The organism is Streptomyces sp. NPDC037271, from assembly GCF_055603605.1.
The window spans coordinates 99856-157526 of the sequence record NZ_JBVJVN010000001.1 but is presented as its reverse complement, the minus strand read 5'-3'; the positions used below and the strand labels follow the sequence as shown (position 1 = coordinate 157526).

Annotated in this window: 47 protein-coding genes, 1 pseudogene and 1 riboswitch (1 of these 49 running past the window's edge); of the genes and pseudogenes, 20 read left to right on the top strand and 28 right to left on the bottom strand. The window is 70.9% G+C overall.

The window, feature by feature from the left end; all coding sequences use genetic code 11:
* On the top strand, window positions 1-1166 hold the 3' portion of the coding sequence (locus ACZ7G3_RS00750) for an APC family permease (RefSeq protein ID WP_470922696.1). It extends 85 nt beyond the left edge of the window; only the last 1166 of its 1251 coding nucleotides appear in the window; its start codon lies beyond the left edge, outside the window; its stop codon occupies window positions 1164-1166.
* Window positions 1167-1522: 356 nt separating this feature from the next.
* On the opposite strand, the gene ACZ7G3_RS00745 is transcribed toward ACZ7G3_RS00750, so the two are convergent.
* Together ACZ7G3_RS00745 and ACZ7G3_RS00740 are read right to left on the bottom strand one after the other, a co-directional pair.
* Entirely contained in the window at window positions 1523-2113 is a 591-nt protein-coding gene (locus ACZ7G3_RS00745; protein WP_426603035.1) for an SMI1/KNR4 family protein, read from the bottom strand.
* 76 nt (window positions 2114-2189) lie between these two features.
* Complete coding sequence (locus tag ACZ7G3_RS00740) at window positions 2190-2504, bottom strand: YccF domain-containing protein (RefSeq protein WP_470923175.1); 315 nt, start codon at window positions 2502-2504, stop codon at window positions 2190-2192.
* A gap of 115 nt (window positions 2505-2619) precedes the next feature.
* Between ACZ7G3_RS00740 and ACZ7G3_RS00735 the strand changes: the two genes are divergently transcribed.
* On the top strand, window positions 2620-3021 hold the full coding sequence (locus ACZ7G3_RS00735; RefSeq protein ID WP_470922695.1) for a YccF domain-containing protein: 402 nt from the start codon (window positions 2620-2622) through the stop codon (window positions 3019-3021).
* A gap of 129 nt (window positions 3022-3150) precedes the next feature.
* Here ACZ7G3_RS00735 and ACZ7G3_RS00730 read toward each other — a convergent pair whose 3' ends face one another.
* Entirely contained in the window at window positions 3151-3612 is a 462-nt protein-coding gene (locus ACZ7G3_RS00730; protein ID WP_470922694.1) for a hypothetical protein, read from the bottom strand.
* Window positions 3613-3847: 235 nt separating this feature from the next.
* Here ACZ7G3_RS00730 and ACZ7G3_RS00725 point away from each other — a divergent pair, with 235 nt between their 5' ends.
* The gene (locus ACZ7G3_RS00725) at window positions 3848-5815 is read left to right on the top strand and encodes a recombinase family protein (protein ID WP_470922693.1); all 1968 of its coding nucleotides are present in this window, start codon (window positions 3848-3850) and stop codon (window positions 5813-5815) included.
* Here the strand turns inward: ACZ7G3_RS00725 and ACZ7G3_RS00720 are convergent.
* From ACZ7G3_RS00720 to ACZ7G3_RS00665, 12 genes and pseudogenes are all read right to left on the bottom strand, one after another.
* Window positions 5751-5909: pseudogene (locus ACZ7G3_RS00720) on the bottom strand (YccF domain-containing protein); the annotation flags it as partial. The gene ACZ7G3_RS00725 and the pseudogene ACZ7G3_RS00720 overlap by 65 nt on opposite strands.
* Window positions 5906-6769, bottom strand: a complete 864-nt coding sequence (htpX, locus tag ACZ7G3_RS00715; RefSeq protein WP_351389673.1) for a zinc metalloprotease HtpX — start codon at window positions 6767-6769, stop codon at window positions 5906-5908. The pseudogene ACZ7G3_RS00720 and the gene htpX, both read right to left, overlap by 4 nt.
* A 263-nt stretch (window positions 6770-7032) precedes the next feature.
* Window positions 7033-8580, bottom strand: a complete 1548-nt coding sequence (locus tag ACZ7G3_RS00710) for an NADH-quinone oxidoreductase subunit N (RefSeq protein ID WP_470922692.1) — start codon at window positions 8578-8580, stop codon at window positions 7033-7035.
* The gene (locus ACZ7G3_RS00705) at window positions 8577-10151 is read right to left on the bottom strand and encodes a complex I subunit 4 family protein (protein WP_426603041.1); all 1575 of its coding nucleotides are present in this window, start codon (window positions 10149-10151) and stop codon (window positions 8577-8579) included. Before ACZ7G3_RS00705 ends, ACZ7G3_RS00710 begins: the two co-directional genes overlap by 4 nt.
* A 6-nt stretch (window positions 10152-10157) precedes the next feature.
* Complete coding sequence (locus ACZ7G3_RS00700; RefSeq protein WP_470922691.1) at window positions 10158-12152, bottom strand: NADH-quinone oxidoreductase subunit 5 family protein; 1995 nt, start codon at window positions 12150-12152, stop codon at window positions 10158-10160.
* The gene (gene nuoK / locus ACZ7G3_RS00695; protein WP_470922690.1) at window positions 12149-12541 is read right to left on the bottom strand and encodes an NADH-quinone oxidoreductase subunit NuoK; all 393 of its coding nucleotides are present in this window, start codon (window positions 12539-12541) and stop codon (window positions 12149-12151) included. The genes ACZ7G3_RS00700 and nuoK overlap by 4 nt, the downstream gene beginning before the upstream one ends.
* The gene (locus ACZ7G3_RS00690) at window positions 12541-13278 is read right to left on the bottom strand and encodes an NADH-quinone oxidoreductase subunit J family protein (RefSeq protein ID WP_470922689.1); all 738 of its coding nucleotides are present in this window, start codon (window positions 13276-13278) and stop codon (window positions 12541-12543) included. Before ACZ7G3_RS00690 ends, nuoK begins: the two co-directional genes overlap by 1 nt.
* Window positions 13275-14048 carry a NuoI/complex I 23 kDa subunit family protein gene (locus tag ACZ7G3_RS00685; protein ID WP_470922688.1) on the bottom strand — a complete coding sequence of 258 codons (774 nt, stop codon included), beginning with the start codon at window positions 14046-14048 and terminating at the stop codon, window positions 13275-13277. Before ACZ7G3_RS00685 ends, ACZ7G3_RS00690 begins: the two co-directional genes overlap by 4 nt.
* A 2-nt stretch (window positions 14049-14050) precedes the next feature.
* Window positions 14051-15019, bottom strand: coding sequence for a complex I subunit 1/NuoH family protein (locus ACZ7G3_RS00680; RefSeq protein WP_470922687.1), 969 nt, complete (start codon window positions 15017-15019; stop codon window positions 14051-14053).
* On the bottom strand, window positions 15016-16740 hold the full coding sequence (locus ACZ7G3_RS00675; protein WP_470922686.1) for an NADH-quinone oxidoreductase subunit C: 1725 nt from the start codon (window positions 16738-16740) through the stop codon (window positions 15016-15018). The genes ACZ7G3_RS00680 and ACZ7G3_RS00675 overlap by 4 nt, the downstream gene beginning before the upstream one ends.
* On the bottom strand, window positions 16737-17390 hold the full coding sequence (locus ACZ7G3_RS00670; protein WP_470922685.1) for an NADH-quinone oxidoreductase subunit B: 654 nt from the start codon (window positions 17388-17390) through the stop codon (window positions 16737-16739). The genes ACZ7G3_RS00675 and ACZ7G3_RS00670 overlap by 4 nt, the downstream gene beginning before the upstream one ends.
* Window positions 17381-17836 (bottom strand): NADH-quinone oxidoreductase subunit A, encoded by a 456-nt coding sequence (locus tag ACZ7G3_RS00665; RefSeq protein ID WP_426599821.1) that lies wholly within the window; start codon window positions 17834-17836, stop codon window positions 17381-17383. Before ACZ7G3_RS00665 ends, ACZ7G3_RS00670 begins: the two co-directional genes overlap by 10 nt.
* 187 nt (window positions 17837-18023) lie before the next feature.
* Between ACZ7G3_RS00665 and ACZ7G3_RS00660 the strand changes: the two genes are divergently transcribed.
* The 7 genes from ACZ7G3_RS00660 (at window position 18024) to rarD (ending at window position 27860) form a co-directional block, all read left to right on the top strand.
* Complete coding sequence (locus ACZ7G3_RS00660; RefSeq protein WP_470922684.1) at window positions 18024-19253, top strand: sensor histidine kinase; 1230 nt, start codon at window positions 18024-18026, stop codon at window positions 19251-19253.
* A 413-nt stretch (window positions 19254-19666) separates the two neighbouring features.
* A complete protein-coding gene (locus ACZ7G3_RS00655; protein WP_470922683.1) occupies window positions 19667-21034 on the top strand; it encodes a sensor histidine kinase in 1368 nt (455 codons plus the stop codon).
* A gap of 547 nt (window positions 21035-21581) precedes the next feature.
* Complete coding sequence (locus ACZ7G3_RS00650) at window positions 21582-22241, top strand: response regulator transcription factor (protein WP_470923174.1); 660 nt, start codon at window positions 21582-21584, stop codon at window positions 22239-22241.
* A 281-nt stretch (window positions 22242-22522) separates the two neighbouring features.
* On the top strand, window positions 22523-24451 hold the full coding sequence (locus ACZ7G3_RS00645; RefSeq protein WP_470922682.1) for a 2-oxoacid:acceptor oxidoreductase subunit alpha: 1929 nt from the start codon (window positions 22523-22525) through the stop codon (window positions 24449-24451).
* Window positions 24444-25523: a 2-oxoacid:ferredoxin oxidoreductase subunit beta gene (locus ACZ7G3_RS00640; RefSeq protein ID WP_470922681.1), complete on the top strand. Its 1080-nt coding sequence runs from the start codon at window positions 24444-24446 to the stop codon at window positions 25521-25523. Before ACZ7G3_RS00645 ends, ACZ7G3_RS00640 begins: the two co-directional genes overlap by 8 nt.
* 222 nt (window positions 25524-25745) lie before the next feature.
* A complete protein-coding gene (locus ACZ7G3_RS00635; RefSeq protein ID WP_470922680.1) occupies window positions 25746-26600 on the top strand; it encodes an SDR family oxidoreductase in 855 nt (284 codons plus the stop codon).
* A gap of 213 nt (window positions 26601-26813) precedes the next feature.
* Window positions 26814-27860: an EamA family transporter RarD gene (gene rarD, locus ACZ7G3_RS00630; protein WP_470922679.1), complete on the top strand. Its 1047-nt coding sequence runs from the start codon at window positions 26814-26816 to the stop codon at window positions 27858-27860.
* 104 nt (window positions 27861-27964) lie between these two features.
* Here the strand turns inward: rarD and ACZ7G3_RS00625 are convergent, their stop codons facing one another.
* Window positions 27965-28615 (bottom strand): CGNR zinc finger domain-containing protein, encoded by a 651-nt coding sequence (locus ACZ7G3_RS00625; protein ID WP_470922678.1) that lies wholly within the window; start codon window positions 28613-28615, stop codon window positions 27965-27967.
* 21 nt (window positions 28616-28636) lie between these two features.
* On the opposite strand from ACZ7G3_RS00625, the gene ACZ7G3_RS00620 reads away from it, so the two are divergent.
* Complete coding sequence (locus ACZ7G3_RS00620; RefSeq protein WP_470922677.1) at window positions 28637-29113, top strand: VOC family protein; 477 nt, start codon at window positions 28637-28639, stop codon at window positions 29111-29113.
* A gap of 159 nt (window positions 29114-29272) precedes the next feature.
* A complete protein-coding gene (locus tag ACZ7G3_RS00615; RefSeq protein ID WP_470922676.1) occupies window positions 29273-30250 on the top strand; it encodes a M28 family metallopeptidase in 978 nt (325 codons plus the stop codon).
* 162 nt (window positions 30251-30412) lie between these two features.
* Here the strand turns inward: ACZ7G3_RS00615 and ACZ7G3_RS00610 are convergent, their stop codons facing one another.
* Entirely contained in the window at window positions 30413-31927 is a 1515-nt protein-coding gene (locus ACZ7G3_RS00610; RefSeq protein ID WP_470922675.1) for a tetratricopeptide repeat protein, read from the bottom strand.
* Window positions 31928-32251: 324 nt separating this feature from the next.
* Between ACZ7G3_RS00610 and ACZ7G3_RS00605 the strand changes: the two genes are divergently transcribed.
* Window positions 32252-32857 carry a flavodoxin family protein gene (locus tag ACZ7G3_RS00605; RefSeq protein ID WP_470922674.1) on the top strand — a complete coding sequence of 202 codons (606 nt, stop codon included), beginning with the start codon at window positions 32252-32254 and terminating at the stop codon, window positions 32855-32857.
* Here the strand turns inward: ACZ7G3_RS00605 and ACZ7G3_RS00600 are convergent.
* The 4 genes from ACZ7G3_RS00600 to ACZ7G3_RS00585 all read right to left on the bottom strand — a co-directional run bounded on the left by ACZ7G3_RS00600 (window position 32847) and on the right by ACZ7G3_RS00585 (window position 37499).
* Window positions 32847-33770 carry an ABC transporter permease gene (locus ACZ7G3_RS00600; protein ID WP_470922673.1) on the bottom strand — a complete coding sequence of 308 codons (924 nt, stop codon included), beginning with the start codon at window positions 33768-33770 and terminating at the stop codon, window positions 32847-32849. The genes ACZ7G3_RS00605 and ACZ7G3_RS00600 overlap by 11 nt on opposite strands.
* Window positions 33757-34752: an ABC transporter ATP-binding protein gene (locus tag ACZ7G3_RS00595; RefSeq protein WP_426599930.1), complete on the bottom strand. Its 996-nt coding sequence runs from the start codon at window positions 34750-34752 to the stop codon at window positions 33757-33759. Before ACZ7G3_RS00595 ends, ACZ7G3_RS00600 begins: the two co-directional genes overlap by 14 nt.
* A 118-nt stretch (window positions 34753-34870) precedes the next feature.
* A complete protein-coding gene (locus ACZ7G3_RS00590) occupies window positions 34871-36103 on the bottom strand; it encodes a LolA family protein (protein ID WP_470922672.1) in 1233 nt (410 codons plus the stop codon).
* 385 nt (window positions 36104-36488) lie between these two features.
* A complete protein-coding gene (locus ACZ7G3_RS00585; protein WP_426599836.1) occupies window positions 36489-37499 on the bottom strand; it encodes a polyprenyl synthetase family protein in 1011 nt (336 codons plus the stop codon).
* Window positions 37500-38186: 687 nt separating this feature from the next.
* A riboswitch (cyclic di-AMP (ydaO/yuaA leader) is annotated at window positions 38187-38354 on the top strand.
* Window positions 38355-38359: 5 nt separating this feature from the next.
* On the opposite strand from ACZ7G3_RS00585, the gene ACZ7G3_RS00580 reads away from it, so the two are divergent.
* Window positions 38360-38860, top strand: coding sequence for a transglycosylase SLT domain-containing protein (locus tag ACZ7G3_RS00580; RefSeq protein ID WP_426599837.1), 501 nt, complete (start codon window positions 38360-38362; stop codon window positions 38858-38860).
* A gap of 150 nt (window positions 38861-39010) precedes the next feature.
* Here the strand turns inward: ACZ7G3_RS00580 and ACZ7G3_RS00575 are convergent, their stop codons facing one another.
* Complete coding sequence (locus ACZ7G3_RS00575) at window positions 39011-39820, bottom strand: HAD family hydrolase (RefSeq protein ID WP_426599838.1); 810 nt, start codon at window positions 39818-39820, stop codon at window positions 39011-39013.
* Window positions 39821-40100: 280 nt separating this feature from the next.
* Between ACZ7G3_RS00575 and ACZ7G3_RS00570 the strand changes: the two genes are divergently transcribed.
* The 3 genes from ACZ7G3_RS00570 (at window position 40101) to ACZ7G3_RS00560 (ending at window position 43634) form a co-directional block, all read left to right on the top strand.
* On the top strand, window positions 40101-41171 hold the full coding sequence (locus ACZ7G3_RS00570; protein WP_426599839.1) for a GNAT family N-acetyltransferase: 1071 nt from the start codon (window positions 40101-40103) through the stop codon (window positions 41169-41171).
* Window positions 41172-41199: 28 nt separating this feature from the next.
* A complete protein-coding gene (locus ACZ7G3_RS00565) occupies window positions 41200-42699 on the top strand; it encodes a glycosyltransferase family 2 protein (protein WP_470922671.1) in 1500 nt (499 codons plus the stop codon).
* 179 nt (window positions 42700-42878) lie between these two features.
* Window positions 42879-43634 carry a polysaccharide deacetylase family protein gene (locus tag ACZ7G3_RS00560; RefSeq protein WP_470923173.1) on the top strand — a complete coding sequence of 252 codons (756 nt, stop codon included), beginning with the start codon at window positions 42879-42881 and terminating at the stop codon, window positions 43632-43634.
* Between the two features lie 35 nt (window positions 43635-43669).
* On the opposite strand, the gene ACZ7G3_RS00555 is transcribed toward ACZ7G3_RS00560, so the two are convergent.
* From ACZ7G3_RS00555 to ACZ7G3_RS00535, 5 genes are all read right to left on the bottom strand, one after another.
* Entirely contained in the window at window positions 43670-44800 is a 1131-nt protein-coding gene (locus ACZ7G3_RS00555; protein ID WP_470922670.1) for a glycosyl hydrolase, read from the bottom strand.
* On the bottom strand, window positions 44797-45249 hold the full coding sequence (locus ACZ7G3_RS00550; RefSeq protein WP_470922669.1) for a hypothetical protein: 453 nt from the start codon (window positions 45247-45249) through the stop codon (window positions 44797-44799). Before ACZ7G3_RS00550 ends, ACZ7G3_RS00555 begins: the two co-directional genes overlap by 4 nt.
* Before the next feature lie 218 nt (window positions 45250-45467).
* Window positions 45468-47825 carry a glycosyltransferase gene (locus ACZ7G3_RS00545; RefSeq protein WP_470922668.1) on the bottom strand — a complete coding sequence of 786 codons (2358 nt, stop codon included), beginning with the start codon at window positions 47823-47825 and terminating at the stop codon, window positions 45468-45470.
* Window positions 47826-47861: 36 nt separating this feature from the next.
* On the bottom strand, window positions 47862-50444 hold the full coding sequence (locus ACZ7G3_RS00540; protein WP_470922667.1) for a lipopolysaccharide biosynthesis protein: 2583 nt from the start codon (window positions 50442-50444) through the stop codon (window positions 47862-47864).
* A complete protein-coding gene (locus ACZ7G3_RS00535; protein WP_470922666.1) occupies window positions 50437-51693 on the bottom strand; it encodes a DegT/DnrJ/EryC1/StrS family aminotransferase in 1257 nt (418 codons plus the stop codon). The genes ACZ7G3_RS00540 and ACZ7G3_RS00535 overlap by 8 nt, the downstream gene beginning before the upstream one ends.
* Before the next feature lie 404 nt (window positions 51694-52097).
* Between ACZ7G3_RS00535 and fahA the strand changes: the two genes are divergently transcribed.
* The gene (fahA, locus tag ACZ7G3_RS00530) at window positions 52098-53330 is read left to right on the top strand and encodes a fumarylacetoacetase (protein WP_470922665.1); all 1233 of its coding nucleotides are present in this window, start codon (window positions 52098-52100) and stop codon (window positions 53328-53330) included.
* A 356-nt stretch (window positions 53331-53686) separates the two neighbouring features.
* Window positions 53687-54625, top strand: coding sequence for a M56 family metallopeptidase (locus ACZ7G3_RS00525; RefSeq protein ID WP_470922664.1), 939 nt, complete (start codon window positions 53687-53689; stop codon window positions 54623-54625).
* Between the two features lie 61 nt (window positions 54626-54686).
* On the opposite strand, the gene recQ is transcribed toward ACZ7G3_RS00525, so the two are convergent.
* Window positions 54687-56687: a DNA helicase RecQ gene (gene recQ / locus ACZ7G3_RS00520; RefSeq protein WP_470922663.1), complete on the bottom strand. Its 2001-nt coding sequence runs from the start codon at window positions 56685-56687 to the stop codon at window positions 54687-54689.
* A gap of 261 nt (window positions 56688-56948) precedes the next feature.
* Between recQ and ACZ7G3_RS00515 the strand changes: the two genes are divergently transcribed.
* On the top strand, window positions 56949-57548 hold the full coding sequence (locus ACZ7G3_RS00515) for a Uma2 family endonuclease (RefSeq protein WP_426522348.1): 600 nt from the start codon (window positions 56949-56951) through the stop codon (window positions 57546-57548).
* Window positions 57549-57671: the final 123 nt, after the last annotated feature.

Sequence of the window (57671 nt, the reverse complement as noted above, 5' to 3'; positions counted from 1 at the left end):
GGATCTTCGCGGCCCTGGCTCCCGCGGCCCGCGTAGCCGGGCCGGGGCTGCTGCTCGGTCTCGCCGTGGCCGCCGTCGTCGCCTACTGCAACGCCACGTCGTCGGCACGGCTGGCCGCCCGGTACCCGGCCTCGGGCGGCACGTACGTCTACGGGCGGGAGCGGCTCGGGGCATTCTGGGGGTATCTCGCGGGCTGGTCGTTCATCGTCGGGAAGACGGCCTCCTGCGCTGCCATGGCGCTCACCGTGGGCGCGTACGTCTGGCCCGAGCAGGCGCACGTGGTGGCGGTCGCGGCCGTGGTGGCGCTGACCGCGGTGAACTACGGCGGAATCCAGAAGTCCGCCTGGCTGACGCGGGCGATCGTGGTGGTGGTCCTGGCGGTCCTCGCTTCCGTGGTGGCGGTGTGTCTGGGGTCGGGTCGATCCGATGCCGGGCGGTTGGACATCGGGCTGTCGGGTGGCATCGACGGGGTGTTGCAGGCGGCCGGCCTGCTGTTCTTCGCCTTCGCGGGGTACGCGCGCATCGCGACCCTCGGCGAGGAGGTGCGGGACCCGGAACGGACCATTCCCCGCGCGATCCCGCTGGCTCTGGGCATCGCGCTGGTGGTGTACGGATGTGTCGCGGTGGCTGTCCTTTCCGTGCTGGGCGCGGACGGTCTCGGGCAGGCGACGGCACCACTGGCCGACGCGGTACGGGCGGCCGGTCTGCCCGGGCTGGCGCCGGTCGTGCGGGTGGGCGCCGCCGTGGCCGCGCTGGGCTCGCTGCTTGCGCTGATCCTGGGCGTGTCCCGGACGACGCTGGCCATGGCCCGGGACGGTCACCTGCCCGGGGCACTGGCCGCCGTGCATCCACGTTTTCAGGTGCCGCACCGGGCGGAAGTGGCCGTGGGCGTGGTCGTCGCGGTCCTGGCCGCCACGGTGGACGTACGAGGCGCGATCGGCTTCTCCTCCTTCGGTGTGCTGGTGTACTACGCCGTGGCCAACGCGTCGGCCTGGACGCTGGGCCCGTCGAGAACGGCGCGGGTCGTACCGGCGCTGGGTCTGATCGGGTGCGGGGTGCTCGCGGTCTCCCTTCCGCTGCTTTCGGTGGTCGTAGGTGTGGGTGTGCTGGCGGTGGGCGTGCTGGCGTACTGGGTACGGGGGCGGGAGCGGCGGGTCCCGCGGTAAGGCGAAGGGCAACTCGCGGTCGGTGCCCCCGAGCCTCGCGGTAGGCAGTCTTGGAGGGAGCGGGCATACGTTCGCGGGTCGGCGCTTCTGCGCTTCTGCGTGGACGGCGTTCGGCGAGATCTGCACGGCCTGCGCCCGGGTGGCTTCCGTTCTGGTGGTCGTCGCGACACCCCGGCTCAGGGGACGCCATGGACTCCAGGATCCGGAAAGAACCGGGGCAGAGCCTCACCACGCGCGCTGCTGCCACGTCGACCTGCCAGCATGAGCCCGCGACCTGCAAGCGTGAGCCCGCCATGTGCCGGCCTCTCCGTCCTGATGGGCAGATCAGCTGCCGGGAGCCTGTTGGCCGTCTTGGCTCAGAACACCCGAGTGGGCGTTGTACCCGTCGTGGGCCTTCTCGACGTACGGAGGGGGAAGCCGGTCCACGGGGCCAACTCCGTCCCTTCGCTGGCCTCCTCGTACCAACCCGTGCCGTCGACCCAGGCCCGCAGCCAGTCCGTGAGGCTCGGGGCGTCGACGAACCAGGCGTGGTCGGCGTCACCTGAATTGGGCTCGAAGAGGAGGACCGTGGTCTGCGGGGAGCGGCAGTCCACGCACGCGTACATCGCGCAGCCCCAATGGGATATCGGCAGGACGCCCTCGGGCCAGGGCCAGTCGGGATCCTTCAGGGCGTCCTCGCGGTTGGCGAGGTACTGGGGTACTGCGGCGGGCTCGCCGGAGGGTGGGCTGTCGAGCAGGGGCAGGAGGCCGTACTCCGGGCCGAAGCCACCGTCCCCTATCCGAAGGTAGAGCTCGGCGAGCAGTGGTGGAAGAGCGAACCCCAGAGCGGCCTCGGCGCGTGACAGCCCCGCCCCGTCGAGGGGTTCGGGCAGGGAAGCCCAGCCCCACGGACGGGTGCTGCGTGCCTTGGCGGCCACCCGTGCCAGCAACTGCTCGTTCTCGGTCATGGGTTCATGATGCAGGCCGCCACTGACAATCGAGCGGGCCTGTGGACAACCCTGCGGTTGTGGAGAACGACGGCTCCTACCAGCCGTTCCCTCGCGAGCCGCCGGTGGCCGCGAACGGCTGGTCCGTCCGCACGATCTCGCGTCCCAGCGGGAGCAGCGAGACCGGGATCAGCTTGAAGTTGGCGATGCCGAGGGGGATGCCGATGATCGTGACGCACAGCGCGATGCCGGTGACGATGTGGCCGATGGCAAGCCACCAGCCGGCCAGGACCAGCCAGAGCACGTTGCCTATACAGGAAGGTGCTCCCGCGTCGCGGCGCTCGACCGCTGTGTATCCGAAGGGCCACAGGGCGTAGACGCCGATGCGGAAGGCCGCGATGCCGAACGGAATCGTCTCCGAACGTTCCCGATCGCGCTACAAGGGCTCTGCGGTTCCGTCTGAACGCATGACCTGCTGATACTGATGGAAGCAGGCAGTGCCGACGGACGACCGAGAGGTAGCGATCATGAAGGTGTTCAACCTGCTACTGAATGTGCTGTGGCTCGTCTTCTGTGGCATCTGGATGGCGATCGGCTATCTGATCGCCGCTCTGATCTGCTTCATTTTGATTGTCACCATCCCGTTCGGCATTGCGTCGCTGCGCATCGCCGGATTCGTCCTCTGGCCGTTCGGCCGGACCACTGTGGACCGGCCGGGCGCCGGGGCCGGGTCGTTCGTCGGCAACGTGATCTGGGTGATCTTCGCGGGATGGTGGCTCGCACTGGGCCACCTGCTCACGAGCATCCCTCTGTTCCTGTCGATCATCGGGATTCCCTTCGGATGGGCGAACCTCAAGCTCATCCCCGTCTCGCTGATGCCTCTGGGGCGGGAGGTTGTGCCCACGGACCAGGCGTTCGGTGGCCGTTGAAGCGGCTCGGATCCGACGGACACTGACGCCTCGCAACGGCTTGCTGCTCAGCAGGCGGTTACCAAGGCACAGCAGCATTCGGGCCCCCTTGCCTTCTGACAACGGGGCCCGAGTAGTGAGGCAGCAGAATCAGAACGGAAGCTCTGTCTTGGCCACGCCTCGCTTGATGGTCATGATCTGTTCGTGGAAGTCGCGCGTTGCGGGCTCTCGCGGGTAGCGGGCGCGCAGCTCCTTGTCCAGCTCGTCAGCGACTAAAAGCAGTGATGGCAGAGACTTGCGGTCGGCTTCCAACGCCGTGGTGCCCATGCCAATGGCCTCATCGACCTCGCCTGTGCGGGCGGCGGCTACGCCGAGAGTGAGTCGGGCTTCGGCGGCTCGCATCGGGGAGATCTCGGTTCCGTCCGGGCCGGTGCTGATCCGGATCACTGAGCGTGCGTGGGCGGCGGCGCGCTCGTCATCTCCGAGGAGACGGTAGGCGTCCATCTCGTAAAAGTCCCACTTATCCGGGTCGATGATGAAGTGGTGCTCCGGATGGTCCGGGCGGGGTAGCCGGTCGAGGCGTGCGCGTCCCGCGTCCAGAGAGTCGCGCACAAGGCGGCCGTCTCCCATGCGTGCGGCGGCACGGGCCTTGTGCGCGTACAGCTGTACGCCGACGGAGTGCGTCTGGTCGGCGACGTGCCCGATCTTCGGACCTCGGAGACGCGGTCACCGGAATGTTGCATTAGCTGACAAGGCGACAGATACGGGGAACAATAGAGGAGTTGAAACAGACGCCCCGGCAGCGGCTGCAACCGCCCCGGGGCTGGCCGACTGACTAGGAGTCGACGTGACACATGTAAGCACAGCCCTGCCGTCCTCCGGTGACCCCGGTTCCCCCTATCCCAGCACGTGCGTCTTACGAGCCGTCGATTACCTGCGGGTCTCCACCGAGGAGCAGAAGAAGGGCTACGGAGTAGCCAGGCAGAGCCGGAAAACCATCCGGCACATTGCACACAAGCAGTGGCACCACATCGGCACTTACAAGGATGAAGGAGTATCGGGCTCCCTTGAGGCGGCTGACCGGGGCGACCTCAAACGCCTGATGGAAGACGCCCAGAAGAATCCCCGCCCCTTCGACATCGTCGTGGTCCCTGACGGCCGTGTGATCGGGCGAAAAGGACGGGCCTTCTGGCGCTGGGTTTGGGCCTTGGAGGACATCGGAGTCTACGTCGCCGTGGTTGCCGACGACTACGACAACACAACGTCCGACGGTCGTAAGAAGATGCGCCGGGACGCCGACTACGCCGAGACCGAGTGGGAAACGATCCGCGATCGCACCCAGGGCGGCTTGCAAGAGAAGGCTGAGCTGACCCCGGCCGCGCACATTGGCGGACGGCCCCCGTACGGATACCGCATCGCCGAGAAGGGCACACCCGGCTCGTACCTGATGGTCGACGACGCTGAGGCGAACATCATCCGGTACGTCTACAAACTCGTGGTCGGTGAAGGACTCAATCTGCGCAAGGCCACCATCCGGCTCAACGCGGAAGGGATCACTGCACGGTCCGGACGGGCATGGACCCGCGACAATCTACGTGACCGAGTCATGTCGTCCCCAGTCCTCGACGGCGCCCTTCTGTTTCGTGGCAAGCACGCCAAGACCGACGCAGACGGCACCCCTGTGTGGGGTGAATCCGTCAAGATCGAGTTGCCGAGAATCCTCACTCCGGGGGAAGCCGCAGAACTCCGCCGCAAGGTCGCCGAGACTGCTAAGCACAGCAGCGGTCGGCGTGAGTTCTACCCGCTGACCGGCCGCACGGTCAGTGCCTGCGGCAGGACGTACACAGGCATCAGCCGCGCAGCCGAACGGGACGGCGCACGCTATTACCGGTGCGCAGGCAATGCCCCGAGAAACCCGCGCGAGAAGTCCTGCGGCTGCTCCTACATCGATGCTGACGCGCTTGAAGGGCACGTCTGGCAGAAGGTCATGGAGATCGCGAGCGACAGCACGAAGCTTCAGGAACTGGCCGCAGAGTGGATCGGGACGGCCGACGGTGACAAGTCAGCGCTGGCTGATCGGATCGCTGACCTTGATCGACAGATCGAGGGCATGCACGCATCGATCACAGCCGTCATCGTTGCGACAGCCAAGCAGAGCGCGTCTGCCGAAGCCATCGAGGCCGCTACCGCAGCGCTCAACGAAGAACTTCAACAGCTTAAGAACCTACGCAGCGAAGCGGCCGAATGGCTGATGGAGATCGAGGAGTCTGACCAGTACGCCCAAGACCTCCGAGTGCTCGCCAGCATGGCACGGAAGTCGTTCCCCGACATGACTCCACAGCAGCAAGCAGCGATCCTGTCCCTGCTGGAACTGAAGATCACGGTTACCGGTCCGGTGCCGGACGGGCGACGTGGTGGGGTCCCCTGCACCGCACGAGCCTGGTACGCCGCCGCCGGCCTCGACGTACCTGCGGCGTCGCTGTCTGACGACGACTGGGCCAAGGTCGCACCGCTCCTGCCCAAGGGGCGCATGGGCACCGTTCGGCGCTCTGTGAACGCGATCTTCTACAAAGCGCGCACAGGCAAGTCCTGGCCTGCTGTGATCAAGGAAACCGGCGCCACCATCCAGGCATCGAAGCACTTCAACGCATGGACCTCCGATGACACCTGGGACCGTGTAAACGCCGCCCTGGCGCATGTCGCGCGTGTCCCCCTGCCGGAGCCTGAGCTGCTGCCCCCGATGATCATCGAAGGGCGCGTCGACCCGAGCGCGATGCTGCACCCAGAAGGACGATCCCGAACGGGATTCCGATGATCGTGATACAGAGCAGCGCGCCCGCGACCACATAGCCGAGGAACAGCCAGAAGCCGCTGAACACGAGCCAGATGATGTTGAGGATGGTCTTCACTGGTGACGACCTGCCATCTTTTCGAGTCGGGCGATTCGCTCCGCCATCGGCGGGTGGGTGGAGAACATCTTCGAAAGCCCCTGTCCCGGGCGGAACGGGTTGGCGATCATCATGTGGCTGGCGGTCTCGATCCGGGGCTCGGGGGGCAGCGGAAGCTGTTTCGTGCCGAGTTCGAGTTTGCGCAGGGCGCCGGCGAGGGCGATCGGGTCACCGGTGAGCTGGGCGCCGGAGGCGTCGGCCTCGTACTCCCTGGACCGGCTGATCGCCAGTTGGATGACGGTAGCGGCGAGCGGACCGAGGATCATGATGAGGAGCATGCCCAGCAGACCGGGGCCGTCATCGTCGTTGGAGCGTCCGATCGGGATGAGCCAGGCGAAGTTGACCAGAAACATGATCACTGAGGCGAGTGCGCCGGCGACGGACGAGATCAGGATGTCGCGGTTGTAGACATGGCTCAGCTCGTGGCCGATGACGCCGCGCAACTCGCGCTCGTCGAGCAGGCGCATGATGCCCTCGGTGCAGCACACGGCCGCGTTGCGCGGGTTGCGGCCGGTCGCGAAGGCGTTCGGTGCCTCCGTCGGCGAGATGTACAGACGGGGCATCGGCTGGCGGGCCTGGGTGGAGAGCTCCCGCACCATGCGGTACAGCGCCGGGGCCTCGAACTCGCTGACCGGGCGTGCCCGCATCGCGCGCAGTGCGAGCTTGTCGCTGTTCCAGTACGCGTACGCGTTCGTGCCCAGGGCGACGAGGACGGCGACGACGAGCCCCGCTCGGCCGAAGAAACTGCCGATGACGATGATGAGCGCGGACAGTCCCCCGAGGAGTACTGCGGTCCTGAGCCCGTTGTGCCGGCGGTGCACGGTACGCCCTCCAAGTGGTGCAGCAGGGGAACCCTTTGCTTGCTGGTGTCGCTCGCTGTGGTCGCTTCCTGGTCTTCGAAGCCACCGGTGCCGTGGCATCACGTCCAGTGGACCCTTCTGTACTGGTCAACGCCAGGCGAGAGCCGCCAGTTCCCTGACGCTCGCGTCGGCGTACATGGCCCGTTCGGGTGACGGTCGCGGCGTGCGGCACGCGTGCGTGGAGGCCGGGTACGGCACGCGTGCGTGCCCGAAGCGGCTGCTGCTCAGAAGAGCCCGGTGTCGGCGAAGCGCAGGATCAGCTGGGGTGCTCCCGACAGGGCGACGGCGAGGACCGCGGTCACGGTGATCGCGGCAGTGAGGGGGGCGGGGACGCGGTGCCCGGCGGTCTCTTCCCCGGGGGCCCGGAACAGCAGGGCCGTCCATTGGAGGTAGTAGAACAGCGCGATGACGACGTTGACCGCCATGACGACGGCCAGCCAGCCGAGCCCGGCGTCCACGGCCGCGGAGAACACGGTGACCTTGGCGAAGAGGCCGATGATGCCCGGCGGCAGTCCGGCGAGGCAGAGCAGGAAGAAGGCCAGGAGCAGGGCGGTGAGCGGGTTGGACGCGTACAGGCCGCGGTAGTCGGCGACGCGGTTCAGGGCCCGCGTACGGCCCACCAGCGCGGCCACCGCGAAGGCGCCGAGGTTCACCGCGGCGTACATGAGGGCGTAGGCGACGGTGGAGCCGATCGAGCGTTCCGGTTCGTCGGAGTACGCGGCGGCGGCGATCGGCACCAGGAGGTAGCCGGCCTGCCCGACGGACGACCAGGCGAGCAGGCGTACCGCGCTGTACGCGCGCGTGGCCTGCTGGCGCAGGGCGCCGACGTTCCCGACGGTCATGGTGAGGGCCGCCAGCGCCGCGAGGGCCGGTCCCCAGACGTCGGCGTAGGACGGGAGGGCGATGACCGTGACGAGGATCAGGCCGGAGAAGCCGACCGCCTTGCCGATCACGGACAGGTAGGCGGCGATCGGCAGGGGCGCGCCCACATAGGTGTCGGGCACCCAGAAGTGGAAGGGCACGGCGGCCGTCTTGAAGGCGAAGCCGACGAGGGTGAGGACGACGCCGGTCTGGGCGAGCGTGGTGAGCTGTCCGTCCACGTCCTGGATGCGTTGGGCCACCTGGGTGAGGTAGAGGGTGCCGGTGGAGGCGTACACGAAGCTGATGCCCATGAGGCTGACCGCGGTCGCGGTGACCGAGGACAGGAAGAACTTCAGGGCCGCTTCGGAGGACCGGCGGTCGCCCTGGCGCAGGCCCACGAGGGCGAACGCGGGCAGGGAGGCGACCTCCAGGGCGACGATGAGGGTCGCGAGGTCGCGGGAGGCGGGCAGGAGCGCGGCGCCGGCCGCGGAGGAGAGCAGCAGGAACCAGAACTCGCCCTCGGGGAGTCCGCGGTCGGCGTCCTTCACGGCGGTGACCGAGAGCAGGGCGGTCACCAGGGCGCCGCCGAGCACCAGGAACTGGATGGCGAGGGTGAAGGTGTCCGCGGTGTAGCTGCAGACGTCGGCGTCGCCGGTCAGGCAGAACGTCGAGCGGTCGCCGTTCACCAGGGGCAGCAGCATCAGCGCGGAGGCGGCGAGTCCGGCGACCGAGATCCAGCCGAGCAGCGGCTTGCGGGCGTCCTTGACGAACAGGTCGGTGACGAGGACGGCGAGTCCGACGACCGCCGTGATGGTGGGCGGCGCGATGGCGAGCCAGTCGACGGACTGGACCAGGTTCTGGGCCAGTGGCTGCGCCAGGGCCTCGGCGAGCGGCTGGGCCGGGGAGCTCATCGGGTGCCTCCTGAGAGGAGCTGCTGCACGGCCGGGTCGGTCAGCCCGAGGAGGGTCCTGGGCCACAGTCCGGCGACGACGGTGAGGGCGACGAGCGGCGTCCAGGCGGCGAACTCGTAGGTGCGTACGTCGGTGAGCTTCGGGGCTTCGCGCGGTACGGCGCCCATGCAGACGCGGCGGACCACGATCAGCATGTACGCGGCAGTCAGCAGCGTGCCGAACGCGGCGATCGCCATGAAGGTGAGGAAGGCGGGGCGGCTGAGGTCGTCGTGCGGGTCGAAGGCGCCGAACAGGGCCAGCATCTCGCCCCAGAAGCCGGCCAGACCGGGCAGGCCGAGCGAGGCGACCGCTGCGAAGGCGAGGAGGCCGCCGAGGCGCGGTGCCTTGCCGTACAGGGCGGCGCCGGTCTCCTCCGCGAGGGTGTCGAGGTCGGTGGTGCCCGTGCGGTCCTTGAGGGCGCCGACGACGAAGAAGAGCAGGCCGGTGATGAGGCCGTGGGCGATGTTGGCGAACAGGGCGCCGTTGACTCCGGTCGGGGTCATGGTGGCGATGCCGAGCAGGACGAAGCCCATGTGGCCGACGGAGGAGTAGGCGATGAGGCGCTTGAGGTCGCCCTTCGCGCCCTTCTTGGCGAGGGCCAGGCAGGCCAGGGAGCCGTAGATGATGCCGACGACCGCGAAGGCGGCGAGGTACGGCGCGAACGTGTGGAAGCCGTCCGGAGCGACCGGGAGGAGGATGCGGACGAAACCGTACGTGCCCATCTTCAGCAGGACGCCGGCCAGCAGGACCGAACCGACGGTCGGGGCGGCGGTGTGGGCGTCGGGCAGCCAGCTGTGCAGCGGCCACATCGGGGTCTTGACCGCGAGCCCGATCCCGATCGCCAATACGGCGATGACCTGCACGGATGTGGTCAGCGACCGGCCGTTGTCAGTGGCGAGTGCCACCATGTCGAATGTGCCCGCGCTGAGTCCGACCAGCAGCAGGCCGAGCAGCATGACGACGGAGCCGAGGAGGGTGTAGAGGATGAACTTCCAGGCCGCCCCGGCCCGTCCCTCGCCGCCCCAGCGGGCGATGAGGAAGTACATCGGGATGAGGACCATCTCGAAGGCGAGGAAGAACAGGATCAGGTCGAGGACGGCGAAGGTCGCGAGGGTGCCGGACTCGAGGACGAGCAGCAGGGCGACGAACGCCTTCGGGGACGGGCCCGACGGCATCTTGAAGTACGAGTAGAGCGCGCAGAGGAAGGTCAGCAGCGCGGTCAGGACCAGCAGGGGGAGGGAGATGCCGTCGATGCCGAGGTGGATGCGCACGTCGAGTGCGGGGATCCAGCTGATGTCCGTGCTGGCCTGCATCTTCGACGGATGGTCGTGGTCGAAGCCGAGCACGAGGACGATCGCGGCGACGAGGACGGCACCGGTGACGGTGACGCCGTGCCGCAGGACGGCCTGGTCGGGGGAGTTCCCCTTCAGTCCGGGCGGGGCCGGCAGGAGAGCGGCGGCGGCGCCGATGAGCGGGCCGACGACGACCAATGCCAGAAGGAACTGCATCACGGACTCGTTGATATCGATCACGCCTGCTCACGCTCCCGTGGCGACGAGGACGGCGGCGACCGCGAGGACGACGGTGCCGGCGAGCAGCGCGCTCACATAGGTCTGCACATTGCCGGTCTGGGCACGGCGGACGGCGGTCCCGAGCACACGCGGCAGCGTGCCCGCCCCGCGTACGTAGGTGTCGACGACCTCCCGGTCGAGGAACCGCACGAGACTCGCGCCGGCCTGGACCGGGCGGACGAAGAGGGTCGCGTACACCGCGTCCAGGTGGAAGCCGACGGCCGCGTGCCGGTGCAGCGGGCCCAGCAGGAGCCGTCCGGGGTCGGAGGGATCGGCGGCGGACGCGATGTCTCCGTACGCCGGCTTGTGGCTGGCGATCGCCTCGGCCTCCACGAGCGCGGCGTCGCCCTCCGGGTGGGCGGCGACCGCGCCCAGCGGGGGGCGGGCCGCGAGCGCCGTGGTGTGGCGCCAGGCGGCGTAGGTGACGATGCCGCCGACCAGGGCCACGCCCGTGCCGAGCACGGAGGTGGTGAGGGTCGGGGTGAGGTCGTGGCCGTCGAACCAGTCGGGGAGGAGACGGAAGGCGAGCCCGCCGAGAGCGAGTGACGGGACAGCGAGCAGCCAGAGCACGGCGCTCATGACCACCGGCTGCCGGCCGTGGTCGGGAGCCTCGGCGCCCCGCCCGCGGAAGGCCAGCAGCCACAGGCGTGTCGCGTACGCGGCGGTGAGCAGGGCGGTGACCAGGCCGGCGAGGAGGACGGTCCAGCCTGCGGCGCCGGGAGCGTTCTCGGTGTGGCCGGTGGCGACGTGCTCCGCGACGACGAGGACGGACTCCTTGGAGAAGAAGCCGCTGAAGGGCGGGATCGCGGCGAGGGCGAGCAGCGCCACGGTCATCGTCCAGTAGGCGTCCGGGACGCGGTCGCGCAGGCCCCGCATGCGGGACATGGCGGCCAGCGAGTTGGTGCCGGCGGCGTGGATGATCACGCCGGCGGCGAGGAAGAGCAGCGCCTTGAAGGCGCCGTGGGTGAGGAGGTGGAAGACGGCGGCCCCGCGGTCGCCGGCGGCGAGGGCGCCGGTCATGTAACCGAGCTGGCCGATCGTCGAGTAGGCGAGGACGCGTTTGATGTCGTCCTGGGCGAGTGCGGCGAGCGCCGAGCCGAGCATCGTGACGGCGGCCATGACGGCGAGGACGACCATCGCGGCCCGTGAGGCCTGGAACAGCGGAAGGAGCCGGGCGACGAAGTAGACACCGGCGGCGACCATCGTCGCGGCGTGGATGAGCGCGGAGACGGGTGTCGGGCCCGCCATCGCGTCGGGAAGCCAGGTGTGCAGCGGGAACTGCGCCGACTTGCCCGCCACACCGGCCAGGAGCAGCAGGGCGATCAGCGTCGGGTGGTCGAGCGAGCCGCTCGTGACCGCGCCGAGGATCTTGGTGATGCGGAAGGAGCCGGCCTCGGCGGCCAGCGCCAGCAGGCCGATCAGGAAGGGGACGTCACCGAGCTTGGTCACCAGGAAGGCCTTGAGGGAGGCGGCACGGGCCTCCGAGGTCTCCCAGTAGTGGCCGACCAGGAAGTACGAGCAGATGCCCATGATCTCCCAGCCGACCAGCAGCACCATCAGGTCGCCGGAGTAGACGACGAGGAACATGGCGGAGGTGAAGAGGGAGACGAGAGCGGCGTACGAGGGGTAGCGCGGGTCGTCGCGCAGGTAGCCCGTCGAGTAGATCTGCACGCAGGTGGCGACGCAGCCGACCAGGACGGCGACGAGCGCGGCGAAGCCGTCGATGTGCAGGGCGAGTTCGATGGGGACCGAACCGGTGGGTGTCAGCTCGGTGACGGCGTCGACGGCACGGCCGCCGCCCTGACGGGCCGCCACCAGTACGGCGAGTACGAGCGCCGCCAGGGTCGGCAGGACGGCGAGCGGGCGGACGAAGCCGGGCGCCGAGCGGCCCAGGAGGAGACCGGCGGCTGCCCCGAGGAAGGGGAGGACGGGAACGAGTACGGCGAGGGTGGTCGTGGTCACGCGGTGGCCTCAGCCTTCTCGGCGGCCGGTCCGGTCGCCGACGCGCCGGTGCCGGGGTCCTCGCTGTCGGGGCCCTCGGCGGTGTCGCGGAGCTTGTCGATGTCCGAGGTGCCGCGGTTGCGGTGGACGGCGAGCACGATCGCCAGGCCGATGCCGATCTCGGCGGCCGCGATGGCGATGGTGAACAGGGTCAGGGCCTGGCCGGAGTGCAGGGTCTCCTCGGCTGCCTTGCTGAGCCAGACGTCGAAGGCGACCAGGTTGAGGTTGACGGCGTTGAGCATCAGCTCGACCGACATCAGGACCAGGATCGCGTTGCGACGCGCGAGGACGCCGTACAGGCCCGTGCAGAACAGGAGGGCGGAGAGAACGACGGGATAGGCGAGGTGCATCAGCGGACACCGCCCTTGTCGGAACCGTCCGGGTCTGCCGGCCGGTCGGACTCGGTCGTACGGCTGGTACGGGTCGTACGGCTGGTACCGGTTGCACGGCTGGTACCGGTTGCACGGTTGGTACCGGTTGCACGGGCGTTGTCGGCAGCTGCGCGGTCCGCCTTCGCCTTGCGGGACAGGACGATCGCGCCGACCAGGGCGGCGAGGAGGAGGACTGAGAGGGCCTCGAAGGGAAGGACCCAGTTCTGGAAGAGGCTCGCCCCGGTCACGGCGGTGGAACCGGCGGCCTGGCCGTCCAGGTCGATCCAGGTGGTGCGGAAGGCGTCGACGACGACCCACACCAGGGCCGCGGCGGCGGCAACGGCCACCGTGAGGGCGGCCCAGCGGTTGCCGGAGTCGGCTTCCGGGGACCGGCCGATGGGAGCCCTGGTGAGCATCAGGCCGAACAGGATGAGGACGACGACTGCACCTACGTAGATGAGGACCTGTACCCATGCGATGAACTCGGCGGTGAGCAGGAGGTACTCGACGGCGAGGCCACCGAGGGCCACCACCAGCCACAGGGCGGCGTGGACGAGCTGCCGGGTGGTGACGGTGACGACGGCGGCGCCGAAGGTGACCAGGCCGACGAGGAGGAAGGCGATCTCGACGCCGGTCGGGGAGAGAAAGCCGCGGGATTCGGCGGCCGTGGCCGTGAGGTCCGCGGCAAGGTGACCGGTGGTCGCTGCGAGGGTCATTCCCGGCCCTCCTGCTTCGGCTGGTCCGACGAGGGCTGCGACTGGTCCGGCGTCGGCCCCGGCTGGTCCGGCGTCGGCCCCGGCTGGTCCGGCGTCGGCCCCGGCTGGTCCGGCGTCGGCCCCGGCTGGTCCGGCGTCGGCCCCGGCTGGTCCGTCTGCTGCTTGGAGTCGCCCATCGCGCGGGTGGGCTGCTCGGCGGCGCGGGCCTGCTCGGCGGCGTGCGGTTCGGCCGTCCCGGCCGCTTCCTGCTGGGCGGCCAGTTTGTCAGCGGCCTTGCGGGCGGCGGCGAGTTCCTTGGGTTCCTCCGCGCCGGGGTCGAGGGCGGGCGGGGCCGGGACCGTCCACATCCACTCGCGGAGCTTGTCGCGCTCGTGGGTGAGGTCTCGGATGTCGGTCTCGGAGTACTCGAACTCCGGGGACCAGAACAGGGCGTCGAACGGACAGACCTCGATGCAGATACCGCAGTACATGCACAGAGAGAAGTCGATGGCGAAGCGGTCGAGGACGTTGCGGCTGCGGTCGCGTCCGCCGGGGGTCGCCGCCGGGACCGTCTCCTTGTGGGAGTCGATGTAGATGCACCAGTCCGGGCACTCGCGGGCGCACAGCATGCAGACCGTGCAGTTCTCCTCGAACAGGCCGATCACACCGCGGCTACGGGGCGGGAGCTCGGGCTGGGTGTCCGGGTACTGCTCGGTGACGGTCTTCTTGGTCATCGTGCGGAGGGTGACGGCCAGGCCCTTGGCCAGGCCCGAGCCGGGGATGGGGGGCATGGTTACTGGATCACCACCTTGACGATGCCGGTGAGGGCGATCTGGGCGAGGGAAAGGGGGACGAGGAGGGTCCAGGACAGCTTCTGGAGCTGGTCCGCGCGCAGGCGCGGGTAGGTCACTCGCAGCCAGATCACGACGAAGGCCAGGACGGCCGTCTTCAGCAGGGTCCACACCCAGCCGAGGCCGTCGGCTCCCCAGGGGCCGTGCCAGCCGCCCAGGAAGAGGACGGTGGTCAGGCCGCACAGGACGACGATCCCGGCGTACTCGGCGAGGAGGAACAGGGCGAAGCGCAGACCGGTGTACTCGGTGTAGGCACCGAAGATGATCTCGGAGTCGGCGACGGGCATGTCGAACGGGGGCCGTTGCAGTTCGGCCAGCCCGGCGACGAAGAAGACGATCGCGCCCACGATCTGCCAGGGCAGCCACCACCACTCGAAGGCGTCGAGGATGCCGACGAGCGAGACCGTGCCGGCCGCCATCGCCACGGAGGCGGCGGTGAGCAGCATCGGGAGTTCGTACGCGAGGAGCTGGGCGGCGGTGCGCAGGCCGCCAAGGAGGGAAAACTTGTTGGCGGAGGACCAGCCGGCCATGAGCGAGCCGAGAACGCCCACGCCCATGACGGCGAGAACGAAGAAGATGCCCGCGTCGACTACCTGACCGACCGCGCCCTCTCCGGGGCCGATGGGGATGGCCAGGAGAACCAGCAGGTACGGCAGGAGGGCCACGGCGGGGGCCAGCTGGAAGATACGGCGGTCCGCGTCGGCGGGGACCACGTCCTCCTTCTGCGCGAACTTCACCCCGTCCGCGACGAGCTGGGCCCAGCCGTGGAAGCCACCGGCGTGCATCGGGCCCAGGCGGCCCTGCATGTGGGCCATCACCTTGTGCTCGGTCTGGCCCACGATCAGGGGGAAGGTGAGGAAGACGACGAAAACGATCAGAAGGCGCAGGGTGACGTCGAGCGCGTCGTTCACTGCTGACCTCCTGAGGAGTTCGGGCGGTTCTGGTTCTGGGGCGTGTCGGAGGCGGACGGGGTATCGGTGTCGTCGGGTGCCTGGGGCTCGCCGTTGGGGCCGGGCTCGCCCGACGGCACAGGCTCGTCCGAAGAGGCAGGCTCCCCCGACGGCACAGGCTCAGCCGAAGCCGCAGGCTCATCCGGAGAGGCAGGCTCGCCCGAAGCATCGGGAGTGTCGGAGGTGCCGGGCTCGGGCCGGGTTTCGGTGGCTTCGCGCGCCTCGGGGCTTGGAGCCGCCTCCGGCCTCGGAGCCGGCTTGAGGCTTGGCGGTGCCTCGGCGCCCTGCCCGGCTTCCGGTTCCTGGCCCTGCGCAGCTTCCGGTTCCTGGCCCTGCGCAGCTTCCGGTTCCTGGCCCTGCTCGGGTCCCGGTTTCTGGCCTTGTCCTGGTTCCGGTTCCTGCCCCCGCCCTGCCTCGTCGAAGGCGGGACGGGCGTGGTGCCATGGGGCGTCCGGGCTGCGGGGTGCGGCGGGGGTCGCCTTCGGGGCCGGTTCGTCGGTGGTCGGGGTCGTGGCAGCGTCGTCCCCGACGGGGATGGGGCCGACGACCGTCTCGTCCGCCGCCCCGGCGCCCGAGGCGGAGGCGGCGCGCTGGCTCGCTGAGCCCTCCGACGCGCTCCGGGTACGCCGGGAAGCCGCGGTGCCGCCCGATCCGGCCCGCTGCGACGCCGCGTCTTCACCGGCGCTGCGGGCACGTCCAGTCCGCGGGGCCGCCGACCCGCCGCCGTCCAGCCCAGCCGAGCCCCGCTCTACCGAGCCCTGCCCAGCCGAGCCCCGCCCGGCCGAGCCCTGCCCAGCCGCAGTCTCCGCGGCGGGCTCGTCCGTCGGAGCGCCCGCCCGCTGGGATGCGGAGCCCTCGCTCGCGCTCCGCGCACGCCTGACCGGCGGGGCAGCCGAGTGCTCGGCAGCGGGGGGCGTCTGACTGACGGAGCCCTCCGCGGCCGTGCGGGAACGGCGAGGAGAAGCCGGAGTGTCGGCACCGGATGCCGTCTGACTGGCGGAGCCTTCGGTGGCCGTGCGGGTGCGACGGGGCGGGCGGTCACCTGCCGCGCGGGCCGGGCGCTCCCCCGCCGCACGCCCCGCCCCGCGTGCCGGGCGGCCCGGAGCGGGGGGCAGCTGGCCTTTCAGCGGGCCCCACTCGTTGGGATCGGGGACGCCTGGCGGCAGCATCTGACGGCGCCGGGGACCGCCGTGGTCGGACTCGCCCGGCTCCTTGGCCCCGGGCCAGGCCTTGGCCACGCGGGCGGCGAGGACGAAGTCCTTCCGCAGGGGGTGGCCCTCGAAACCCTCCGGCAGGAGCAGGTGGTCCAGCGCGGGGTGGTCTTCGAAGACGACGCCGAACATCTCGTGGGTCTCGCGCTCGTGCCAGGCCGCACCCGCGTACACCGCGACGGCGGTGGGCAGCACTGGGGACTCGTGCGGAACCGTCGTGCGCACCAGCAGTCGGCGCACCGGTCCGAGAGCCACGACATGCGCCGCGACGCGAAAACCCGTGCCCGGTTCGTCGACCGCGCTCAGCCAGTCGAAGTACGTGCAGCCCACCCGGTCGCGGGCGGTCTCCAGGGCGGAGATCCAGGACGCCGGCGGCACGTCCACGGTGAGGACGTCGTACATTTCCTCGGCCGTGGCCTCCGTGCCGAAGAGTTCCTCGGCGTCGGCGGGCAGCCAGCCGACCGCGGTCATCGCGCCTCCCCCGGGTCCGAGGCCCGCTCCCCGGCGGAGTCCGGGGCGGGGGCGGTTTCGGGAGCGGTGTCAGGAGCCGGCGGTCGCACGAGGCCGCTCCGCAGTGCGGCCGCCGACGGCCGCGGCGGGCTGCCGTACCGCTCCCCCAGCGACTCCCGGGCGATCTTCTCCTGGAGCTTCAGGATCCCCTGGAGCAACGCCTCGGGGCGCGGCGGGCAGCCGGGAACGTAGACGTCGACCGGGATGATCTGGTCGACGCCCTTCGTCACGGAGTAGGAGTCCCAGTAGGGGCCGCCGCAGTTGGAGCAGGCGCCGAAGGAGATGACGTACTTCGGCTCCGGCATCTGTTCGTACAGGCGCTTGACGGCCGGCGCCATCTTGTCGGTCACCGTGCCCGAGACCACCATCAGGTCGGCCTGGCGGGGGCCCGGCGCGAACGGGATGACGCCGAGCCGGATGAAGTCGTGGCGGGCCATCGACGCGGCGATGAACTCGATCGCGCAGCAGGCGAGGCCGAAGTTGAAGACCCAGAGGGAGTACCGGCGGCCCCAGTTCAGGACCACCTTCATGGGCTCGGGGGCGAGGCGTGCGAGCGCGCCCAGCCTCTTGGGCTCGGGAAGGAGCACGGGTTCGGAGGGGTTCACGTCCATGACAGGACGCCCTTCTTGTATGCGTACAACAGCCCTACGGCGAGGAAGCCGAGGAAGATGAACATCTCCACGAGGGTCGTCGCGCCGTAACCGGGGTCGGCGAAGACCGTCGCCCAGGGGAACAGGAAGATCGAGTCGACCGCGAAGATGACGTACAGAAAAGCGTAGACGTAGTAGCGGACCTGAGTGTGGGCCCAGCCCTCGCCGACGGGGTCGACACCGCACTCGTACGTCAGCAGCTTCTCGGGCGTCGGGACCACCGGCCGCAGCAGGCGCCCGGCTCCGAAGGCGACGGCGACGAAGAGCACGCCCACGAGGGCGAGCAGTCCGACGACCGAGTAGGACTGGAAATAGTCGGCGGCCAGCTCGACGGTCGCGTCATCGACGGTGGTGTCAGCGACGGTCACATGGACGGCGCTCACATCGCCGACGGTCGGTTCCGGCACCTGCGTCCCTCGCTCCCTGTCCCGAACGCTGCTGTTCGACGATCTGTACGCACGGGAGTCTAGGGCCTGATAAAGAGACGGTAAGCAGCCCGTCGCACCTTTGGACGTGAGGGGTGGGGTTTTCCTCAGTGCGTTCCGGCGGTCCACCTCATGGCGCGGCGCCGCTCCGCACGGCACGCTGACTCGTATGACCGAACGTCTCTCGACACCGACCCCTGCCGGTAACACCGGCGCAGCGCCCGGTGACCGCCCGCCGCCGGCGCGTTTCGCCTACGACTGGCACACCTGGAAGGAGATCTCCCACCTGCTGGCGAATCTCCCGGCGTCGCTGCTCGCATTCACTTACGTCGTGACGATGCTGGCCGTCGGCGTCGGGTTGACGGTCACGGTGATCGGGTTCCCGCTGCTGGCGGCCGGGCTGCTGGGCGCACGGCAGTTGGGCAAGCTGGAGCGGGCGCGGGCGCGGGCACTGCTCGGGGTGCGGGTGGACGAACCGAGCCGGTTGCCGTGGCGGAAGGGGGACGGGCTCTTCGCACAGTTGTGGATGTCGTTGAAGGACCCGGTGGGCTGGCGCACCGTCCTGTACGACTTCATACGGCTCCCCTGGGGCATCCTCACCTTCGTCATCACGTTGACGTCGCTGTTCGTGCTGTGGCCGGTACTGCCGTTCATCGCTCGGGGCCTGGCCAACGCCGACCGGGCGATGGTGCGCGGACTGTTGTCCCCGTCCGACGAGCTGGAACGGCGGATCGCCGAGCTGGAGTCGGACCGGGGGGTCGTGGTGGACACGGCGGCGGCCGACCTGCGCCGCATCGAACGCGACCTGCACGACGGAGCACAGGCCCGCCTGGTCAACCTGGCCATGGGACTGGGCCTGGCCAAGGAGAAGCTCCTGGAGGACCCCGACGCGGCGGCGGCCATGGTCGACGAGGCGCACGGCGAGGTGAAGCTGGCCCTGCAGGAGCTGCGGGACCTGGCCCGGGGCATCCACCCCGCCGTCCTGACCGACCGCGGCCTGGACGCGGCGCTCTCCTCGGTCGCCTCCCGCTGCACCGTGCCGGTCAAGGTGACCGTCGACCTGGCGGAGCGCCCCGCGGCGGCCATCGAGGGCATCGCCTACTTCACCGTCTCGGAACTGCTGCAGAACATCAGCAAGCACAGTGGGGCGAAGTCCGCGTCCGTGGAGGTGTGGCGGTCGTCCGACCGACTGCTCATACAGGTGGGGGACGACGGCCGCGGAGGCGCACGCCTCGACGGCGGTACGGGGATGAAGGGCCTCGCCGAACGGCTGACAGCCGTCGACGGCCTCTTCGTCGTCGACTCACCCGAGGGCGGCCCGACAGCAGTCACGGCCGAGCTGCCGTGGCGCGACCGCGAGGAGGCCCGGGACACCTCCCGCGCCTCCACTACGAGGTAACGGACCACGAGACCACTGAGTGGACCGCCCGCCCCGACGACCGGCGAGGGGGCAGGTCGGTCACCGCCGAGACCGACGGGCACCCCCGGACACCGCCGAGACCGACGGGGGCAGCTCGGACACCACCGACCAATGGCCAGACGGCAGGGGCACACCCCGCTCCATCCCCATCCTCCAGCCCCATACCCATCCCCCGGCCTCATCCCCCAGCCCCACCCGCGTCCGCGTCCGCGTCCGCGCCCAACCCCATCGGCATTCCCACCTCCGTGCACATCCCCCTCTTTCGCCGCCCCTCGGGGGTGGGGAAAACCCCCCTCTTGAGACGCCGACGAGCTCCATGGCCCGTGAGTGTGCGGTCGAGGAGGGTGGAGTTACGACAGCACAGCCGTAGGACGAGGAGAAGGACGGCACCGATGGCCACGGAACACGGACAGAGTTACGGGTTCGGGAGCGGGCTCGACTTCCCTGGAGGCACCGGTGCGAGGCGTCACCGGCTGCCGGCAGGGCTGCGGGCACCGTTCGAGGCACGCAGTTGGCGGGAATTCGGCTACGTGCTGCTGAGCCTGCCGATCGGCATCCTGCTCTTCACGTACGCCGTCACGATGATGTCGCTGGGAGCGGGCCTGCTGGTGACGTTCCTGGGCGTCCCGGTACTGGCGGCGGCCCTTGCCGGATGCCGTGCCCTCGGCGCGATGGAACGGGCGCGGGCCCGCGCCCTGCTGGGTCTCGAGGTGTCCGACCCGGAGCCGCTGCGAATGAAGAAGCAGGGCGCGATGGGCTGGATGGGAGCCGTACTCAAGAGCGGCACCTCCTGGCGGAGCGTGCTGTACGCGATACTGCAGTTCCCGTGGTCGGTGTTCTCGTTCGTCGTCGCCGTCAACGTCTGGGCTTTCGGCTGGGCGATGCTGACATACCCGCTGTGGTTCTGGGTGTTCCCGATGTACGTCGGCCAGGACGGTCTCCAGCTCTACGGCGACCAGACGCACCGGGTCTACTTGGACAATCCCTTCGAGATCACCGTGACCGCGATGGTCGGCCTTCTGTTCACGCTGGCGACGCCGTGGATCGTCCGGGCCCTGACGACGGTGGACCGGTTGATGGTGCACGGGCTGCTCGGGCCGTCGCGGCTGGCGACGCGGGTGGTGGAGCTGGAGTCGGGCCGGGGGGTCGTGGTGGACACGGCGGCGGCCGACCTGCGCCGCATCGAACGCGACCTGCACGACGGAGCACAGGCCCGCCTCGTCAACCTGGCCATGGATCTGGGCCTGGCCAAGGAGAAGCTGAGGGAGGACCCGCAGGCGGCGGCGGTCATGGTGGACGAGGCGCACGGCGAGGTGAAGACGGCGCTCCAGGAGCTGCGGGACCTGGCCCGGGGCATCCACCCCGCCGTCCTGACCGACCGCGGCCTGGACGCGGCGCTCTCCTCGGTCGCCTCCCGCTGCGCCGTACCGGTGCGGGTTGAGGTCGACCTGGTGGAGCGGCCGGCGTCGGCGATCGAGGGCATCGCGTACTTCACCGTCTCGGAGCTGCTGCAGAACATCAGCAAGCATGCGCGGGCCACGTCGGCCGCCGTGGAGGTCTGGCGGGTGGAGAACCGGCTGATGCTCCAGGTCGTGGACAACGGCGTGGGCGGGGCGGCCGTGGGGGCCGGGTCGGGGCTGGCGGGACTGGCGGAGCGGCTCGACGCGGTGGACGGCATCCTCGTGGTGGACTCACCGGCCGGCGGGCCGACGCGGGTGACGGCGGAGCTGCCGTGGCGGAACGAGCCGGTGGCCGGGTGAGCCGCCACGTGGCGCACCACTGACACCCCCGCGCCGCACCGCATGCTCCACGCCACGTCACGTCCGCCACGCCACGCTCGCCACGTCGCGCCGTCGCGCCGTCGCGCCGTCGCGCCGTGGCGCCGTGGCGCCGTGGCGTCGTCGCGTCGTCGCGTCGTCGCGTCGTCGCGTCGTGGCGTCGTGGCGTCGTGGCGTCGTCGCGTCGTGGCGTCGTGGCGTCGTCGCGTCGTCGCGTCGTCGCGTCGTGGCGTCGTGGCGTCGTGGCGTCGTGGCACGTCGTAGGTCGTGTCGCGCCGTCGGCCAATAACGCCGGACCCCTATTCTCCCCCTCCCTCCCCCTCCCCCCGGGACCCCGACGGCGTGATCGGAAACCGGCCACCGAGCAGCCGGACCCGGACTGACCCATCGCTCTTCCCGTTGCCCGAACCCATCCGGCCCCCGATGGTGGAATGCTGGACCTGTCGCACGGACGGTTCGTGGACGCGGCACGGGCCGCGCGGGCCACGCGACGACAGGCTGTGGGGGGCCGAAGATCGTGGAGGACAGGGTGCGGGTGGTCATCGCCGAGGATTCAGTGCTGCTCAGAGAGGGGCTGACCCGGTTGCTGACCGACCGCGGGCACGACGTCGTCGCCGGTGTCGGTGACGGTGTGGCACTGATCAAGACCATCACCGAGCTGGACGCGCAGGGCGAGCTGCCGGACGTCGTGGTGGCGGACGTACGGATGCCGCCGACACACACCGACGAGGGTGTGCGCGCATCGGTGCAGCTGCGCAAGGCACACCCCGGTCTCGGCGTACTGGTGCTGTCGCAGTACGTGGAGGAACGCTACGCAACGGAACTGCTGGCCGGTTCGAGTCGCGGCGTCGGCTACCTGCTCAAGGACCGGGTGGCCGAGGTGCGGGAGTTCGTGGACGCGGTGGTGCGCGTGGCGCAGGGCGGTACGGCCCTGGATCCGGAGGTGGTCGCTCAGTTGCTCGGGCGCAGCCGCAAGCAGGACGTCCTCGCGGGGCTGACCCCGCGGGAGCGGGAGGTTCTGGGCCTCATGGCCGAGGGCCGGACCAACTCGGCGATCGCCCGGCAGCTCGTCGTGAGCGACGGGGCCGTCGAGAAGCACGTCAGCAACATCTTCATGAAGCTGGGTCTGTCCCCGAGCGACGGTGATCACCGTCGGGTACTGGCCGTACTCACGTATCTCAATTCCTGACATCAGCAGCCCACACCTCGGAACCAGCCGTCGGTCCCGGCGGACCGGCTGCCTGTCCGAGCGCACGAGAAGCCGAAGTACGAACAGGGTGCGTCTGCACGGAAGTCACGAGGGTCGGAGGGCTGGAAAACCATGGAATACCAGGGCGGCGGGCCATCGGGAAGTCGTGTCCATCATGCGAATGTCCACCGGAAGTCAACCCCTGCGGACGTAGGGTTGATGCTGGGACGGTCGGTGGGAGACCAGTCCCCTGACAGCCGCCTCGAGGGAGGTCCAGTTCAGTGACCAGCCAGGTCAGCAGCCCAGCGGAGCAGGCCGACGGAACCGTCGTGGGAGAGCAGCGCAAACCGGTCGGGGCGAAGGACGTCCGCCGGCTGGACCGGGTGATCATCCGGTTCGCGGGGGACTCGGGCGACGGGATGCAGCTCACCGGCGACCGTTTCACCTCGGAGACCGCGTCGTTCGGCAACGACCTGTCGACGCTGCCGAACTTCCCCGCCGAGATCCGGGCACCCGCCGGCACCCTGCCGGGTGTCTCGTCGTTCCAGTTGCACTTCGCCGACCACGACATCCTCACCCCCGGTGACGCACCCAACGTGCTGGTCGCGATGAACCCGGCCGCGCTGAAGGCGAACATCGACGACCTGCCGCGCGGTGCGGAGATCATCGTCAACACGGACGAGTTCACCAAGCGGGCGATGCAGAAGGTCGGTTACGACTCGTCGCCGCTGGAGGACGGTTCCCTCGACGGCTACCACCTGCACCCGGTGCCGCTGACCACTCTGACCGTCGAGGCACTCAAGGAGTTCGACCTCACCCGCAAGGAGGCCGAGCGCAGCAAGAACATGTTCGCGCTCGGGCTGCTGAGCTGGATGTACCACCGGCCCACCGAGGGCACGGAGAAGTTCCTGAAGGCCAAGTTCGCGAAGAAGCCCGACATCGCCGCGGCGAACATCGCCGCGTACCGGGCGGGCTGGAACTTCGGTGAGACCACGGAGGACTTCGCGGTCTCCTACGAGGTGGCTCCGGCGTCCACGGCTTTCCCGCCGGGCGTATACCGCAACATCTCCGGGAACCTGGCGCTGGCCTACGGCCTGATCGCCGCCTCCCACCAGGCCGACCTGCCCCTCTTCCTCGGCTCCTACCCCATCACCCCCGCGTCGGACATCCTGCACGAGCTGAGCCGGCACAAGAACTTCGGCGTGCGGACCTTCCAGGCCGAGGACGAGATCGCCGGTATCGGCGCCGCGCTGGGTGCCGCCTTCGGCGGATCACTCGCCGTCACCACCACCAGCGGCCCCGGTGTGGCACTGAAGTCCGAGACGATCGGGCTCGCGGTCTCACTCGAGCTGCCGCTGCTGGTCGTGGACATCCAGCGCGGCGGCCCCTCGACCGGTCTGCCCACCAAGACCGAGCAGGCCGACCTCTTGCAGGCGATGTACGGGCGCAACGGAGAGGCGCCGGTCCCCGTCGTCGCCCCGCGCACCCCGGCCGACTGCTTCGACGCCGCGCTGGAGGCCGCGCGGATCGCGCTGACCTACCGCACCCCGGTCTTCCTCCTCTCGGACGGCTACCTCGCCAACGGCAGCGAGCCGTGGCGGATCCCGGAGCCGGACGAGCTGCCGGACCTCGCGGTGCAGTTCACCCAGGGCCCGAACCACACGCTGGACGACGGCACCGAGGTGTTCTGGCCGTACAAACGCGACCCGCACACCCTCGCCCGTCCCTGGGCCGTGCCGGGCACCCCCGGGCTGGAGCACCGGATCGGCGGCATCGAGAAGCAGGACGGCACCGGGAACATCTCGTACGACCCGGCCAACCACGACTTCATGGTCCGCACCCGCCAGGCCAAGATCGACGGCATCGACGTCCCCGGCCTGGAGGTCGATGACCCGGACGAGGCGCGGACCCTGGTCCTGGGCTGGGGTTCGACGTACGGGCCCATCACCGCCGCCGTGCGCCGGCTGCGCAGCGCGGGGGAGGCGATCGCGCAGGCGCACCTGCGTCATCTCAACCCCTTCCCGCACGACCTCGGCACGGTGTTGGAAAGGTACGACAAGGTCGTGATCCCCGAGATGAACCTCGGCCAGCTCGCCACCCTCGTCCGGGCCAGGTATCTGGTCGACGCCCAGTCGTACACCCAGGTCAACGGCATGCCGTTCAAGGCGGAGCAGCTCGCCACGGTCCTGAAGGAGGCCATCGATGGCTGAGACGTCCACGGAGGGAACAGGCACGATCGAGGCGCTTTCCCTCGTCCCCAGGGCAGAGGGCAAGCAGTCCATGAAGGACTTCAAGTCCGATCAGGAAGTCCGCTGGTGCCCGGGCTGCGGCGACTACGCCATCCTCGCCGCCGTGCAGGGCTTCATGCCCCAGCTCGGCCTGGCGAAGGAGAACATCGTCTTCGTCTCCGGCATCGGCTGCTCCTCCCGGTTCCCGTACTACATGAACACCTACGGGATGCACTCCATCCACGGCCGCGCCCCCGCCATCGCCACCGGCCTGGCCACCTCCCGCCGCGACCTGTCCGTCTGGGTCGTCACCGGCGACGGCGACGCCCTCTCCATCGGTGGCAACCACCTGATCCACGCCCTGCGCCGCAACGTCAACCTCAAGATCCTCCTCTTCAACAACCGGATCTACGGCCTGACCAAGGGCCAGTACTCCCCCACCTCCGAAGTCGGCAAGATCACCAAGTCGACCCCGATGGGCTCCCTGGACGCACCCTTCAACCCGGTCTCCCTGGCGATCGGTGCGGAAGCCTCCTTCGTCGCCCGCACCGTCGACTCCGACCGCAAACACCTCACCGAGGTCCTGCGCCAGGCCGCCGAGCACCCCGGCACCGCCCTGATCGAGATCTACCAGAACTGCAACATCTTCAACGACGGCGCCTTCGAAGCCCTCAAGGACAAGCAGCGGGCCGAGGAAGCCGTGATCCGCCTGGAACACGGGCAGCCCATCCGCTTCGGCACCGGCGCGGGGAAGGGCGTCGTCCGCGACCCGGCCACCGGCGACCTGAAGGTCGTCACCGTCACCGCCGACAACGAAGCCGACATCCTGGTCCACGACGCCCACGCCGCATCCCCCACCACCGCCTTCGCCCTCTCCCGCCTCGCGGACCCCGACACCCTGCACCACACCCCCATCGGCGTGCTGCGCTCCGTCGACCGGCCCGTCTACGACACCCAGATGTCCGACCAGCTCGACCAGGCCATCGAGCGAGACGGCAAGGGTGACCTCGCCGCTCTGCTGGCCGGCGGCGACACCTGGACAGTCGTCGGCTGAGACCGGCGGCGGTTCGCACCCAGGGAAGAGGCCCGGACGATTCCGTCCGGGCCTCTTCCCGTGCCATGCCATGCATGCCATCAGGGCTCCACTGCGCGGCTCCACCACTCCGCCGACTTACCTTCACGTAAGTAACTTACTGCAAAGTGGGCACTTTCCAGAAGTAAGCGCCACCTTTATGGTGGGTGACATCGCCCCCCACACTCAAGGAGTACGGAAGCCATGAGCATCGTCGTCACCGGAGCCACCGGACACCTCGGACGCCACGTCGTACGGCAACTGCTGGAGAAGGTGCCGGCCGGCCAGATCACCGCGGTCGTCCGGGACCGCGAGAAGGCCGCCGGGCTCGCCGACCGTGGCGTACGGCTCGCGGTCGCCGACTACAACGCCCCCGAGACCTTCGACAACCTGTTCACCGCCGGCGACAGGGTGCTGCTGATCTCCGGCAACGAGTTCGACAAGGGCCGCGTCCAGCAGCACACGGTCGTGATCGACGCGGCCAGGAAGGCCGGTGTCGCCCTGCTCGCCTACACCAGCGCCCCCGGCAGCCTCACCGCCGCGCTCGCCGACGACCATCGCGCGACGGAGAAGGCGCTGGTCGACTCGGGCGTGCCGTACGTGCTGCTGCGCAACGGCTGGTACCACGAGAACTACACCGAGCAGCTCGCCCCCGTCCTGGAGCACGGCGCCGTCGTGCAGGCAGCCGGTGAGGGCCGGCTCTCCTCCGCCTCCCGCGCCGACTACGCGGCCGCCGCCGTCGCCGTACTGACCGGCGACGGCCATGAGAGCAGGACGTACGAGCTGGGCGGCGACGAGGCCTGGAGCTTCGCCGAGTACGCGGCCGAGCTGAGCCGGCAGACCGGCAAGAAGATCGTCTACAGCCCCGTCTCCACCGAGGTGTACACCGGCATCCTCACCGGCGCCGGGCTGCCGGGGCCGCTGGCCTCCGTCCTCGCAGGCGTGGACGCCGCCATCGAGAAGGGCGAGCTGGTCGTCTCCACCGGCGACCTGTCCCGGCTGGCCGGGCGTCCGACCACGCCGCTCGTCGAGGCTCTCGCCGCCGCGCTGAAGAGCTGACCTCCACGCGTGACCTGACCTCCACGCGCAATCACGCAGGGCTCTGCCGCGGCCCCCACCCTGGACCTCCGCAACACCCGCATCCATACCCACGCACCCGCCCACCTGTCATGACCGTATGCCGATACGGGCATGACAGGCGGGCGGGTGCGGCGCTACCTTCGTCCTTGCATGCGTCTGTCCCGGCATGCCGTACGCGAGAAGGAGGTGCCCGTGGCCGGGTCTTCGAGGAGTGAGCAGCGAATAGGCCTGGTGAACGGCTTCGCGGCATACGGGATGTGGGGGCTCGTTCCACTGTTCTGGCCGCTGCTCAAGCCTGCCGGAGCCGGGGAGATCCTCGCCCACCGGATGGCGTGGTCCCTGGCCTTCGTCGCCGTCGCCCTGCTCGTCGTACGGCGCTGGGCCTGGGCCGGCGAGCTGCTGCGGCAGCCACGCAGGCTCGGCCTGGTCACCGTGGCCGCCGCCGTCATCACCGTCAACTGGGGCGTCTACATCTGGGCTGTGAACAGCGGCCATGTCGTCGAGGCCTCGCTCGGGTACTTCATCAACCCGCTGGTCACCATCGCGATGGGCGTGCTGCTGCTGAAGGAGCGGCTGCGGCCCGCGCAGTGGGCGGCTGTCGGGACCGGCTTCGCGGCCGTGATCGTCCTCGCCGTCGGCTACGGCCAACCCCCGTGGATCTCCCTCTGCCTGGCCTTCTCCTTCGCCACGTACGGCCTGGTGAAGAAGAAGGTCAACCTCGGCGGCGTCGAGTCGCTGGCCGCCGAGACGGCCATCCAGTTCCTGCCCGCGCTCGGCTACCTGCTGTGGCTCGGCGCCCAGGGCGACTCCACCTTCACCACCGAGGGCGCGGGGCACGCGGCGCTGCTCGCCGCGACCGGTCTGGTCACCGCCGTCCCCCTGGTCTGCTTCGGCGCTGCGGCGATCCGTGTGCCGCTGTCCACGCTGGGGCTGTTGCAGTATCTGGCCCCGGTCTTCCAGTTCCTGCTCGGCGTCCTGTACTTCGGCGAGGCCATGCCGCCCGAGCGCTGGGCCGGCTTCGGGCTGGTGTGGCTGGCGCTCACCCTGCTCACCTGGGACGCCCTGCGCACCGCCCACCGGACCGCCCGGACGCTCAGGGCACAGCTCGACCGAACGGGCGACGGCGTACCTCCGGTCAAGGGGGGCACCGTACAGACACCGGGGGTCGTGGCCTCCGGCGTACCGGCGCCCGACACCTCGGGGTCCGAACAGCTGGACACCCCGGCCGGGAAGCCGTAACCCTCCGGCCTCCCCGCCCGGCTCCTCGCCCACTTCGCTCCTCGCTTCACCCCTCCGTATTGCTCTCCGTAATGCTCTCCGCTTCGTCTTGACTCTCCGCTTCGTCAGCCCTTCCCCGGCTCGCGCCGCGCGCGGTGCGCCCGGGCCTTCTCCCTGTTGCCGCAGTGCTCCATCGCGCACCAGCGGCGGCGGCCCGGACGTGAGGTGTCGACGAAGAGCAGGTAGCAGTTGTGAGCACCGCATTCACGGATGCGGTCGGCGTACGGGCCGGTGAACAGCTCGATCGCGTCACGCGCGACCGTCGACAGCAGGCGGGCACCCGTGGCACCCGGGGCCCAGCCACGGGTGCCGTCCGCTTCCATACGGGTGACGAGCGGAGGGCCGGCCGCGGCGGCGTTGACGGCGTCAAGGTGACCGGGCCGGAGCGGACGTCCATGTGCGCGGTCCGCGGTGAGCATGAAGAGGGCGTCCCGCAGGGCCCGGGCCCGCTCCACGTCGGTCCGGTCCACGGCCAGGTCCAGTCCGTCCGGCAGTCGGCTGCGGTCGGCCCAGGCCGCAAGGTCCGCGGGCTCGTGCAGCACCTCCCAGCGCGCGAAAGCGCCCGGCCCACCCGTCGTCAGCAGTTCGAGGCAGAGCGCACCCGGGTCAAAACGGTACGGCTTGCCCTCGTGCGACAGCAGCGTCAGACCAGGAGTAACGGGACTGCCAGGGATACCGGCGGGCGATTTCGGCGATTCCGCTGACCGCTCATTCATGTAACCAGTATAACTGGTTACATGACATCGACCCCGGGCACACGTCCCGCTCCACTGCATTTCAAGATCGTCGTCGACGCGACCGCCCCGCACGCACAGGCGGACTTCTGGGCCGCCGCCCTTCACTACGAGGTGGAGGACAACAGCGCACTCATCGAGAAACTGCTGGGCTTCGGGGCCGTACCGGCCGAGCTGACCGTCGAGTCCCACGGGCGCCGCGCCTGGCGGGACCTCGCCGCCGTGCGACACCCGGACGACCCCTACCAGGAGGAGAGCGGCACCGGACTCGGGCGGCGACTGCTGTTCCAGCGCGTACCGGAGAGCAAGACCGGCAAGAACCGGATCCACCTCGACCTGCACTCGGGCGAGGGATCGCGCGAGGAGGAGGTCGCCCGGCTCGAGGCGCTGGGAGCGAGCGTCCTGCGACAGGTGAAGGAGCCGGGCGGGGAGTGGGTGGTGATGGCGGACCCGGAAGGGAACGAGTTCTGCGTCCACTGAGAGACGATCAAGGGCACATGACGACGCGTTCCGATATACGCAACTCCGTGGCCGGATAACGGCCTTGACGAAGCGTCCGCCCCGGCCACACCATCCAGGCACCCCATTCACTGCGGAGTCCCCTCCCCGGGGACTCCCTAGGGATTCGGAGCCCCCCACATGAAGCTCCCCCTGCCCGGGCGCGCCCTGACGGCCGGTGCCGTCGCGGTCGCCACGCTGATGACCGGCGGATCCGTGGCCGACGCGGCGCCCGCCGCCGAGCACCCCGCGTCCGCCTCCGAACCGGCGAACGCCTCCGCTGCCGCCCCCGACATACCGGTAGCCAATGTCAGGGCCCACCTGACACGGCTGCAGTCGATCGCCGCGGCGAACGGCGGCAACCGCGCCCACGGCCGCCCCGGCTACCAGGCCTCGCTCGACTACGTGAAGGCCGCGCTGGACGCGGCAGGGTTCACCACCACCGTCCAGCGGTTCACCGCCTCCGGCCGTACCGGCTACAACCTGATAGCCGACTGGCCAGGTGGTGACACGGATCAGGTTGTCATGGCCGGGTCACATCTGGACAGTGTCTCCTCCGGCCCGGGCATCAACGACAACGGCTCCGGCTCGGCGGCCGTCCTGGAGACCGCGCTCGCCGTGGCCCGGTCCGGTCACCAGCCCACCAAGCACCTGCGTTTCGCCTGGTGGGGTGCGGAGGAACTGGGACTGGTCGGGTCCCGCCACTACGTCAACAGCCTCGGTTCCACGGGCCGCGCGAAGATCAGCGGCTATCTGAACTTCGACATGATCGGCTCCCCCAACCCCGGCTACTTCGTCTACGACGACGATCCCACGATCGAGAAGACCTTCAAGGACTACTTCACCGGCCTCGGCATCTCCACGGAGATCGAGACCGAGGGCGACGGCCGCTCCGACCACGCACCCTTCAAGAGCGCGGGGGTCCCCGTCGGCGGCCTCTTCAGCGGCGCCGGCTACCGCAAGACGTCGGCGCAGGCGGCCAAATGGGGCGGCACCGCGGGCCAGCCGTTCGACCGCTGCTACCACTCGTCCTGCGACACCACCGCCAACATCAACGACACGGCACTGAACCGCAACAGCGATGCCATCGCGTATGCGATGTGGGAACTGTCGCAATAGGGCATACAACAGGGCATACGTCAGGACGTACGTCCCGCGGCGGGGCCATCCGGCCCGGGCTGCCGGACGGCCGGCCGACGCAGCCAGTCAACCGGCCCGGTCAGCCGGTCGAAGAAGCCAGTCGGCCGGCCGGCCGGTCTGCGCAGCCGGCGGGTCGGCCGGTCAGCCGGTCTGCGTGCGGACGCGTCCGGCGAGGCGGCCCATCCGGGCGCGGGCGGACTCCAGTTGATCGGCGTCCTCGGCGGCCGGGCCCTCCTCGGCGGCGAGTTCGCTCCACAGGCCGACCAGATCGTGCCCCATCTCCAGCCCTCGCTCCGGATCACGTACGGCGCGCCAGGCGGTGGCCGCGCTCTGGACGTTGCCGTAGGCGGCCTCCTGGTCGCCTGCGCGGCGGTGCGTCCGGGCCAGGTCCAGGGAGAGACGGAAGGCTCGGTCCGGGTCACCCGACAAGTACGCGATGTACGCGGCGAGTTCCCGGAGCCGGAGTACTTCCGGGTGCTCCGGCCCCAGCGTTTCCGACGCCTCCGTCACGGCTTGTTCGGCCAGCTGGGCCGCCTCCTCCGTACGCCCTCCCTTGACGGCTTCGTTGATCCGGCCCGTCGGCTCCGCGAGGAGCGCTGGGGTGGTGGCGTCACCGGGTGCGGTGAGCGGTTCGTCCCCGAGCACGGCCTCGGCCACGGCGTCGAAGCCGCGGGCGGGGGTGGGGGTGGGCTTGTGGTCGGGGCCGAGGTCGGCAACCGGTTCAGGGACGAGGGCAGACTTTGGGGCGGTGACCCGCTCCGGCGCGGCGGCCGACTGGGGCCGGGCGACGGACTGGAGCCCGGGGAGGGGCTGGGGCCCGGGCAGGGACTGGGTCCCGGGGACGAACTGAGGCCCACGGAGCGACTCACGCCCACTGACCGACTCAGACGCACGGACGGACTCAAACGCAGAGACCGGCTCAGACGCAGAGACCGGCTCAGACGCAGAGACCGGCTCAGACGCAGAGGCCGGCTCAAACGCGGGCGCCGGCCGACGTCCGACGGCAGACCCGGGCTCGGGCTCGGGCTCGGCGACCCGCCCGGTCGCCGTCCGAGGTCCCGCACCTTCGGGAGTGCCGGTCGCGGGGGCACCGTCCATCCGGGGCGGCGGTCCGAACTCTCCGGTCGGCGGTGCCACCGTCCCGGGTGCCGCCGCGCTCCCGGCCGGTTCCGGCAGAGCCCGCAGCGTGAACGTCGGCGCGGATTCACCGGCCGGCGTCCGCTGCGGCTCGGGCACCGCCGGCGGGCGGAACGCGGGGGCGCCGTCCCTCACCGGCTCCACCGGCCGGAGGACGGGCGTGGACTGGCCCCGTCGTACCGCCGGCTGCTCGGGAGCCGTCGGCGCCGGTTCCGCGGCGAGGTGGCTGGAACCGTCCGGGTCGACCCGGAGCGGGACGGAATAGCCGATGCGCTCGTCGTGGATCGTGGCGAGGACGGGAAGGCCGGCGGCGACGGCGAGGCGGTGGAGGCGGTTCAGGACCGCGTTCTGGATCTCCTCGCCGGGGGCCGCGACGACCAGCGTCCCGTCGACCGACGCGCTGCGTGCGCCGGAGCCGGCCTCCGGCACGCGGACGTCGATCGGCGTCGCCGCCGCAGGGTCGGGTGAGCGCTCCGCGCCCTCGTGGACCCGCTGCTTGTCGCGGCCGAGTCGAGACATCGTTCCCCCACTCATCGGCGGCTTCCGTCGGCGGCTTGTCGCCTGCCGTCCAGAGCCTGTCATGCCTGTCGTGCCTACCTGTCATACACCTACCGTCGAGTCTCGCCGCTCGCTCGCGATTCTCGCGTCACCGGGGTGTCACAGGCTCGTTCCAGGAGGTCACGCCCGTATCGGGAGGCCGACGCGGGCCGGCCCCCACGGGGGGCCTGGGGCGGGTGCGCCGAGCCGGCCCGAAGGAGAGACGGAAACACATGCGGAACTACATGCGTATGCATATGATGCATGTGCTGGTATCCGCGCACGCCGATGACTCCGGGGGACCTCATGACCCGTCGTTTTCTCTTCCTGCTGGGCAGCAGCCGCCCCGAAGGCAACACCGAACTGCTCGCCCGCCGCGCCGCCGAACAGCTTCCCGCGCACGTCGAGCAGCGGTGGATCGGCCTGGCCGAGCATCCGTTGCCCGAGTTCGAGGACCTGCGGCACGACAGCGACCACGTACGCCCCACGGAGGGCAACGCGGGCCTGCTGCTCGATGCCACCCTCACCGCCACGGACATCGTGATCGCCTCGCCGCTGTACTGGTACTCGCTGTCCACGCCGGTCAAGCGCTACCTCGACCACTGGTCCGGCTGGCTGCGCACCCCCGGACTCGACTTCAAGGCGACCCTGGCCGGCCGCACTCTGTGGGGCGTCACCGCGCTCGCACACCAGGAGCAGGAGGCCGCCGACCCGCTGATCGGCAGCCTGAACAACTCGGCGGCCTACATGGGGATGCGCTTCGGCGGCGTGCTGCTCGGCAACGGCAGCAGGCCCGGTGACGTCCTGAAGGACACCGAGACACTGGCCCGCGCGAAGACGTTCTTCGCGCAGGAGGCGCCGCTCGCCCGTTTCCCGTGGGAGCGGGCGGCGGACACCGCTCCTACGAGGTGATGTCCTTGGCCGTGAACCGTGCCCAGGCCGCCGAGCCGAACACCGCCGCGTAGAGGGCCTGGAGGCCGAGGTTCTTCACCAGGTCGTCCCAGTAGACCGGCTCGCGCATCAGGTCTGCGAAGGACAGCCAGTAGTGCGAGAAGAAGTACGGCTGGAGCGCGTCGAGCTGCGGGATCTGCTCGAGGATCTGGATGGTGATCAGCAGCCCGACCGTGGTCGCCATCGCCGCGATGCCGCTGCTCGTCAGGGTCGAGACGAACAGGCCGAGGGCCGCGACGCCCACGAGTGAGGCGGCCACGACCAGGGCGATCAGCAGCGCGCGCCCCAGGCCCTCCAGGTAGGTGATGCGGGTGCCGGAGATGGTGGTCAGATCACCGACCGGGAACAGCAGCGCCCCGACCGCCAGCGCCGAGACCGCGACCACCAGCGTGGCGGCGAGGCAGAAGGCGAACACCGTGGCGTACTTGGCGAGCAGCAGCCGGGTGCGGCCGGCCGGGGCGACCAGGAGGTAGCGGAGCGTGCCCGCGCTCGCCTCGCCCGCGATCGCGTCGCCCGCGATGACGCCGACGGCCATCGGCAGGAAGAACGGGAGGGTCGCGGCGAGCGCGGTGAAGACCAGGAACAGACCGTTGTTGCTGATCTGCGAGATGAACGCCGGTCCCGCGCCGCCGCCACCACCGCCACCGCCACCGCCGAGCGACGCCCCGTCGCTCGTCTCGATCTTCACGGCGATCCCCACCAGGACCGGCACGGCGGCCAGCACGCCCAGCAGGGCGAGGGTGCGCCAGCGCCGGAAGGTGATCAGCACTTCGCTGCGGAGCAGTCCGAAGGACCACAGCGGACTCGGGGCACGCACCGTCCGCGCCACCTCGGTCTGTGACACCTCAGCCCGCGGCATCTCAGCCTGCGACATCGAAGCCCTCTCCGGTCAGTGCCACGAACGCGTCCTCCAACGAGGCCCGTTCCACTGCGAAGCCCCGGACCCGGACACCGGCCGTGACCAGCGCGGCGTTCAGGTCGGCGAGGTCGCGGTCGGGTGGCTCCGCAGTCACCCGGTCCTCGGCGACGACCACGTCCCCGGCCCCCTGTTCCTTCATCACCCGGGCGGCCTCCCCCGTGTCCGGCGTCGTCACCACGAGCCGGCGGCGCGCCCCGGCTGCCAGGTCGGCGACCGCGCCCTGGGTGATCAGCCGCCCTCGGGCCATCACGGCGGCGTGCGTGCACACCTGCTCGATCTCGTCCAGCAGGTGGGAGGAGAGGAAGACAGTGGTTCCGTCGGAGGCCAGTTCGCGCACGAGCGCGCGGATCTCACGCATGCCCTGGGGGTCGAGCCCGTTGGTCGGCTCGTCCAGGACCAGCAGGCGGCGCGGCTGGAGCAGTGCCGCGGCGAGCCCGAGGCGCTGCTTCATGCCGAGCGAATACGCTTTCGCCTTCTTGCCGGCGGCGGCCGCGAGGCCCACCCGGTCCAGCGCCGCCGCGACGCGCTCACGCCGGGTGCGCGGGTCGGCGGTCGGGTCCGCTGCGTCGTAGCGCAACAGGTTGTCGCGGCCGGAGAGGAAGCCGTACAGGGCCGGGCCCTCGATGAGGGCACCGACCCGGGGCAGTACGGCGCGGGCGGCACCCGGCATGGTCCGGCCCAGCACCCGGGCGGTGCCCGAAGTGGGTTCGATCAGGCCCATCAGCATGCGGATGGTGGTGGTCTTGCCGGAGCCGTTGGGGCCGAGGAAGCCGAAGACGCTGCCCGCCGGGACGGTCAGGTCCAGACCGTCGACGGCGAGCTGGCCACCGCGGTAGCGCTTGGTGAGCGCACGGGTGGCGATGACGGCGTCATCCGTGCCGCTCTCCTCACTCGCGCCCACCGGTTCCGTGGCGGACGGTTCGGCCGGTTCGGCCATCGGCTCCCTCACTTCGAAATCGCTCCTACGCACTGACGCCCCGGTGCCCGGCACCGGGTGACGGGCACCTGATGCCCAGCACCCGACACCCGGCACCCGGGGCTCTTGACGCCGACGCTTACTGGGCTGCGTCGGCCGCCTTGACCAGCGCGTCCTTGGTGACCGCACCCGCGTAGACCTTGCCGTCGTCCGTGATCAGGGCGTTGACCAGGCGGGTCTTGAAGACGGTACCGGAGCCGAAGTCGCCCTTGACCTGGTCTCCGAAGGAGCCGAGGAAGCCGCCGAGGTCGCCGCCCGCGGAGGCCGTGGGCAGGCCCTGACCGCCGGTGTCGAAGGTGGCGATCGAGTTCCAGCCCTCGCCGATGACCTCCGGACCGCCCTGCTCTGCCAGGCCGTCCATCTCCTCGGCGAGGTCGCCCCCGGCCTCCCGCCCGTGCTCCGGCGCCTCGGCCACCTCGTCACCCTCGGTGACCTTCGCGCCCTTGGGCGGGGTGAAGTCGAACGTCGATGCGTCCGGCTTCGCGAAGCTGACCTCGGTGAAGCCCGCGTCCACGACCGCGGCGCCGCCGCTCGCCGGAGTCAGCGTGAACTTCAGCGGCATGCCGGTCTTGGCGTCCACCGCGACGCTGATGGCGCCGACCGTGGAACCGGACTGCTTGGGCTTGATCATCAGTCGGTACGCGTCCCGGCCGGCCACCTGCGCGGTGCCGTCGACGGTCACGGAGGTGGTGTCGTCGACGGCCTTGAGGGCCTGGTCGGCGAAGTCCTTCGGGGTGGCCGGCACCTCCTTCTCCGGCTGCTCGGCGCTGCCGGAGATGGTCGAGTGGTAGACCTCGTTGGACTTGCTGTCGTAGCCCCACACGTCCTTGCCGTCGTGGATCAGGCTGTACTCGGCGGCGTTCTCCAGCAGCGACAGCTTCTGCCGGTCGGGGCCGTCGGCGGCGACCCGGAGCGTGTGGGTGCCGGTCACCAGCTCGGTGAGCTTGGCCGACGGGTCGGCCGCGGAGCCCTCCTCGTCACCACCCGGACCACCCGAACCGCCGGCCATACCGGACATCAGGCCGCTCTCCAGGCCGCCGAGGTCCGGCAGGCCCAGGTCCGTGCTGATCTTGACCGTGCCGGACAGCTGCTGGACGTCCGACTTGGCGATCTTCTCGATGAGCTGCTCCGCCGTGACCTTCGGAAGGTCGGGGTCCCCGGAGTCGGCGATCGCCGGGACGAGGCCGATCGTCGCGGCCGCCACTCCCATCACCGCGACCGGAACGACGTACCGCGCGGCCCTGCGCCGCCCTGCCCGCAGGCCCTCGTCCGCCACGGCCGTCGTGTTGTCGTCGGAATCGATCGGTGCCATGTGTGCCCTGCCTCCTCGTCGGCGGCGGCTGTCTCGCGACCTCGCACTCGTCCACCCGTGAGCCGCCATTCTCACCCGAATCGGTGAGGATTGGTGTTTTCCGTGGTGTCCATCTGACCAAATCGGCCAGGCGGAATCGTCAGACCGCGGGCTCAACTCCGTCTACTCCTGCGGGATGACACGGAGAGGTCACGACTCCCCCGGCCCGTAGGGGGTGGACCCCACAGCCGTACGCCGCGCATCGCCGCCGTACGCCATGATCCGCCCTACGCCGCCACCCGGCGCAGGCCACCACCCGCCGCCCTACAGCGGCCCGCCCGGCGCAGGTCACCACCCGCCGCCCTACAGCGGCCCGCCCGGCGCAGGTCCCGGGTGGCCAGGGTGCTCAGCCGGCCCGGTGCACCACGGCGTCACACAGCTCCACCAGCGCGGCCTTCGCCTCGCACTCCCTGAGCGGGGCCAGCGCCGCCCGGGCGTCCTTGGCGTACCGCACCGTGTCGCGTCGCGCCTGCTCCAGCGCGGGGTGGGCGCGCAGCAGCCGCAGCGCCTCCGCGTGCCGCGCGTCGTCGCTCAGGTCGGAGCCCAGCAGTTCGCACAGGGCGATGTCGTCGGCCAGCCCCAGCCGGGCCGCCCGCTCGCGCAGCCGCAGCACCGGGAGGGTCGGGATGCCCTCGCGCAGGTCGGTCCCAGGCGTCTTCCCCGATTCCTGGGAGTCGGAGGCGATGTCCAGGACGTCGTCCGCGAGCTGGAAGGCGACGCCGAGCCGCTCGCCGTACTGGGTCAGCACGTCCACGACCGTCTCGTCGGCGCCGGACATCATCGCGCCGAACCGGCAGGAGACCGCCACCAGCGATCCCGTCTTGCCGCCCAGCACGTCGAGGTAGTGGTCGACGGGGTCCCGGCCGTCCTGCGGCCCCGCCGTCTCCAGGATCTGTCCGGTGACGAGCCGCTCGAACGCCAGGGCCTGCACGCGGACCGCCTCGGGCCCGAGGTCGGCGAGGATCTGGGAGGCGCGGGCGAACAGGAAGTCGCCGGTGAGGACCGCGACCGAGTTGCCCCAGCGGGTGTTGGCGCTGGCCACGCCACGCCGCACGGCGGCCTCGTCCATCACGTCGTCGTGGTAGAGGGTGGCGAGGTGGGTCAGCTCCACGACGACGGCCGAGGGCACGATCCCGGGGGCATAGGGGTCGCCGAACTGGGACGAGAGCATCACCAGCAGTGGCCGGAATCGTTTGCCGCCGGCCCGCACCAGATGCTGGGCCGCCTCCGTGATGAACGGAACCTCGCTCTTGGTTGCCTCAAGCAACCCTTCCTCGACAGCAACCAATCCGGCCTGGACATCGGCTTCCAGAGCCTGGTCCCGCACGCTCAGCCCGAACGGCCCGACGACGGTCACGAGGGGTCTCCTGTCTGCTGGTGTCTACTGGCGATTACCTGGTTTGTCGATAGGTCGCTGCCACCACTCGAGCCAGCGTATCCGGTCACCTTTCGATCACCGCGAGCGCCCACCGTTACAGGCCGGTCGGTATCGGATCATGAACAGTATGTTTTTGATCAGGCGATATGAGCAGATATTGATCGACATCGCCAGGGCCAGAACCCGCCACTGATGATCACATCACCCCTCCCAACGGCTCGCACTCCGAATACGTCACCCACTCGGCTCACCCTTCCCCACCCCGAACGGATGCCCCCAGGGCGCGCGGAAACACCGCTCAGGGCGGGGTCACGCACGGGGTGCGCGCGACAGCAGGCCCGCCCGGCCGTCGACCAGCACCCGAACCCCTCCCACCCATGGGCAATTGACCCACAGTTGGCCTCAATGCCCGATTTGCCACACTTGTCAATGCGGGTGAGTTGACTCACTCCTCCGTACTCCCGGGCAACCCTGCCGCCGACTGTGCCCTCCCTTTGTCCCGCAAGGCATTTGGCCCTTGGCAGCCGCAAAGGATCAAGTACCTCAAACCCCTCGGATCAAGGTCAACAGGCGCGTTGGGTGATTCCTGCACTTGTTTCGGACATGTGCTCTCGCATACGTTCCCGGCCTGTCGGGCGGACGCCGAATCCTGCCACCGCCCGGACGCACAGTCATCCGCCAACAAACTCGCAGGCAGGAGCGGGGGACCCAGGTAAGTCGCCGCACCGGTCACCACCGGAGCGGCTCGGGGTGAAGCCGTGTCCGTCAGGACCCGGCCGGGCACCTCCCCGCCCGAACCCGACAGCTCACCTCGCAGGCGTAAGGAGAGGGACTCACACATGTCTGCCAACGGTCAGAACCGTCACGCCCGGACCAGCCGCCTCGCCCGCAAGCTCGCCGTGGCCGGCACCGGCGCCGCCGTGCTCGCCCTGCCGCTCCTCGGCGCCACCGGCGCGTCCGCGGCCACCCCGGCCACCACCACGGCCGCCGCGGCCGCCACCACCGCGGCGACGACCTACCCGGACAACCTCGACGGCTGGATCCGGGAGTCGCTCGACATCATGGCCCAGCACGGCATCCCCGGGACGTACGAGGGCATCCACCGCAACATCATGCGGGAGTCGTCCGGCAACCCGTACGCCATCAACAACTGGGACATCAACGCCATCAACGGCACCCCGTCCAAGGGTCTGCTCCAGGTGATCGCCCCGACCTTCGAGGCGTACCACGTGCCCGGCACCTCCTGGGACCCGTACGACCCGGTCGCCAACATCACCGCCGCCTGCAACTACGCGGCCGACCGGTACGGCTCGATGGACAACGTCTTCGGCGCGTACTGAGACGCACTGCCACAGAGGCACTGAAGCACTGGCGCCTGAGGAACTGAAGCACTGACGCCTGAGGCACTGAGGCACTGAGGCACTGAGGCGCTGAGGCACTGACAAAGAGGCTCCGGCCGAGGAGGCTCCTCGGCCGGGGGGGGGCTCCGCTCAGGAGGCTCCGAAGACCCGCTCGAGGACGACGGCCACGCCGTCGTCCTCGTTCGTCGTGGTGACCTCGTCGGCCACCGCCTTGAGTTCGGGGTGGGCGTCGGCCATGGCGACACCGTGTGCCGCCCAGTCGAACATGGGGATGTCGTTGGGCATGTCCCCGAAGGCGATCGTCCGCCGTCGGCTCACCCCCAGGCGCTCGGCGGCCAGCGCCAGGCCGGTCGCCTTGGTGATGCCGCACGGCTGGAGCTCGACCGTCCCCGGCCCCGACATGGTGACCGTGGCGAGGGAGCCCACCACCGCGCGCGCCGTCGCCGCCAACTCGTCGTCGGACAGGTCGGGGTGGCGCAGCAGCACCTTGCTGATCGGCGTGGACCACAGTTCGTCGCGCCGCTCGACCCGCACCGCGGGCAGGGTGGGGTGGGGCATCAGGTACCCGGGCTCGATGAGCGTGAGGCCGTCGACGCCGTCCTGGTCGACCGCGGCGTACACCTGCCCCACCTCGGCCTCGATCTTGCCGAGTGCGGTCTCGGCCAGTTCCCGGTCCAGGGTGACCGACCACAGCATCCGGTTCGCGCCGGCGTCGTACACCTGGGCACCCTGTCCGCACACCGCGAGTCCCGTGCAGCCGAGGCGGTCGAGCAGGGACCGCACCCGGGGCGCCGGCCGCCCCGTCACCACCAGGTGCCGCGCACCGGCCCCTGCCGCCCGCGCCAGCGCGGCCAGCGACCGGTCGGAGACGGTGTCGTCGCCGCGGAGCAGCGTGCCGTCGAGGTCGGTGGCGACGAGTGAATATGCGGTGCGGTCCATGATCAGAGAATACGGACACCGCACCTGTCCGACTCACCCGCGATCGCATCCGAACGAGGACGCGCGAGTACGGCACGAGTGCGCACGAGTACGGCACATGGGCGCACGAGGACGCACGAACCTGTCCGAAACCTGGCACATCATCGGCTAAAGCCGGTTAAAGGCCTGTGCACCGGTTGGCAACAACATGGTCCGCTACCTACCGGCCGGGAGCCCCCGGAGGTACCTTCCTGTTGTCCAGGGGGAACTTGATCGGGGGGTCGGGTTGAACAGCGGACGTGTGCGTGTGCTCAGGCCGGAGGAGCTGGGCGAGGGGGAACGGGAACACTGGCGGGAGCTGCGCGCCAAGTCGACGGCACCACGCAATCCGTTCATGGAACCGGAGTTCACCGACGTCGTGGGCCGGGTACGGCCGCGGGCGCGGGTGGCGGTGGTGTACGACGGCGGGGAGGCGTCCGGTTTCCTGCCGCACGAGCGCGGGCAGCTGGGCCAGGGCCGGGCGATCGGACTCGGGGTGTCGGACTGCCAGGGCGCGGTGCTGCGCCAGGACCTCGCCCTGAACACCCGCGAACTGCTGCGGGCCTGCTCCCTGTCGAGCTTCGCCTTCGACAACCTGGAGGCGGACCAGGAGCTGTTCGTGCCGTACGCCGCCGAGGAGCTCACCACCTACGTCATCGACGTCGAGCGGGGGTACGAGGCGTACGAGGGCGTACTGCGCGACCGGTCACCGAAGTTCCTCAAGACCACCCTCGCCAAGGAGCGCCGGCTCGGCCGCCAGGTCGGTGACGTGCGCTTCGTGTTCGACGAGCGTGACCCGGCCGCGTTGCGCACGCTCATGGAGTGGAAGTCGGCGCAGTACCGCAGGACGGGGCGCCGCGACCGGTTCGCACAGGAGTGGATCAGCCGGCTCGTGGCACGGCTGGCCGAGACCCGGGCACCGGAGTGCACCGGCACGCTGTCCGTGCTCTACGCCGACCGCCGGCCGGTCGCCGCCCACTTCGGACTGCGCTCGGCGACGGTGCTGGCCTGCTGGTTCCCGGCGTACGACCCGGACTTCGCGAAGTACTCGCCGGGGCTGATCCTGCATCTGCGGATGGCCGAGGCGGCCGCCGCCGAGGGCATCGGCATGCTCGACATGGGGCGGGGCCCGGCGGAGTACAAGGACTCGCTGAAGACCGGTGAACTGCCCGTGTACGAGGGAGCGGCGACGCGTCCGGGGGCGGGCGCCGCGCTGCACTGGCTCGGCCGCGAGCCGGCCCGCCGCGCGCACGGCTTCGTGCGCGACCGGCCCCGGCTGGCGTCGCTGGCGGTGCGGACGTTGAGGGGCGCGGCCCGGCTTCGCCGGTCATGACGGAGGGCATCTACGAGGGGGTGGGCGCATGGCCGGTGTGCGGCGTGCGCGGCATGAGACACGGCGGGAGATAGAGGGGTTCCTCGGCATCGGGCCGGTGCAGGTCGCCGAGCTGGACATCGGAGCCGACGACTCCGAGGCAGGGGAGGGCGCCGAGGGGGCAGCTCGTGCCGACGGGGCTCCCGGCGTCCGGAGAGCTCGTGCCGAGGGAGCCGACGGCATTGAGGCAGCTGCTCGTACCGAGAGGGCTCCTGGCGTCCAGTCGGCTGCCGGCTCCGCGGCGACGGAGCTGAGACCGGGGCCGGGCAGCGCGCCGGTGACGTCCGGCGCGGCGTTCGCCCTGGTCAGGAGGGCGGGACGGCCCGTCGGTACGGTGCTCGGGCAGGTACCCGAGGGCGCGGATCCCGCGGAGGTGCTGGCCGGGCTCGCCCGGCAGCTCCCCCGGGAGGCGCCGCCCGAGCCGTTGCCCCGGCCGCCGTCCGCCTGCGTCGTGGTCGCCACCCGGGAACGCGCGGACCAGCTCGCCCGCGCGCTGGACTCGCTGCTCGCGCAGGACCACCCGGACTTCGAGATCGTCGTCGTCGACAACGCGCCCGTGACCGGCGAGACCCGGGAACTGGTCGAGCGGAAGTACGGCGAGCGGGTGCGGTACGTGTGCGAACCGGTCCCCGGACTCGCGATCGCGCACAACCGGGGTCTCGCGGCCGTACGGAGCGAGGTGATCGCGTTCACCGACGACGACGTGGTCGCCGACCCGCGCTGGCTCACCGAACTGACCGCTCCGTTCGCCGCCGACCCGCGCCTGGGCTGCACCACGGGGCTGATCCTGCCCGCGCGGCTGCGGACCCCCGCCCAGGTGCTGCTGGAGAGCCACGGCGGTTTCGCGAAGGGCTTCACCCCGCGGACGTACGACCCGGCTGACCCGCCCGCCGACGAGCCGCTCTTCCCGTTCACCGCGGGCCGGTTCGGCTCGGGCGCCAACATGGCCTTCCGTACGGCGGTGCTGCGGGCGGTCGGCGGCTTCGACCCGGCGACCGGCGCGGGCACGCGCGCACGGGGAGGCGACGACCTCTACGGATTCGTCCGCGTCCTCGCCGAGGGGCAGCGGCTGCGTTACACCCCGAGCGCACTGGTCTGGCACCACCACCGGGAAACCTGGCGGGACCTGGAGACCCAGGCGTACGGCTACGGCGCGGGCCTCACCGCGTACCTCACGGCGATCCTGGTGAACCGTCCGTCGCTGCTGCCTGCCTTCCTCGCCCGGGTGCCGGGCGGGCTGGCGCACGCGCGGGGGCTGACCGCCGTACGCGCCAACGCCGTACGCGCCAACGCCGTACGCGCCAACGCCGACGGCGACGCCACCGACGGCACGGGACCGGCGGCGGGCGTGCCGGGCGGGCACGACTCCCGTACGCATCCCTGGCCGCGACGCCTGTCCCGGTTGCAGCGCCGGGGCATGCTCTACGGCCCCGTCGGCTATCTGCGGGCCCGCCGCGGGCTGCGCACGGTCGCACTGGAGGCGCGATGAGCGAGGCGGAGGCTCCGGGAGCGACCGGGGCCCGGGATGAGGCCCCGGCAGTGAGCGGGGCCCGGGACAAGGACCCGGCAGTGAGCGGGGCCCGGGACAAGGACCCGGCAGTGAGCGGGGCCCGGGATGAGGCCCCGGCAGTGGGCGGACACATACCCGTCTTCCTCTACCACGCCGTGATGGACGATCCGCCCTCGTGGATCGCCGAGTTCACCGTCAGCCCGAGGCAGTTCGCCGCCCACCTGGACGCGATCGTCGACAGTGGCATGACGCCGGTCACGATCAGCGCGCTCGCCGACCATCTCGCAGGTCGGGCGCCCCTGCCGCACCGGCCCGTGCTGCTCACCTTCGACGACGGCTTCGCCGACCTGCCCGGTCCCACGGCCGAGGCGCTGGCCGAGCGCGCGCTGCCCGCCACCGCCTACCTCACCACCGGGGCCATCGCCCCGGGCGGGCGCAGTCTGCTGCCGCCCGCCCCGATGATGACCCTGGACGCGGCGGCGGTGCTGGAACGTTCCGGCATGGAGATCGGCAGCCACACCGTCACCCACGCCCAGCTCGACACCCTGTCCGCCAAGGACCTGGCGTACGAACTGCGCACGTCCAAGGCGGTGCTGGAGGACACCCTCGGACACCCGGTCCGTCACCTCGCCTACCCGCACGGCTACAACAGCGCGAAGGTGCGGTCGTTGTCGGCCCGCGCCGGGTACGAGACGGCGACCGCCGTGCGGCACGCGCTCAGCTCGGACCGCGACGAGCGGTACCGCATCGCCCGGCTCATCGTGCGGCGCGGCCACACGGTCGCCGACGTCGAGGCGTGGCTGGCGGGAGGGGGCGCCCGGATCGCCCCCTACCGCGACGGGCCGAAGACGGTCGCGTGGCGGTGGTACCGGCGGGGGCGTGCCATGGTCCGGGGCCCCGAGTTCGCCGGGTAGTCAGTGGGTAGTCGGTAGTCGGCAGGGCGCTCCCGTCACTCGAGTGGCTGGTTGAGGTGGGGGTCGCCGGCCACCTTGCGCAGGCTGGCCCACGCCCGGTCGCCCGCCACGGCCAGGTTGCAGTGCGGTCCCGGGTCCCGGTAGTTCCACTGGAGGGCGGCCTTGACGCCCTCCAGCTCCTTCAGCACCCCGGGCACCTGCGCGTACCAGTCCGCCTGCCGGTCCGGCCGCTTCGGATCGGATGCACTGCCGAACTCCGAGAGCATCAGGGGCTTGTCGTCGGAGATGTTGGCGCGGATCCAGTCGTGGGTGGCGTGCTGTGTCTGGGCGAAGCTGAGCCAGTCCGTCTTGTGGCAGAGGTAGTAGTTGTACTGGTTGTAGCCGATCCAGTCGACGTACTCGTCCCCCGGGTACATCTTCCCGAACAGGTCCGCGTGGTCCAGGTAGCCGGTGATGATCCAGGTCCACACGACGTTGTCGACGCCCAGCTCCCGGAACCGGTCGTGGATGTGCCGGTAGGCCCGTACGTAGTCGGCCGGGGTGCCGTTGTCCGGCGTACGGGTGTCCATCTCCAGGTCGAAGGAGAGGAACACCTTCTTCCCCGTGCGCTCCCCGTACTCCTTGATGCGCTGTGCCTGGACGTCGATCACGGAGCCGTCCAGGTCGCCGGCGGCTATCTGCTTCCAGGTGGGCTGCTGCTGCTTCGTGCCGCCCCACCACTTGCTCTCCCAGGAGAGCAGCAGCATGCGGTCCTCGCCGACGCGCTGTTCCTGCTCGGTGAGCAGTTGTCCCTCCAGGCGGGTCTCCGTGACCGCCGACATGTCGTGGTACGTGTACACGATGTCGAGCCTGCGCCCGACGTTCTCCTCGTACGCGTCCACCTTCTCGGCCAGGTCGGACTTGTCGTGCGGCACGAAGGCGCCGAACCACGCGCCGCAGGGCGGTTCGAGAATCTCGGTCGGGCGGCACTTGGCGTCGTCGGCCGGGTCGGCGGGGCCGGAGGCGTCGCGCAGGGCGAGCACCGCGACCAGGACCGCGCACGTGGCCGTGACGGATGTGATCAGCAGACGGCGCCGGCCCGGGCCCCTGGGGGCCTTGGGCCTGCGGTGCTGTCCGGTCGTCGTCGAGTCCGCAGTCGTGCGGCGAGCGGGACGGGCGAACCTCACGAAGTGGAACCCTTCCGTGTCCTCGGCGCCGTCCCCGGCACCGTCGGGGCCGTCGGGGAGGCACGCAGGCGCGGGCAGAACGCGGCGAGCGTGGTCAGCAGGGTGAGCGTCAGCAGGACGCGGTCTCCGCTGAAGGCGTGCGCGGCTATCAGTACGGTGGCGACGAGCATCGCGGCGCTCACGCTCAGCAGGACGGCCAGCATCAGCCGTTCCAGCAGGTCGGAGTGGCGTTCGAAGTCTGCCTCCCGACGCTCGACGGGGCCCTCCGCACGGCGGACCCGCAGCGCGGGGCCGCAGATTCTGACCAGGGCCGCGCCCGGGCCGACGGCCAGGAAGGCGGCGACCGCCGCGCCGCGCAACGGTGAGCCGCCGGGCAGGGCGAGCGCGGCGAGCGCCAGCCAGCCGCCGAACGGCGGCAGCATACGGATCACGAGGTCCTGCGGAGTCATGGCGTCCTGCGCAGTCGTGGCGTCCGGCCGTGTCCTTACGTCGCCGTGCCGTGTCCTTACGTCGTCCTGCGATGTCGCGGCTTCCAGCGGAGTCACGGTTTCCTGCGACGTTCCGGCGTGCTGCGGAGTCACGGCGTTCCGCGGTGTCCCGGCGTCCTGCGGAGTCCCGGAGTTCTGCGGAGTCCCGGCGTCCTGCGGAGTCCCGGCGTCCTGCGGTGTCATCGTCCGGTTCCCTCCCCTTCTCGGCTCGCCTGTTTCAGGACGTAGAGCACTCCGGCGCTGTTCTCCACCACGCGCTCGAACCGCGGCGAGTTCGCGACGGACTCCCGCACTCGTCTCAACTGGGCCTCGTCCAGCTGGCCGTTCATCTCCGAGTTGGCCACCTGTCCCTGGGTGAGCAGGAAGTAGGCGCGGGCCGGTGCTTCCACCGCGGACATGTCACGGGCGAGGACGGCGGCCGGGTCCCGGACGATCTCGTCGATGTGGCTCCGGTCGTCGTCGAGGAACCAGTAGTGGTCGACCCTCCAGTACTGCTCGTAGGCGAGCGGATAGTTCCGGTTGGCGGCGACGACCAGGGAGTCGTCGGGCGCCTGGTCGAAGAGCTGCTGGACCATGGCCACCTCCCGGGACGGGAAGTAGTTGATGCGGTCCTTGCCCGAGTAACTCGGCACGAAGGCGAGGGTTCCGGCGAGCAGCACCAGCGGCGGCACCCAGGCCCCGTACCTCAGCGGGGGCAACGAGGGCAGCGGCAGGCGACGACGCCGGGCGGAGATGGCCGGCGAACGTCCGACCGTTTCCCGCGCGGCGGCGTCGGCGGCCAGCGTGCGGACCTTCGGCAGCAGTGCGGCGGCGGCGAAGAAGGCCGCGCCGGGCAGTGTGAACATCAGAACCCGGAAGATCATCTCGCTGCCGTAGCTGCTCGCCACGAACATCGGCAGCGGCGCCGCCGCGACCAGCAGCAGCGGCAGTGCCCGGTGCCGCAGCACCCGCTGGCGCAGGAGGCCGGCCAGCGCGAGCAGCAGTACCGACCCCGACAGCAGCCGGGCCGCCCATGAGGTCATCACCGCGCCGGTGCCGGTGGGGGTGGCCCCGTATCCCGTCTCCACGTTGTCGCCGACGTCACCGACCGAACGGATCATGTCCGGCATGGCGGCGGACAGGAAGGGCAGCGCGGCCGTGAGACACCAGGCCAGGAAGACGACGAGCGTCGTGACCGCCGGAACCCAGTCCCGGTGGCGACGCGTGAGGGCCAGGGCGACGAGCGTGACGACGAGCATGGCGGGGGTCAGCTGGTGCGATACGACTATGGCGGTGACCAGCACGCTGAGCAGTACGGTCCACACCGCCTGCCCCTGCCGGCCGCGCCGCCCGCCGGAACGGCCGTAGCGGCGCAGTACGACCGCGATGACGCCCAGGTGCAGGACGAAGGCGACGGACTGCGGGGAGAAGTAGTCCTGGCCCACCCAGTTGGCGACGTAGAACAGCCACACGGCGGTCCAGATCAGCCGCCGGTCCTCGGTGAACGTCCGGTAGATCAGCAGCAGCGGGAGCAGCAGCATCAGGCTGGAGGCCAGCGGCCACCAGGCCATGTACATCGCGGCGTTGTCCACGCCCAGCAGTCGCACCAGCGCGGCCTGGGCGGCGAAGAAGCCGGGCCACTGGTCGTAGACGGCCATGTCGCCGAGCTGGTCCGCGGTCTGGAGGCCGCCGGACGTCAGGAGGTGGTCGATGACCGCGTCGTGCTTCCACGCCCACGCGTAGAGCGGGGTCGGGTAGAGGACGGCCTGGGTGGCCCGCTCCATCACCAGCAGGCCCAGGACGTACGCGAGCGACCAGGCATGGCGACGGCGCGGATCGCGGACCGTGAACCAGAAACCGGTGGTGAGCACGGCGAGGCCGGCCCAGAAGGTGGGGTGCACCGCGCTGACCAGGCCGAAGTCGTCCAGGGCGGACACGTCGGTGTGACGCGTCGCGAAGCCCCACAGGGCGAGCGCGACGAGCAGGGGCACGGCCGGCCAGGCGGCGGCCGCGCGGGCCGGCCAGGCGGCTGGGGTGAGGTCGGACAGATCCGTCACGGGCGGCTCGGGGACGGAGCCCGAGGACTCCGCGGTAGAGGGGTGATGGGCGCTTGTGGTGATCCCCCGGCCCGGCCGGGCGGACGCCTCCTCCGAGGTCCTGGGAGCCGACTCCTGTGAAGTGCGGGGAGTCGGCTCCTGCGCGGTGCGGGAGGGCGCGACCGTCTCCCGCGTGTAGCCGCGCTCGGGCTCGTGGTCGTCGTGCTCGGGCCCGTGTTCGTGGTCGTCGTGTTCGTGGTCGTCGTGCTCGTGGTCGTCGTGCTCGTGGTCGTCGTGCTCGTGCTCGGGGCCGTGCTCGTGCTCGGGGTCGTCGCGGTTGCGGTTGTGGTCGCGGTCGTCGCGGTCGGGTCCGTGGTCCTGTTCGTGCCCGCGCGCGGGGGTTGCCCCGGTGCCCGGCGCGTCCGAGGGTGCCGGTGAGTCCCGGTTCGACGCGTCCGGGGTCTCCTGCCCGGGCGCGGGCTCTGGTGCGGATCTCTCCCGTGGAGTTGCTGGCGGACGCACGACGGTTCCCCCCTGGCGATTCGGCTCTGTGCTTGATCAGTCCCTGGACTTGTCGTTCGGTCTGGTGCGGTGCGGGGGCTGTGCCATCTCCGTCATGCCCCGCATCGAGGCCGGGCGGCGCAGGGACAGGAGCAGGACGGCGAGGACGAGGAGCAGCAGGAGAGGCGGCACGACCGGTGCCAGCTCCTGACGCCAGACCCAGCTCCCCACCGCGGCGAGATACAGGACCCCCCAGCGCCCCTGCCACGGCAGCCGGTTCCCCGCCTTCGCGAGCAGCAGCCACAGCGGCACGAGGCACAGCAGCTGCAGGACGAGCGGCGTCCAGCGCAGCAGTGGGCCGGGCCCGTCGAGCCCTACCGCTTCTGTCAGGAATCCGGCCGTCTCGGTGTATAACGCCCCGCCTACCGCCTCCGGTTCCCGGCCGAGGGCGACGGGCGCCGCGTGGAGGGCGAGGACGGCGGCACCCAGCGCGGTGCCGGGCAGCCATGGGTCGGGCGAGGCGCACAAGGTCACGGATGCCACGAACACCACAAGCAGCAGGGCCCCCGCGATCAGCGCCGGCAGCGGCAGCCCCCGCATCAGTTCCTGCCCCGTGAGTTCGGCCCCTGTCCCGGACGCGCCGCCCAGCCACGGCAGTTCACGCATCGCCACCAGGAACACCACGGTGGCGACGCCGAGCAGCAGCCACAGGGCGGGCCGCAGACGCCGCTCGGGGATCGCCCCGAATCCGTCGTCGTCCCCGACGAACCCGTCGGCCCCGACGAACCTGCCGTCATCACCGTCGGTGCCGGCATCGGCGTGGAGGACGTGGTCCCCCTCGTGGCTGTACTCCCCCTCGTGGCCGTGCTCCCCGTCGTGGCCGTGCTCCCCGTCGTGGCCGTGGTCCCCGTCGCGGTCACCGGCCCCGGAGCGATCGGAGTCGGCGTCAGCTCCGGCGCCGGAGCCGGAGCCGGAGCCCAGGTCCGAGTTCACGTCGGTAACGTCGTCCGGGCCGGATAGCGGCCCGGGCTCGGCGTCGGGGTGCCGCGACCGCCGGACGATCACCGCGAGGGTGTCCGCCTCCAGGGCTTCCCGCTCGTACCCCGGCCGCCCTATGAACAGGGCGACCGTGTCGTCCCGTGACGCCTCGTCGGTCTGCCCCTGCTCGTACGCCGCCCGCCGCGCCCAGCTCGTGCCGTACCCCGCGGTGGCGTTCAACCGCGCCCAGCGGGTGCCGTAGGAGGTGCCGGGGCCGGATTTCCGCCCACCCCGCAGCCGGGCGCCGCCGGAGGAACCCGAGTCCCCGGGACTGCCGGAATCATCGGCTCCGTCGATGCCGCGGAGGGCGGCGCGCAGGCCGGGCGCGCAGCCGACGGCGACCACCGTCATGCTCCCCAGCACCGCCCAGCCGGCGCCCGCGATCCCGGCCGGGGTGAACAGCATCGCCGCGCTGCCCAGCACGAGGAGGCACATGGTGCCCTGCACGGCGGCGAGCACGCCGGTACGTCCCTGCACGCGGAGCACGCCGATGTACAGCTCGACCACGATCCTCGGCAGCGCCCCGACGGCCAGCAGCCGCAGCACCGTGGAGCCGTGCTCGGCGTAGTCCTCGTCGAAGGGCGCGAGGATCTGCGGGGCGAAGACGACCAGGACGAGCACCACCGGCACCAGCAGCAGCGTCATGCGGCGCAGCGCCCCGCGGACACCGTCGGCGAGGCGGCGCGGGTCGTGCGAGGCGTGCGCGGTGAGGGAGGAGGCCATGTTGATGGCCATGAACTCCATCGTGCCGCCGACGGTGTAGGCCACGTAGAAGTAGCCGTTCTCCGCGGCGCTGAAGTTGACCGCGACCATCACCGGCAGCAGGTTGATCATCGCCAGGCTGAACACCGCGCCCAGCGAGTCCCCGGCGAGGAACCGGCCCATCTCGCGGACCTTGGGCGGCTCCACGTCACGGTCGGCGGCGGCCTGGCGCGGGATGAGTCTGCGGAAGATCAGCCAGCCGAGGGGCAGGGTGGAGAAGGCGATGGCCACGGCCCAGGACACGAAGATGCCGAGCACCGGCAGCGTGGTGGCGAAGACGGCGAGCAGGATCAGCTTCCCGACCGAGAACACCGCGTTCCCGGCGGGCACCCACTCCGCCTTGCGCAACCCGGTCAGCACGCCGTCCTGGAGGGTGAGCAACGCCCAGGCCACGCACGCCACGACGAACAGCGCCCCCGCCTCGGCGGTGCCCAGCGGTGCGTACGACGCACCCCACAGGTCGAGGGTGAGCAGGAAGACGACGGCGGCCACGGCGACGACCACCGAACTGGCCGCGTACGCCCGCCACACCAGCCACCCGGTCGCACGGCCGGCCCGCGGCACGAAACGGACCACGGCGCCGATCATCGTGGTCGCCGTGATGCTGGCGAGCAGCCGCATCGCGGCGATGGCGGCGGAGCCCTGCCCGACGGCCTCCTCGGAGTAGTAGCGGGCGGCCACGAGCCAGAAGCCGAGGCCGAGCACGGCGGAGACACCGGTGCTGAGCATCAGGAAGTAGGCGTTCTTGAAGAGCGAGTCGCCGCCGCGCCCGCTCTCCGGCAGCCTCTTGCCGCCGCCCGCGGGCGCCGCGGTGGTCTCGTGCACCTGAGTCTCAGCCACCGGACGGAACCAGCCCTTCCGGTGCCTCGGCCGGCCGTACTCCGGACTCCTCCAGCGCCGCGACGGCCGCACGGGCCCGCAGCGGATCCACCGGCAGGGCGTGCCGCGCGAACCAGCGCGCCCCCTCGGGGGAAGGCGACGGGTCGGTGAAGGCCGTGCCCGCGTAGTCGTCCAGCGGCGGGTCGTAGAGGTATCCGACGACGATGCCGCGCCGGGCCAGCGCCCGGGCCGCCGCGTCCCGGTCCGCCACGAGCAGCGGCACGCGGAACAACGGCTGCGCCGTGTCCGGTGACCGGCTCCTCGCGCCTTCCCACGCGTCCGGCCGCGCCCAGCGCGTCGACAGCAGCAGCTCCGTGCCCGCACGGCAGCCGGCGAGTACGTCGTCCAGTCGGCCGAGCCCGCGTCCGATGCGCCCGAGCCGGAACCGGCCGCCCCGCAGCCGGTAGTCGTGCATGTCGACGCGGACCCAGGAATCATGGGCGTCCAGGTCGGGGGCCGAGGCGACCGCGCGGGCCAGCTCGTCAGGTCGCAGCGGCATCCGGATCCCCTCCCGCTCCGTCAGCCCCAGCAGCCGCATCGTGGCCCAGGCGGCCGACCGAAGCCGCAGTCCGCGTACGGCGGCCTCCGCGTACGGCCGTACGGCATAGGCGGCTTCCGCCGTCGCGCGGCGGGGAAGCAGCAGGTCGTCACAGGCCTTTTCCAGTGCCTCCCGCAGCCCCGGATCGGCGACCGCGAGGATGCCTCCGGCCTTCGCGCCGACGTGCTTCGACAGGCTGAAAACGGAGGCGTCGCCCCAGGCGCCGACCGGCCGTCCCCCCACCTCGCTGCCGATGGCGTGCGCCGCGTCCTCGAACAGCGGGATGCCGAGCGCGTCGCAGCGGGCCCGCAGTCCGGGCGCCGGGTCCGGGTTTCCGTACAGGTTCGTCGTCAGCACGGCGGACAGCGAGCCCCACGTCTCCTCGGGCACGGCATCGATGTCGATGGACGCGTCCGACGGATTCAGCGGCGCCTGCACCGGCCGCAGTCCGGCGGCGAGCACGACGAAGAAGATGACGTCGTCGTTGACCGGCGACATCAGCACCCGGCCGCCCGGCGGGCACCAGTGACGCAGTGCCGCGTACAGCCCGAAACGGCACGACGGTACGTACACGCATTCCCGGCCGAGTCGGCTGCGCATGGTCTCTTCCAGCCGCTTCCTCGGCTGCGAACCAGACCGCACCGATCCCGGACCGGCCTCCCCTGTGGCCATCCGCCCCCCTGGTGTGCCATCGAAAGCCCCCTCCCCGAGGCTTTCCGGCACCCGCCCAGAGTCACCCCGTTCGCACCGCTCCGTCAAGATTGCGTACCGGCCTGTGGACAACTTCCCGCACTCAAGCGGAAGCGGAGCGCCACATCCCCGGCCGTACACGCGGGCGTACGCGGGCGGTGCGGGAGTCGCACCACCGGTCACTCCGCTCGCCTTCCGCACCGGCACCCGGGCCACTCGGCGCACGTCGGCCCACCGGGCACGCCCTCCCCCGCCACGCACCGCCGCCTCCCGACACACTGCCCAAGACCGGTGTGCCACCCGTAACGTGTGGCCCGGCCACGAACCGCGTGGCGCACACGGCGCGCACGGCGCACATGGCGAGCACGAAAGCGAGGCAGCACCCGATGCCCCCCTTCGATGTCCCCGAGGGCGACCCCTTCGGCCCGCACAACCTTCCGTACGGCGTGTTCTCGGTCCCCGGCACCCAGGAGCGGACGGTGGGCGTCCGGCTCGGCGACCACGTCCTCGACGCCGGCGCGGCGGCCCACGCGCTCGGCTCGCCGTACGCCTCCCTGCTCGCACGGCCCACCCTGAACCCGTTGCTGGCGGCCGGCCGCACCGCCTGGTCCGACGTACGGCGCGCCCTGACGGCCTGGGTGACCGTCCCCTCCCACCGCGAGACCCTCGAACCCCTCTTCCACCCCCTCTCGTCGGTGACCCTCCACCTGCCCTTCGAGGTCGCGGACTACGTCGACTTCTACGCCTCCGAGAACCACGCCCGGAACGTCGGCCAGATCTTCCGCCCCGACGCCGCCGACTCCCTCACCCCGAACTGGAAGCACCTCCCGATCGGTTACCACGGCCGCTCCGGCACGGTCGTCGTGTCGGGAACGGAGGTCGTACGACCGTCCGGGCAGCGCAAGGCCCCGGCCGACGCCGCTCCTGTCTTCGGTCCGTCCGTCCGCCTGGACATCGAGGCGGAGGTCGGCTTCGTGGTGGGCGTGCCGTCCGAACTGGGCAGCCCGGTGGCGCTCGGCGACTTCCGCGAGCACGTCTTCGGACTCTGCCTGCTCAACGACTGGTCCGCGCGGGACGTCCAGGCCTGGGAGTACGTCCCCCTCGGTCCGTTCCTCGGCAAGTCGTTCGCCACGTCCGTGTCGGCCTGGATCACGCCGCTGGACGCCCTGGAGGAGGCGCGGGTGGCCCCGCCGGAGCGCACGCACGAACTGCTGCCCTACCTGGACGACACGACCGGGGAGCGGGACGAGCCCGGAGGCTACGACCTGCGGATCTCCGTCGCCGTCAACGGCCACGTCGTGTCCGAGCCGCCGTTCTCCACCATGTACTGGACGGCCGCCCAGCAGTTGGCCCACATGACCGTCAACGGCGCCTCCCTGCGCACGGGCGACCTCTACGGATCCGGCACGGTGAGCGGGCCGACGGAGCGGGAGCGCGGGTCCCTGCTCGAACTGACCTGGAACGGACGCGACCCCCTGGAACTCCCCGACGGCAAGCGGACGTTCCTGGAGGACGGGGACGTGGTGACCCTGTCCGCCTGGGCCCCGGGTCCGGGCGGCACCCGGGTGGGGCTGGGCGAGGTGACCGGGCGGGTGACCGGGCCACGGGCCGGGCGGTAGCAGGGCGGTAGCTCACGGGGCACCCGCGGACCACGGACCGGAGGACCGGACACCAACTCGCAGGGCCGTGCCAGGCCAAGGAAACGGACGACAGCTCACAGGGCTCCCGCCGGGCCACGGACCGGGTGGAAGCCCACGGGACTGCCGCCCGGCCGGATCAGTTGACCGCTGGGGCCTGACTCACACCGCCCGTCACCGTCATACTGGCGTCGGGCGGTGTGCGCGGCGTCTCCGCACCCGCGCGACGAGCACCGCCGCACCGAGGCATCCCAAGACACACCGAGGCCTCGGCGCCGCCCACCAGAACCGCACCACAGCCAGAGCCGCCCTTCCGACCAGGATCCGGAGCCCGTGGCATGACCGTCTGCCTGCTCCTGCTGTTCGTCGTCGCCGTGACCGCCGCGGTGCCGGTGCCGCGCGCGCTGACCCGGTCCTCGTGGCCCGAACGGGACCCGGTGGTCGCACTGTGGGTGTGGCAGTGCCTGGTCGCCACCGTCCTGCTGTGCTGCCTGACGGCCCTCGTCCTCGGCGCCGCCGCCGTCTTCGGCACCGTCCGCGCCCAGCTCTTCGCGCCGGCGCCGCCCGCGGTGACCGCTGCCTACAACCTCTCCGCCGGCTCGCCCTGGACGGCCGCCCTCACCCTGCTGCTGGCAGGCGGCGCCGCCTGGACGACCGCCATGCTCGCCCGCGAGCTCGTCGAGGCCCGCCGACGGCGCGCCCAGTCACGTGCCCACCTGCGCGAACGGGCCCCCGACCTGCCCGCCGGACTCCCCGCCGCCCGCGGCCCCCTGCTGGTGCTGGAGGACGAGTACCCGGACGCCTGGTGGATGCCCGGCAACCCGCCCCAGCTGATCGTCACCACCGGCGCTCTGCAGCGCCTCACCGACCACCAGCTCGACGCCGTCCTCACCCACGAGCGCGGCCACGCCCGGGCCCGCCACGACTGGCTGCTCCACCTGTCCACCGCCCTCGCCACCGGCTTCCCGCGGGTCCCCCTCTTCGCTCACTTCTGCGACCAGACCCACCGCCTGGTCGAACTCTCCGCCGACGACACCGCCTCCCGCCGCTGCGGTCACCTGACCACGGCGCTGGCCCTGATCGAGCTGAACCAGCACCGCGGTGTCCTGTCCTGCTCCTCCAGCCACCGCCTCCTCGGCGAACGCGTCGACCGCCTCCTCGAACCCCCGCCCCGCCTGCTCCCCCGGCATCGGGCCCTGACCACCGCGACAGCCGCCCTGGTCCCCCTGCTTCCTCTGCTGATCACCTTTGCCCCGGGCCTGACGGCGCTGGCGTAGGCAGCCGCGCCCCCGCATGACGCCCACCCGGGCGCGGCTCACACCGCCTTCGGCAAGCCCTCTACATCCAGTCGTCGGGCTCGGGCTCCGGCTCGGGCCAGGCGTCCGTGTCGTCCGCGCCGGGGCCTGGGTCGACCGACGGACGCCCCGGGGCAGGCGCCGCGGCCGGTCCGTCCAGTCCCGCCAGCACCGCCAGCACGCCCTCCCCGTACGTCGCCAGCTTCTTCTCACCGACCCCGCTGATGCCTCCGAGCTGCCCGATCGAGGTGGGCCAGGCGGTGGCGATCTCCCGGAGCGTGGCGTCGTGGAAGATGACGTACGCCGGAACGCCGTGCTCGCGGGCCTGCTCGGCACGCCAGGCACGCAACGCCTCGAAGGCGGGGAGCAGTTCGTCGGGCAGTTCGACCGCGGCGGCCTTGGACTTGCGGTCCCCGCGTCCGCCGCCCGCCGACCGGGCCGCGGCCGGCTTCTTGGGCTCCTTCCGCAGCGGCACCTCCCGCTCCCGCCTCAGTACCGCCCCGCTGTTCTCGGTCAGCACCAACGTGCCGTACTCGCCCTCGACCGCGAGCAGCCCCTGGGCCAGCATCTGCCGGGCGACGCCACGCCACTCGCCCTCGGTGAGCTCCTCACCGATGCCGAACACGGAGAGCTGGTCGTGGTCGAACTGGATCACCTTGGCGGTGCGCTTGCCCAGCAGGATGTCGATGATCTGTCCCGCGCCGAACTTCTGCCCGCGCTCCCGCTTCAGCCGCACCACCGTCGACAGCACCTTCTGTGCCGGGACCGTGCCGTCCCAGGTCTCCGGCGGGGTGAGACAGGTGTCGCAGTTGCCGCAGCCGGCCGGGTCCGGGTCCTGCCCGAAGTAGGCGAGGAGCTGGCCGCGGCGGCACTGCGCGGTCTCGCACAGGGCGAGCATCGCGTCCAGGTGGGACTGGGCCCGGCGGCGGAACACCTCGTCACCCTCGCCGGACTGGATCAGCTTGCGCTGCTGTATGACGTCGTTGAGGCCGTACGCCATCCAGGCCGTCGACGGCAGCCCGTCACGCCCGGCGCGTCCGGTCTCCTGGTAGTAGCCCTCCACCGACTTGGGCAGGTCCAGGTGGGCGACGAACCGCACGTCCGGCTTGTCGATGCCCATGCCGAAGGCGATGGTCGCCACGACCACCAGGCCGTCCTCCCGCAGGAACCTCGACTGGTGGGCCGCGCGGGTGCCCGCGTCAAGGCCCGCGTGGTACGGCACCGCCTCGACTCCGTTGCGCGACAGGAACTCGGCGGTCTTCTCGACGGAGTTGCGCGACAGGCAGTACACGATGCCCGCGTCCCCGGGGTGCTCCTCGCGCAGGAAGCTCAGCAACTGCTTCTTCGGGTCGGACTTCGGCACGACCCGGTACTGGATGTTGGGCCGGTCGAAGCTGGCCACGAAGTGCCGAGCCGTCGGCATGTTCAGCCGCTCGGTGATCTCGCGGTGCGTCGCGTGCGTGGCCGTCGCCGTGAGCGCCAGGCGGGGCACGTCCGGCCAGCGCTCACCGAGCAGCGACAGGGCGAGATAGTCGGGCCGGAAGTCGTGACCCCACTGCGAGACGCAGTGCGCCTCGTCGATCGCGAAGAGGGAGATCTTGCCCCGGGAGAGCAGGTCGAGGGTGCCCTCCAGACGCAGCCGCTCCGGCGCCAGGTACAGCAGGTCCAGCTCGCCGGCGAGGAACTCGGCCTCCACCACGCGCCGCTCGTCGAAGTCCTGCGTGGAGTTCATGAACCCGGCCCGCACTCCGAGGGCCCGCAGCGCGTCCACCTGGTCCTGCATCAGCGCGATCAGCGGCGAGACCACGATGCCCGTGCCGGGCCGGACCAGGGACGGGATCTGGTAGCACAGCGACTTGCCGCCACCGGTCGGCATGAGCACGACGGCGTCACCGCCCGCGATCACGTGGTCGACGACCGCCTCCTGCTCGCCGCGGAAGGCCTCGTACCCGAAGACCCGGTGCAGCGTGGCCAGCGCCTCGCTGTCCACGTCCCTCACCTGTACTGCCTCTGCCATCTCGCCGATCACGCCCGTCCCGCCCATCGCCTCGTCCCCCGTACGTCCTGCCTCGCCCGTCCGGGCCTTCTGGTCCCGTCCCTGTCCGTCCGGTCCGCCCTGTCCCGACCACTGCCTCAACGATAGGGGGCCGCGCCGACAGCGCCGGAGTTATCCACAGGCCGCACACCGTAGCGATCGTCACCCGCGTCAAGGACACGACAGTCGTTCACACGTTCGCGGGAGACCCGTCCGTTTCCGGCGGATAGTCTGATTGCACCCGCGAGACTCCGTCCCATGGGAGCACTGATGAGCGTCGCACCGAAGGCGTCCACGCCCGACTGGCCGATCCCGCCCGAGGGCGGCTGGACCGCGGACGACCTGGACCGGCTTCCGAACCTGCCTCCGCACACGGAGCTGATCGACGGGAGCCTCGTCTTCGTGAGTCCGCAGACCGCTTTTCATGAACGAGCTGTCGACTTCTTCAAGTGGCAGTTGCAGTCGCTGGCCCCTGCCGAGTTCGAGGTCTTCCGTGAGTTCACGATCGACATCGACGCGCAGAACAGGCCAGAGCCGGACGTCATTCTGTTGCGGGCCGATGCCTGGACTGAGTCGACTCAGACCCGGTTTCCGTCATCGGCCGTCACGCTGGCGGTCGAGGTGGTCTCCACCGACTCGGTCTCACGAGACCGCGAGACCAAGCCTCTGAAGTACGCCAGGGCGAAGATCCCACACTATTGGCGCGTCGAGAGCGAGAAGGGGCTTGCGGTGGTGCACGCCTTCGAGCTTGAGCCCGCAGTCAAGGCCTACACCAGCGTCGGCATCTTCCGCGAGCGCATGAAGGTGAGCGCGCCCTTCCCGATGGACCTGGACCTGACCGCCATCAAGGCCCGCCCCAGCGCCGAGTAGCCCCCGCACACACGGCAGCGGGGGGGGGGGGGGGGGGGGGGGGGGGGGGGGGGGGGGGGGGGGGGGGGGGGGGGGGGGGGGGGGGAGAAGACGGCCTTTTCTTCCCCAGGGTTAGAGGGGTAT

Bases quoted from the DNA above. Each gene is read 5' to 3' on its own strand.
- ACZ7G3_RS00745 (WP_426603035.1), bottom strand. From the start codon at position 2,113: ATGACCGAGAACGAGCAGTTGCTGGCACGGGTGGCCGCCAAGGCACGC.
- ACZ7G3_RS00735 (WP_470922695.1), top strand. From the start codon at position 2,620: ATGAAGGTGTTCAACCTGCTACTGAATGTGCTGTGGCTCGTCTTCTGT.
- ACZ7G3_RS00710 (WP_470922692.1), bottom strand. From the start codon at position 8,580: ATGAGCTCCCCGGCCCAGCCGCTCGCCGAGGCCCTGGCGCAGCCACTG.
- nuoK (WP_470922690.1), bottom strand. From the start codon at position 12,541: ATGCACCTCGCCTATCCCGTCGTTCTCTCCGCCCTCCTGTTCTGCACG.
- ACZ7G3_RS00690 (WP_470922689.1), bottom strand. From the start codon at position 13,278: ATGACCCTCGCAGCGACCACCGGTCACCTTGCCGCGGACCTCACGGCC.
- ACZ7G3_RS00685 (WP_470922688.1), bottom strand. From the start codon at position 14,048: ATGCCCCCCATCCCCGGCTCGGGCCTGGCCAAGGGCCTGGCCGTCACC.
- ACZ7G3_RS00675 (WP_470922686.1), bottom strand. From the start codon at position 16,740: ATGACCGCGGTCGGCTGGCTGCCCGCCGACGCCGAGGAACTCTTCGGC.
- ACZ7G3_RS00670 (WP_470922685.1), bottom strand. From the start codon at position 17,390: ATGGACGTGAACCCCTCCGAACCCGTGCTCCTTCCCGAGCCCAAGAGG.
- ACZ7G3_RS00660 (WP_470922684.1), top strand. From the start codon at position 18,024: ATGACCGAACGTCTCTCGACACCGACCCCTGCCGGTAACACCGGCGCA.
- ACZ7G3_RS00655 (WP_470922683.1), top strand. From the start codon at position 19,667: ATGGCCACGGAACACGGACAGAGTTACGGGTTCGGGAGCGGGCTCGAC.
- ACZ7G3_RS00640 (WP_470922681.1), top strand. From the start codon at position 24,444: ATGGCTGAGACGTCCACGGAGGGAACAGGCACGATCGAGGCGCTTTCC.
- ACZ7G3_RS00635 (WP_470922680.1), top strand. From the start codon at position 25,746: ATGAGCATCGTCGTCACCGGAGCCACCGGACACCTCGGACGCCACGTC.
- ACZ7G3_RS00625 (WP_470922678.1), bottom strand. From the start codon at position 28,615: ATGAATGAGCGGTCAGCGGAATCGCCGAAATCGCCCGCCGGTATCCCT.
- ACZ7G3_RS00620 (WP_470922677.1), top strand. From the start codon at position 28,637: ATGACATCGACCCCGGGCACACGTCCCGCTCCACTGCATTTCAAGATC.
- ACZ7G3_RS00615 (WP_470922676.1), top strand. From the start codon at position 29,273: ATGAAGCTCCCCCTGCCCGGGCGCGCCCTGACGGCCGGTGCCGTCGCG.
- ACZ7G3_RS00610 (WP_470922675.1), bottom strand. From the start codon at position 31,927: ATGTCTCGACTCGGCCGCGACAAGCAGCGGGTCCACGAGGGCGCGGAG.
- ACZ7G3_RS00605 (WP_470922674.1), top strand. From the start codon at position 32,252: ATGACCCGTCGTTTTCTCTTCCTGCTGGGCAGCAGCCGCCCCGAAGGC.
- ACZ7G3_RS00600 (WP_470922673.1), bottom strand. From the start codon at position 33,770: ATGTCGCAGGCTGAGATGCCGCGGGCTGAGGTGTCACAGACCGAGGTG.
- ACZ7G3_RS00595 (WP_426599930.1), bottom strand. From the start codon at position 34,752: ATGGCCGAACCGGCCGAACCGTCCGCCACGGAACCGGTGGGCGCGAGT.
- ACZ7G3_RS00590 (WP_470922672.1), bottom strand. From the start codon at position 36,103: ATGGCACCGATCGATTCCGACGACAACACGACGGCCGTGGCGGACGAG.
- ACZ7G3_RS00580 (WP_426599837.1), top strand. From the start codon at position 38,360: ATGTCTGCCAACGGTCAGAACCGTCACGCCCGGACCAGCCGCCTCGCC.
- ACZ7G3_RS00575 (WP_426599838.1), bottom strand. From the start codon at position 39,820: ATGGACCGCACCGCATATTCACTCGTCGCCACCGACCTCGACGGCACG.
- ACZ7G3_RS00565 (WP_470922671.1), top strand. From the start codon at position 41,200: ATGGCCGGTGTGCGGCGTGCGCGGCATGAGACACGGCGGGAGATAGAG.
- ACZ7G3_RS00560 (WP_470923173.1), top strand. From the start codon at position 42,879: ATGGACGATCCGCCCTCGTGGATCGCCGAGTTCACCGTCAGCCCGAGG.
- ACZ7G3_RS00550 (WP_470922669.1), bottom strand. From the start codon at position 45,249: ATGACTCCGCAGGACCTCGTGATCCGTATGCTGCCGCCGTTCGGCGGC.
- ACZ7G3_RS00535 (WP_470922666.1), bottom strand. From the start codon at position 51,693: ATGGCCACAGGGGAGGCCGGTCCGGGATCGGTGCGGTCTGGTTCGCAG.
- fahA (WP_470922665.1), top strand. From the start codon at position 52,098: ATGCCCCCCTTCGATGTCCCCGAGGGCGACCCCTTCGGCCCGCACAAC.
- ACZ7G3_RS00525 (WP_470922664.1), top strand. From the start codon at position 53,687: ATGACCGTCTGCCTGCTCCTGCTGTTCGTCGTCGCCGTGACCGCCGCG.
- recQ (WP_470922663.1), bottom strand. From the start codon at position 56,687: ATGGGCGGGACGGGCGTGATCGGCGAGATGGCAGAGGCAGTACAGGTG.
- ACZ7G3_RS00515 (WP_426522348.1), top strand. From the start codon at position 56,949: ATGAGCGTCGCACCGAAGGCGTCCACGCCCGACTGGCCGATCCCGCCC.